The organism is Duganella phyllosphaerae (assembly GCF_001758785.1).
In the GTDB taxonomy this organism is placed as follows: domain Bacteria; phylum Pseudomonadota; class Gammaproteobacteria; order Burkholderiales; family Burkholderiaceae_D; genus Rugamonas; species Rugamonas phyllosphaerae.
Genome location: NZ_LROM01000085.1, coordinates 1 through 57,671, shown reverse-complemented (window position 1 = coordinate 57,671; position 57,671 = coordinate 1). Strand labels below are relative to the sequence as shown.

Annotated in this window: 41 protein-coding genes and 1 tRNA gene (1 of these 42 running past the window's edge); 22 read left to right on the top strand and 20 right to left on the bottom strand. The window is 64.6% G+C overall.

Features of this window, described 5'->3' with window-relative positions; all coding sequences use genetic code 11:
* Positions 1 to 224: the beginning of a M28 family metallopeptidase gene (locus DUPY_RS12450; RefSeq protein WP_070248477.1), read on the bottom strand. Its footprint begins 1,435 nt before the window's first position; only the first 224 of its 1,659 coding nucleotides appear in the window; it begins with the start codon at positions 222 to 224; the stop codon falls past the left edge of the window.
* Between the two features lie 153 nt (positions 225 to 377).
* Between DUPY_RS12450 and DUPY_RS12445 the strand changes: the two genes are divergently transcribed.
* Positions 378 to 1,181, top strand: coding sequence for a DNA-formamidopyrimidine glycosylase family protein (locus tag DUPY_RS12445; RefSeq protein ID WP_070248475.1), 804 nt, complete (start codon positions 378 to 380; stop codon positions 1,179 to 1,181).
* Here DUPY_RS12445 and DUPY_RS12440 read toward each other — a convergent pair.
* Positions 1,123 to 2,535, bottom strand: coding sequence for a GntP family permease (locus DUPY_RS12440; protein ID WP_070248554.1), 1,413 nt, complete (start codon positions 2,533 to 2,535; stop codon positions 1,123 to 1,125). The genes DUPY_RS12445 and DUPY_RS12440 overlap by 59 nt on opposite strands.
* Before the next feature lie 179 nt (positions 2,536 to 2,714).
* Here DUPY_RS12440 and DUPY_RS12435 point away from each other — a divergent pair, with 179 nt between their 5' ends.
* Positions 2,715 to 3,851 (top strand): branched-chain amino acid ABC transporter substrate-binding protein, encoded by a 1,137-nt coding sequence (locus DUPY_RS12435; RefSeq protein WP_070248473.1) that lies wholly within the window; start codon positions 2,715 to 2,717, stop codon positions 3,849 to 3,851.
* Between the two features lie 16 nt (positions 3,852 to 3,867).
* On the opposite strand, the gene DUPY_RS12430 is transcribed toward DUPY_RS12435, so the two are convergent.
* Entirely contained in the window at positions 3,868 to 5,724 is a 1,857-nt protein-coding gene (locus DUPY_RS12430; protein ID WP_141749526.1) for a hypothetical protein, read from the bottom strand.
* A gap of 177 nt (positions 5,725 to 5,901) precedes the next feature.
* Here DUPY_RS12430 and DUPY_RS12425 point away from each other — a divergent pair, with 177 nt between their 5' ends.
* From DUPY_RS12425 to DUPY_RS29245, 3 genes are all read left to right on the top strand, one after another.
* The gene (locus tag DUPY_RS12425) at positions 5,902 to 6,951 is read left to right on the top strand and encodes a hypothetical protein (RefSeq protein WP_229255343.1); all 1,050 of its coding nucleotides are present in this window, start codon (positions 5,902 to 5,904) and stop codon (positions 6,949 to 6,951) included.
* Positions 6,952 to 6,974: 23 nt separating this feature from the next.
* A complete protein-coding gene (locus DUPY_RS12420; protein WP_070248470.1) occupies positions 6,975 to 7,427 on the top strand; it encodes a hypothetical protein in 453 nt (150 codons plus the stop codon).
* A gap of 118 nt (positions 7,428 to 7,545) precedes the next feature.
* Positions 7,546 to 8,349: an alpha/beta hydrolase gene (locus DUPY_RS29245; RefSeq protein WP_071651628.1), complete on the top strand. Its 804-nt coding sequence runs from the start codon at positions 7,546 to 7,548 to the stop codon at positions 8,347 to 8,349.
* Positions 8,350 to 8,638: 289 nt separating this feature from the next.
* Here DUPY_RS29245 and DUPY_RS12410 read toward each other — a convergent pair whose 3' ends face one another.
* From DUPY_RS12410 to DUPY_RS12395, 4 genes are all read right to left on the bottom strand, one after another.
* Positions 8,639 to 11,791 (bottom strand): S8 family serine peptidase, encoded by a 3,153-nt coding sequence (locus tag DUPY_RS12410; protein ID WP_070248466.1) that lies wholly within the window; start codon positions 11,789 to 11,791, stop codon positions 8,639 to 8,641.
* Positions 11,792 to 11,806: 15 nt separating this feature from the next.
* Positions 11,807 to 12,592, bottom strand: a complete 786-nt coding sequence (locus DUPY_RS12405) for an NF038120 family PEP-CTERM protein (protein WP_070248464.1) — start codon at positions 12,590 to 12,592, stop codon at positions 11,807 to 11,809.
* A 391-nt stretch (positions 12,593 to 12,983) separates the two neighbouring features.
* Positions 12,984 to 15,620 carry an aminopeptidase N gene (gene pepN, locus DUPY_RS12400; RefSeq protein ID WP_070248462.1) on the bottom strand — a complete coding sequence of 879 codons (2,637 nt, stop codon included), beginning with the start codon at positions 15,618 to 15,620 and terminating at the stop codon, positions 12,984 to 12,986.
* Between the two features lie 94 nt (positions 15,621 to 15,714).
* Positions 15,715 to 17,772: an alpha/beta hydrolase family protein gene (locus DUPY_RS12395; protein ID WP_070248460.1), complete on the bottom strand. Its 2,058-nt coding sequence runs from the start codon at positions 17,770 to 17,772 to the stop codon at positions 15,715 to 15,717.
* Between the two features lie 438 nt (positions 17,773 to 18,210).
* On the opposite strand from DUPY_RS12395, the gene DUPY_RS12390 reads away from it, so the two are divergent.
* From DUPY_RS12390 to DUPY_RS12380, 3 genes are all read left to right on the top strand, one after another.
* Positions 18,211 to 18,795 (top strand): hypothetical protein, encoded by a 585-nt coding sequence (locus DUPY_RS12390; RefSeq protein WP_070248458.1) that lies wholly within the window; start codon positions 18,211 to 18,213, stop codon positions 18,793 to 18,795.
* A gap of 110 nt (positions 18,796 to 18,905) precedes the next feature.
* Complete coding sequence (locus DUPY_RS12385; RefSeq protein WP_070248456.1) at positions 18,906 to 20,327, top strand: MFS transporter; 1,422 nt, start codon at positions 18,906 to 18,908, stop codon at positions 20,325 to 20,327.
* A 114-nt stretch (positions 20,328 to 20,441) separates the two neighbouring features.
* Positions 20,442 to 22,847: a S9 family peptidase gene (locus tag DUPY_RS12380; RefSeq protein WP_070248454.1), complete on the top strand. Its 2,406-nt coding sequence runs from the start codon at positions 20,442 to 20,444 to the stop codon at positions 22,845 to 22,847.
* A 33-nt stretch (positions 22,848 to 22,880) separates the two neighbouring features.
* On the opposite strand, the gene DUPY_RS12375 is transcribed toward DUPY_RS12380, so the two are convergent.
* Positions 22,881 to 23,426 (bottom strand): DUF2058 domain-containing protein, encoded by a 546-nt coding sequence (locus tag DUPY_RS12375; RefSeq protein WP_070248452.1) that lies wholly within the window; start codon positions 23,424 to 23,426, stop codon positions 22,881 to 22,883.
* Positions 23,427 to 23,573: 147 nt separating this feature from the next.
* Between DUPY_RS12375 and DUPY_RS12370 the strand changes: the two genes are divergently transcribed.
* From DUPY_RS12370 to DUPY_RS12350, 4 genes are all read left to right on the top strand, one after another.
* Positions 23,574 to 23,649: transfer RNA gene (locus DUPY_RS12370), tRNA-Phe, on the top strand.
* A 178-nt stretch (positions 23,650 to 23,827) separates the two neighbouring features.
* Entirely contained in the window at positions 23,828 to 25,018 is a 1,191-nt protein-coding gene (locus DUPY_RS12365) for a tyrosine-type recombinase/integrase (protein ID WP_070248450.1), read from the top strand.
* Positions 25,019 to 25,545: 527 nt separating this feature from the next.
* Entirely contained in the window at positions 25,546 to 26,427 is an 882-nt protein-coding gene (locus DUPY_RS12355) for a LemA family protein (protein ID WP_070248447.1), read from the top strand.
* A gap of 341 nt (positions 26,428 to 26,768) precedes the next feature.
* The gene (locus tag DUPY_RS12350; RefSeq protein WP_070248445.1) at positions 26,769 to 28,820 is read left to right on the top strand and encodes a S9 family peptidase; all 2,052 of its coding nucleotides are present in this window, start codon (positions 26,769 to 26,771) and stop codon (positions 28,818 to 28,820) included.
* Between the two features lie 9 nt (positions 28,821 to 28,829).
* Here DUPY_RS12350 and DUPY_RS12345 read toward each other — a convergent pair whose 3' ends face one another.
* The gene (locus DUPY_RS12345) at positions 28,830 to 30,698 is read right to left on the bottom strand and encodes a glycoside hydrolase family 2 protein (RefSeq protein ID WP_070248444.1); all 1,869 of its coding nucleotides are present in this window, start codon (positions 30,696 to 30,698) and stop codon (positions 28,830 to 28,832) included.
* Positions 30,699 to 30,723: 25 nt separating this feature from the next.
* Positions 30,724 to 33,483 carry an exo-rhamnogalacturonan lyase family protein gene (locus DUPY_RS12340; protein WP_084640683.1) on the bottom strand — a complete coding sequence of 920 codons (2,760 nt, stop codon included), beginning with the start codon at positions 33,481 to 33,483 and terminating at the stop codon, positions 30,724 to 30,726.
* A 298-nt stretch (positions 33,484 to 33,781) separates the two neighbouring features.
* On the opposite strand from DUPY_RS12340, the gene DUPY_RS12335 reads away from it, so the two are divergent.
* The 7 genes from DUPY_RS12335 to DUPY_RS12305 all read left to right on the top strand — a co-directional run bounded on the left by DUPY_RS12335 (position 33,782) and on the right by DUPY_RS12305 (position 42,945).
* Positions 33,782 to 36,295, top strand: coding sequence for a S9 family peptidase (locus DUPY_RS12335; protein ID WP_229255342.1), 2,514 nt, complete (start codon positions 33,782 to 33,784; stop codon positions 36,293 to 36,295).
* Positions 36,296 to 36,633: 338 nt separating this feature from the next.
* Positions 36,634 to 37,041, top strand: a complete 408-nt coding sequence (gene rnk, locus DUPY_RS12330) for a nucleoside diphosphate kinase regulator (RefSeq protein ID WP_070248441.1) — start codon at positions 36,634 to 36,636, stop codon at positions 37,039 to 37,041.
* A gap of 150 nt (positions 37,042 to 37,191) precedes the next feature.
* Positions 37,192 to 37,821 carry a TetR/AcrR family transcriptional regulator gene (locus DUPY_RS12325; RefSeq protein ID WP_070248440.1) on the top strand — a complete coding sequence of 210 codons (630 nt, stop codon included), beginning with the start codon at positions 37,192 to 37,194 and terminating at the stop codon, positions 37,819 to 37,821.
* 69 nt (positions 37,822 to 37,890) lie between these two features.
* Positions 37,891 to 39,048: an iron-containing alcohol dehydrogenase gene (locus DUPY_RS12320; protein WP_070248438.1), complete on the top strand. Its 1,158-nt coding sequence runs from the start codon at positions 37,891 to 37,893 to the stop codon at positions 39,046 to 39,048.
* Between the two features lie 42 nt (positions 39,049 to 39,090).
* A complete protein-coding gene (locus tag DUPY_RS12315) occupies positions 39,091 to 39,768 on the top strand; it encodes a type 1 glutamine amidotransferase domain-containing protein (RefSeq protein WP_070248436.1) in 678 nt (225 codons plus the stop codon).
* Positions 39,769 to 39,921: 153 nt separating this feature from the next.
* Positions 39,922 to 40,224, top strand: coding sequence for a PsiF family protein (locus tag DUPY_RS12310; RefSeq protein ID WP_070248435.1), 303 nt, complete (start codon positions 39,922 to 39,924; stop codon positions 40,222 to 40,224).
* Positions 40,225 to 40,392: 168 nt separating this feature from the next.
* Positions 40,393 to 42,945: a chemotaxis protein CheW gene (locus DUPY_RS12305; protein ID WP_071651627.1), complete on the top strand. Its 2,553-nt coding sequence runs from the start codon at positions 40,393 to 40,395 to the stop codon at positions 42,943 to 42,945.
* Here the strand turns inward: DUPY_RS12305 and DUPY_RS12300 are convergent.
* Positions 42,922 to 44,238: an MFS transporter gene (locus tag DUPY_RS12300; RefSeq protein WP_070248431.1), complete on the bottom strand. Its 1,317-nt coding sequence runs from the start codon at positions 44,236 to 44,238 to the stop codon at positions 42,922 to 42,924. The two genes, DUPY_RS12305 and DUPY_RS12300, sit on opposite strands and share 24 nt — an antisense overlap.
* A gap of 222 nt (positions 44,239 to 44,460) precedes the next feature.
* Here DUPY_RS12300 and DUPY_RS12295 point away from each other — a divergent pair, with 222 nt between their 5' ends.
* Both DUPY_RS12295 and DUPY_RS12290 read left to right on the top strand, forming a co-directional pair.
* Positions 44,461 to 45,087, top strand: a complete 627-nt coding sequence (locus tag DUPY_RS12295) for a GIN domain-containing protein (RefSeq protein WP_070248429.1) — start codon at positions 44,461 to 44,463, stop codon at positions 45,085 to 45,087.
* Between the two features lie 56 nt (positions 45,088 to 45,143).
* Positions 45,144 to 47,057 carry a putative bifunctional diguanylate cyclase/phosphodiesterase gene (locus tag DUPY_RS12290; RefSeq protein ID WP_070248427.1) on the top strand — a complete coding sequence of 638 codons (1,914 nt, stop codon included), beginning with the start codon at positions 45,144 to 45,146 and terminating at the stop codon, positions 47,055 to 47,057.
* Here the strand turns inward: DUPY_RS12290 and DUPY_RS12285 are convergent.
* On the bottom strand, positions 47,041 to 47,913 hold the full coding sequence (locus DUPY_RS12285; protein WP_070248426.1) for a head GIN domain-containing protein: 873 nt from the start codon (positions 47,911 to 47,913) through the stop codon (positions 47,041 to 47,043). The two genes, DUPY_RS12290 and DUPY_RS12285, sit on opposite strands and share 17 nt — an antisense overlap.
* Before the next feature lie 137 nt (positions 47,914 to 48,050).
* Between DUPY_RS12285 and DUPY_RS12280 the strand changes: the two genes are divergently transcribed.
* Positions 48,051 to 48,392, top strand: coding sequence for a nucleotide pyrophosphohydrolase (locus DUPY_RS12280; protein ID WP_371851788.1), 342 nt, complete (start codon positions 48,051 to 48,053; stop codon positions 48,390 to 48,392).
* Between the two features lie 96 nt (positions 48,393 to 48,488).
* Here the strand turns inward: DUPY_RS12280 and DUPY_RS12275 are convergent, their stop codons facing one another.
* The 8 genes from DUPY_RS12275 to DUPY_RS12245 all read right to left on the bottom strand — a co-directional run.
* The gene (locus DUPY_RS12275) at positions 48,489 to 49,370 is read right to left on the bottom strand and encodes an alpha/beta hydrolase family protein (protein WP_070248424.1); all 882 of its coding nucleotides are present in this window, start codon (positions 49,368 to 49,370) and stop codon (positions 48,489 to 48,491) included.
* Positions 49,371 to 49,491: 121 nt separating this feature from the next.
* The gene (locus DUPY_RS12270; RefSeq protein WP_070248423.1) at positions 49,492 to 51,963 is read right to left on the bottom strand and encodes a TonB-dependent receptor plug domain-containing protein; all 2,472 of its coding nucleotides are present in this window, start codon (positions 51,961 to 51,963) and stop codon (positions 49,492 to 49,494) included.
* A gap of 54 nt (positions 51,964 to 52,017) precedes the next feature.
* Positions 52,018 to 52,527 (bottom strand): RidA family protein, encoded by a 510-nt coding sequence (locus DUPY_RS12265; protein ID WP_070248422.1) that lies wholly within the window; start codon positions 52,525 to 52,527, stop codon positions 52,018 to 52,020.
* 17 nt (positions 52,528 to 52,544) lie between these two features.
* On the bottom strand, positions 52,545 to 53,003 hold the full coding sequence (locus DUPY_RS12260; RefSeq protein ID WP_229255341.1) for a c-type cytochrome: 459 nt from the start codon (positions 53,001 to 53,003) through the stop codon (positions 52,545 to 52,547).
* The gene (locus DUPY_RS12255) at positions 52,961 to 54,568 is read right to left on the bottom strand and encodes a flavin monoamine oxidase family protein (RefSeq protein ID WP_070248419.1); all 1,608 of its coding nucleotides are present in this window, start codon (positions 54,566 to 54,568) and stop codon (positions 52,961 to 52,963) included. The genes DUPY_RS12260 and DUPY_RS12255 overlap by 43 nt, the downstream gene beginning before the upstream one ends.
* A 345-nt stretch (positions 54,569 to 54,913) precedes the next feature.
* Positions 54,914 to 56,803, bottom strand: a complete 1,890-nt coding sequence (locus DUPY_RS12250) for a TnsB C-terminal domain-containing protein (protein WP_070248417.1) — start codon at positions 56,801 to 56,803, stop codon at positions 54,914 to 54,916.
* Entirely contained in the window at positions 56,803 to 56,940 is a 138-nt protein-coding gene (locus DUPY_RS28390; protein WP_167359063.1) for a hypothetical protein, read from the bottom strand. Before DUPY_RS28390 ends, DUPY_RS12250 begins: the two co-directional genes overlap by 1 nt.
* A 267-nt stretch (positions 56,941 to 57,207) precedes the next feature.
* On the bottom strand, positions 57,208 to 57,671 hold a 464-nt coding region (locus tag DUPY_RS12245; protein ID WP_208600036.1), incomplete at its 5' end, for a DbpA RNA binding domain-containing protein.

Genomic DNA, 57,671 nt, shown 5'->3' with positions numbered 1-57,671 from the left:
TTGACCGTATCGCCGCCAGGCTGCAGGCCGGCCGCCTTGAACTGCTGCACCAGGTAGTCGACGGTGAGGGTCTCGCCGGCGGTGTTGGGGCCGCGTCCTTCGAACTTGTCGGACGAGAGCACCTTGACGTCCTGCGACAGGCGCTTGGCGTCGAACTCGGGACCGTTGGCGGCATGGACGATGCCGGCAGACAGCAGTGCGGCAATGATCAGCGTGTGTTTCAAATCTGGCTCCTCGGTAGTTTGCAACGAAGAACGAATATGACATGAAATACTTGTGGTCGCAATGGTGGGCCGTATTGGTGTCAGTGCAGCAGCGTACAGCCCGCGTGACCGACGCGGTGCACACTGGACACTACGTCAACGTGGAGAACCGCCATGCCCGAAGGACCATCGATCGTCATTCTGCGCGAGCAGGTCGCGCAATTCGAAGGCCGCACCATGGTGCGCGCCGAAGGCAGCAGCAAGGATGTCGCGATGGACGAGCTGGCCGGCCAGCCAGTCCTGGCGCTGCGCAGCTTCGGCAAGCATTTTTTGATACGGCTGGGCGACCGCGCACTGCGCATCCATTTGCTGATGTTCGGCACGTACCTGATCAACGAGACCAAGGCTGCCGACCGCGCCGGGCCGCGCCTGAGCCTGTTCTTTGACGACGGCAGCGCGCTGCATTTTTATACGTGCTCGATCAAGACCATCTCCGACGACCTCGACAGCGAATACGACTGGCGCGGCGACGTCATGAACGACGCCTGGTCGGCGGCGCTGGCGCTGAAAAAACTGCGCGCGCAACCCGATACGCTGGCGTGCGACGCCCTGCTCGATCAAACCATTTTTGCCGGCGTGGGCAACATCATCAAGAACGAAGTGCTGTTCCGGGTGCGCATCCATCCACTGTCGACGGTCGGCGACATCCCGGCGGCCAAATTACGCGAACTGGTGGCGCAGGCGCGCGAGTACAGCTTCGATTTTCTGGCCTGGAAAAAAGCCGGCACGCTCAAGCAGCACTGGCTGGCGCACACCAGGAAAATCTGCCCGCGCTGCAATATCTCGTTCCTGCGCGGGCACCTGGGCAAGACCGCGCGACGCAGCTTTTACTGCGCCCGCTGCCAGTTGCAATATCCGCTTACACCACCCCGGTCAGGTAGTACACCGCGATCACGAAAAACACCGCCAGCGTCTTGATCACGGTGATGCCGAAGATTTCGCCGTACGACTGCTTGTGGGTCAGGCCCGTGACCGCCAGCAGCGTGATCACGGCGCCGTTGTGCGGCAGGGTATCCATGCCGCCGCTGGCCATCGACACCACCCGGTGCAGCACCTCGAGCGGAATTTGCGCCGCTTCCGCCGCGCGGATGAACTGGTCCGACATGGCAGCCAGTGCAATGCTCATGCCGCCCGACGCCGAGCCGGTAATGCCGGCCAGCGTGGTGACGGACACGGCCGCGTTGATCAGCGGATCGGGCACGCTTTTGAGCGCGCTGCTCACCGCCAGAAAGCCCGGCAGCGCCGCGATCACGCCGCCGAAACCGTACTCGGACGCGGTGTTCATCGCTGCCAGCAAGGCGCCGCCGACAGCGGCCTTGGTGCCCTCGGCAAAGGCGTCACGCACGCGGTTAAACGCCGTGACCAGCACGAACACGATACCGAGCAGCAGCGCGCCCTCGACGGCCCAGATGCCGATCACGGTCTTGATGGGTAGCGTGATGGCAGTGTGCAGGCCGGGCAAGGCGTCGGCCGTGAGCGCGTAATTGTCGCCGTACCAGTGCGGGATCATCTTGGTGAGCGCGAAGTTGACCACGCCGACCAGCACCAGCGGCGCGATCGACAGCAGCGGGTGCGGCAGGCCGGTGCGGGCAACTGCCGGCTGGTTATCCGCCTTGGCTTCGGCAGCGCTGCCGCCATAGCCTTCGCCGGTGGCCATCACCTTGCGGCGGCGCCATTCCAGGTACAGCAGGCCGGCCGTGAGCATGGCGATACTGCCGATCACACCGAGCCACGGCGCGGCCCAGCCGGTGGTCTTGAAAAAGGTGGTGGGAATGATGTTCTGGATTTGCGGGGTGCCCGGCAGGGTGTCCATGGTGAACGAGAACGCGCCGAGCGCAATCGCGCCGGGCATGAGCCGCTTGGGGATATTGCTTTGACGGTAGAGTTCGGCAGCAAATGGGTACACCGCAAACACCACCACGAACAGCGAGACGCCGCCGTAGGTCAGCAGCGCGCACACCAGCACGATCACGGCATTGGCGCGGGTGCGGCCGATGTAGCGGATCGCCGCCACCACGATGGACTCGGAAAAGCCGGAGATCTCGATCAGCTTGCCGAACACGGCGCCAAGCAAAAACACCGGGAAGTATAGTTTGACGAAGCCGACCAGCTTTTCCATGAAGATGCCGGAAAACACCGGCGCCACTGCGCCAGGGTCGGTCAGCAACACCGCACCCAGCGCGGCAATCGGCGCAAATAAAATCACGCTGTAGCCGCGATACGCGGCCAACATCAAGAAACCTAGTGCTGCAAGAACAATCAGGAACGACATGCCGCCTCCGTAGAAATATTGGTCTGCGAACATTCTAGTCTTAAAAGCAACGAGCTCATCGGCGTAAAGCGCCAGCCATGCAATAATTAGTCGACAACCGCCTCAGCAAAACAACACTGCGATCCATCAATCCGTCATTCCCGCGCAGGCGGGAATCCATAGAACGCCACAGGACTCCTATGCGCCTGCCCATACTGCTGTTACTCGCCAGCCTCAACGCCCATGCACAAAAGGCCCCCGTCAACCAGGTCCGCATCGGCGTTGCCGCCCCGCTCTCCGGCGCCAGCGCCCACATGGGCAAGGACATCGAAAACGGCGCCCGCATGGCAGTTGACGACCTCAACGCCACCGGCCCGCAAATCGGCGGTCGCAACGTGCGCTTCGTATTGCAGGTGGAGGACGACGGCGCCGATCCCAAGCAGGGCACGGCGGTGGCGCAAAAGCTGGTCGATGCCGAGGTGGCCGGCGTGGTCGGCCACCTCAATTCGGGCACCAGCGTGCCGGCCTCGCGCATTTACGCCGCCGCCGGCATCCCGCAAATTACGCCGGCCGCCACCACGCCGCTCTACACGCGCCAGGGATTCCAGACTGCGTTCCGGCTGGTGGCCAACGACAACAAGATCGGCGAAGTGCTGGGCCGCTACGCGGTGCACACGCTCAAGGCGCGCCGCATTGCCGTGATCGACGACCGTACCGCGTTCGGCCAGGGCCTGGCCGATGCATTTTTGAAAGGCGTGCGCGCCCAGGGCACGGCGGCGGACGCCGTCAGCCGCCAGTACACCACCGACCGCGCCACCGACTTCAACGCCATCCTCACCCAGATCAAGGCGCGCCAGCCCGACCTGATCTTTTTTGGCGGCATGGACGCGGTGGCCGGTCCCATGCTCAAGCAGATGAAGGCGCTGGGCATGAACCTGCGGTTCCTCAGCGGCGACGGCATCTGCTCCGAGCGCCTGCCCGAACTGGCTGGCGACGCCCTGGCCGACAACCAGCTCACCTGCGCGGTGGCCGGCGGCGTGACCGGCAACTACGACGTGGGCTACCGCGCCTTCGTGGACCGGTACCAGCAGCGCTACAAGCTGCCCCTGCAAACCTATGCGCCGTATGCCTACGACGCCGTGATGCTGCTGGCCAAGTCGATGCAGGCAGCCGGCACCGCCGTGCCGAAACTGTACTTGCCCGAACTGGCAAGGATCAAATACCAGGGCGTGACCGGCGCCATCGGCTTCGACCGCTACGGCGACCTGGCCAACCCGGCCGTCACCTTGTACACCTACCGGGGCGGGCGCAAGACCCGCCTCGACGTGCTGCACTGAAGCTCCGTGGCGATGCTCAAGTAGCCGGGGGCACGTAGGTGACCTTGCACCAGTAATAACGATAAGGTTCGGTCCCCACGTAGGCCCGGTACACGGTGCAGCTGCCAACATCTGTGCGCAGGCCAAACTGCTGCCAATGCGGCACCAGTTCAGCCAGGCGGGCACGCTCCAGGGCAGCCTGTTGCAGGCGCTCCTGCTCGGTTAATTCCAGCGTACAACCGCCCGACGGCAGATCACGCAAGACCACGTTGTGGCGTGCCCGCCCGAGCAGCCAGGTGAGCTTGCGGCAGCCAGCGGCATCCTCGGTAAGGCGCAGCGACCGGGCCAGTTCGAGCTTGCGCTGGCGCCATCCATCCTCATCATTTTTGGGGGCCGGATACAGCATATATTGCTGGCCGTCGCGCTCGGCAATGGCGGCATCACGGCGTTGCAGCCAGGCGGGCGATTGCGCGAAACCGGGCCCGATCGACACGAACCTCAGCGGCTGCGGGAACAGCGTCGTCGCCCAGGTCATGGGCGAGTCGCTGGACAGCAGGAACACTGTGGTGCGCTGTGGCGCGGCAATCGCCGGCAACTCCGCGCGGATCGCGCTCGCGCTCCAAGGCTGATGGCCCCAGTTGGCAATCGGGAACACGCAGACCGCCAGTACAGCCAGCAGTACGGCAGCGGCCCACTCACGGCGCGGGGCGATGTAAGACCACACTATCCAGATCATCAACGGCGCCAGCAGCTCGATTGGCACCAGGTAGCGATAAATACTGAACATGCGCATCCAAACCAGATAGCTGAGCGCAAAGAACAGCAGTACGAACGCCGCCGGCGGCGCCAGTTCCGCCCGGCCGGGTTGGGGCACCTCTGGCCGGTTCGGGCGGCGCGACCGACGCACGATCCACAACAACGCCATTACCGCCAGCAAGCAATACAGTACTGGCCACACGAACAGCTGCATCTGCAATTCCGAGACGCGGCGCGGATTGAGCGTGAAGATGAACGGCCACAGCAGGTTCTCCAGCCCCCCCACGGGCCGGAAGGCGACGTCGAATACGCCCAGGTCGACGCCCAGCGGACTACGAAAGATATCGTTGAATTGAGGAAATACCGGGTTGCCGAACAGCTGCCACATCTTGAGGAACCACCATCCGGCCGTGGCTGCCACACCCGCGAGCGCGGCCATCCCCCAGACCAGCAGTAGGCGCAGCCGCTGCCACCATGGCAGGGGAATCGCCAGCAGCGACAGGCCGAGCGCCAGCGCGAAAGTGCCGTTCGTGAGTTTGAGTCCGGTGGCACAGCCCATGGCCAGGCCAGAGCCTGCCATCGCCAGCGCCGCCGCTCCGCGCCATTGCGGCAACACACGCCAGTTGCGTAACACCAGGTACAAGGACAGCAGCACCAGCAACGCCGTCAGGTTATCTCCCATGCTGTTGCCCAGCTCGCTTTGAAACCCGGGGACGAACAGGCACGCGATGGCGAGCAGGATGACGAGCCGGTGACGCGGGCCGATCAATTGCCGTGTTATTCCCATGACCAGCACAAAGTTCAGGCCATGCAACACGCCCATCAGCATGCCTGCCAGCGGTGGCGACAACCAGCGGCCGAGCAGGTAATGCGACAACTCGATGGTCGGGTTGAAATAGGTCTGGAAGCCGGCAGCTGCGATGTCGAATCCCACGCGGTCATTGAGCAAGGCATGAACGTTGTACAGGTGGTAATTGCGCATGTCCCAGCCATCGTCCTGGCCCTTGAAGAGCGAAACCAGCCCGCACAGCAACGGCACAACCAGTGCCAAGAACAAGCCGGCGTGGCGGTGGCGCAGCACATCGCTGTGGCGCAGGCACCAGGACTTCAGCGCGGCCAGAGAGGAAAAAAATGTCATCGAATTCACGGTCAAAAAATGAACAAATGGTGGGCAGGAGATCGCCTGGGCTGCACTGCACCTCATGCCTGTATTATAAAGGCAAGAAAAAGTTAGCTGAAAGAAATGGCGAAACCGTGCGCCATGGACCGTCCCGCCGGCCTACCATGATGTCTCGGTCCTCAACCATACATATCGATGTTTGCCTATTCCTGCATTGTCACGGCTGGCTTGCTGCTGGCCACCGGCGCGACCGCCCAGCCGGCGCAGCAATCGACACCGATGCCGCAGGAGGCCGGCGCGGTCGCCCGGGTCGACGTGTCTGCCACCCGCGATCCGGTCGACAAGTCCTACCGCAAGATGATCGAGGGCATGGACCGCTTCGAGCGCCTGCATGCGCTGGCGCCGCAGGCAACCTTGCGTTTCCAGCTGCTGCCGCGCCTGCCCACCACCGTGCTCGACGGTATCACCCTGCGGGTGGCCGGCGACAGCGTCTCACTGCCGGTGACGGTGGCGCCCGACCACACGTTCACGCTGCCGCGCGACGCCCGCGCGCTGGCGCAGGACGCGTCCCTGATCGCCAGCCGCAAGACCAGCACCATGACCTGGCGCGCCCTGGTGCGCAGCCCCGGCGTGCCGGCCGGCATGCGCCGGCTGGGCGACCTGCGGCTCGAATGCCAGGGGGGGGTAGCTGCCGGCCTGCTGTCGAATAACGCCCAGGCCTTTGCCTGGCTGGACGGGCTGCTCACCCACCCCGACAGCGTCTGCGGCTCGGCCGACGGCAACTACCTGTTCTTCGCCGAGCGGCCCCTGTTCGGCGTCACCGCGCGCCATGGCGCGCGCACTGCCGCGCTGCCATTCGACCTGCTGTACGCGGGCGGCGCGCAAACCCCGGCCACTCTGCCCTACTGCGACTGCCAGGTCCTGCTCGACCGCAGCTACTATGCGCCGCTGTGGGACACGTCCTGGCCCGACGACACCCTGCTCGCCTTCGAGTACATGGACGACCCGCCCGCCACCATGCTCGCGCCCGGCTACGGCAACACGGCCGACGTGCGCGCCAAACTGGGACCGGCCACCGCGCTACAATTCGACACCGGCATGCAGGTGTGGCGTTACCGCTACCCGCAGGCTACCAGCCAGGGCAGCGGCAAGGGCAGCGACGGTCCGCCGGCGTTTGCCGAGTTCGTTATTTTATTTGGCCCGGACGGCGTGGCCCGCAAGGCGCGCCTGACCGAGCCGCTGTAGTTTCCCCTACCAGGAGCGCCACCATGAAGCTGTCCCCGTCCCTGTCACTGCCTGCGCGCCTGGCTGCGGCCAGCCTGCTGTTGCTGATGACCAGTGCCTGCGCCAGTCCGCCAGCACCGGTATCTGCCCCTCCCTCGCCTGCAGCGGCATCGGCATCGGCTGACAGCCTGTGGCAGCAGATCCAGGCTGCCAGCGCCAACGCCACCTGCGACAACAGCGGACAGTGCCATACGATCGGCATTGGCGCCAAGGCTTGCGGCGGACCGGAGAGCTACCTGCCCTGGTCCAGCAAGCAGGACGACGGCGCCGCCCTCAAGCAACTGGTGGAACAGCACGCCGCCGCGCTGCGTGCCCGCGACGCGCGCGCAGCGATGATGTCCACCTGCTCGGTAGTCTCGTCCCCCGGCGCCAGCTGCCAGGCCAACCGCTGCGTGCTCAACCCGGGGAAGGTCGGCAACGCGCCGGAGATGCGTTAAATCCGGGGGCGAGCTGTCGGGAGACACAGAAAATGAAAACTGTGACAAGTTAGTGAAAACCGCGTGCCACGGGTACTGAAAAAAACTTCTGGTCGGGCCGGTTGTTGCGGCAAAGGCAATGGTTGCCGTACACTGGTCGAACTTCTGGTTTCGGCCAAAACCAGACCAAGTCCCCTATCAAGAAAAGGATCTTATGCTTCGACTGTTTGCCCCATTGTCTATGCTGTTTGCCTTACCTATGGCCATAGCTGCCGTTCCAGTGGACATTCACGCTCCAGCTAATCTTCAAGCCTGTACTCATGCGAAACCATGCCCAGTAGCGATCCTAAGCCCGGGATACGGACTTTCTGGTTCAGACTACTCATTTGTCACCAACCGTCTTAATGGGATGGGTTACTTGGTTGTCGCACTCCAAGACAGTGCCGGCGGCGTTATATTGGATCGGGACGCCCCAGTGTCACCGCAAGTACAAGCAATGGCTCACGTAGCTTCACGGTCAATTTCCACCGTGATTGACGAGGCCGCCGTACGCTACCCTCAGTTCGATTGGAAACACTTGGTCCTCGTCGGGCACTCCCTTGGCGGCGACAGTTCGGCTCAGTTTGCCGCTGACAACCCGAGCCGCGTTTCAAGCCTGATCAGCCTAGACAGCCGTCGGGTCGCGTTGCCCCGCTCTGCTGGTATCCACGTCCTTACAATTCGTGCCAGTGACACCACTGCGGACCCCGGTGTACTGCCGAACAAGGAAGAGCGGAGCCGCTACGGTACATGCATAGTGCACATCGAAGGCTCGCGTCACAACGATATGCAAGATGCTGGCAGTGAACAACTGAAGGCCAGAATCGTATCCGCCATCGATACCTTCCTTGTTCCAGCGTCGCACCCGAAATACGCGTGCGACCAAGACTCCAAGCTCGAATGAACGTCACTCAGTGCAGGAACGCGGCGTAAGTGCAAGGTCCGCTTCGGGGCGAAAGCGGCCTGTCGATAGGTCCCGCCAGCCTGACGGAATTTTTCATTATTCAAGGCACATCAGCCGAAAATTTTCACTTTCTCTGTCGCTTCACTATGCCCGGTGTGACAGGGATAGTGAAAAAAGCGTTTGCAATCAGTACCCGATTTTTCACTTGTTGCGTCGCCCGAGACGAGCAACGAAAAAAACCTGCGGCGCCCGAAGGCTGCCGCAGGTTTTTTAACCAGGCAACTACTGCTTAGTAAGCCAGCTTGCCCTTGTCAGACGAGCTCTTGAACAGTGGCAGCGGATCGGTGGTATCGATATCGATCACCGTGGTGCCCTGCTTGACGCCGCCCACCAGGTAGTCCACCGCGCCGACGTAGCGTTTGCCCAGGTCCAGGCCGCTCCAGCTCATGCCGACCGACGCCGTGCCACCCAGGGTGGCCGAGCTTGGTGACATCACCTTGAAGTTACCAGCGGTCGAGGTCGGCTGCACCAGCCAGCTCGACAGCTTGTAGGTAGCCTGGCCGCCGGCCGGGGCGTAACCGATCACGCACAGGGTGTACGTGCCTGCCGCTGGCGCCACCACCTCGATCCGTTCGTTCGACGTCAGCTCGCCGCTCTGGTCCACCAGGGTGGTGCCGCGCAACAGGATCAGGTCGAGATCGGAGTCGCCGGCAGCTGCACCGGTGTTGTCCGAATCGAACAGCGCGAAGCGCGCCAGCAAGGTGCCGGCCGGCACCGTGAAGTTATGCACGTTCACGCCAGCGGAGGCGCCGTTGCGGCACAGCGTGGCATTGTCCGCGCCGCCGGCCTGGCCGATGGTGCGGGACACTTGCGTGGCTGGCAGCAAGCCCTTGGCGGTGCCGAAGGCGCCGGCAAAGCCGGTACCGACGGTGACCACCTTGGCGCCCGCGGCGTTTTCGCTGTACACGTTGGCGGCGGCGACAATGCCGGTGCCGCGCGCGGTCAGCGGGCTGCGCACCGTGTGCACGCCGTCGGTCCAGGTCAGCGAACCGTAGGACCAGGTGTCGCGCGGCGCGGTGGTGCGGGTCAGGCGCGCCGTGAAGGTGGCCTTGGCGCCCGGCGCCAGCGTCAGCGTGGCTGGCGAGATCGCTACCGTGAAGCCCGGCAGCGTGGCCGTGGCGTTGTAGGTGGCGGTGGTCTCACCGACGTTGGTAACGGTGCGGGTGAGCGTTTGCGCGCCCAGCACGTTGGAGGCGGTGAGCGACGCCAGGTTCAGGTTATAGGCCGCGATGCCGCCGCCAAAGGCGTTACACTGCGCCGCGCTGTACACCAGGCCCTGGCCGCACAGGAAGCGTGCGTACTCGACCGGGGCAATGTCGTACACCAGGCCCGGATCGGCGGCCGAGGTCGGCGCGATGTGGCCGGCGCCCTGGCCGAACGAACGGTTGCCGGCGTAGGTGGCCGAGGTATCCCATGGCACTTTGGCGCCCTGGCCGTCGCTGAAGGTATCGTAGGCGGTGGTCATCAACGCCGACTTGATGGCGGCGGGGCTCCAGGTCGGATGGCGCTGCTTGAGCAGCGCGGCCACGCCGGCCACGTGCGGCGAAGCCATCGAGGTGCCCGACAGGAAGCCGAATTCGACCGCCTGCGCCGGGCTGCCGGCGGCGATCGCGTCGCGCTGGGCCTGGGTCAGGTCGGGCGTGAGCGCGGCCAGGATGTCGGTGCCCGGTGCGGTCACGTCCGGTTTCAGGATGTTGGCGTTGGCCACGTTCGGACCACGCGAGGACGAGCCGCTCATCACCGGCGCGACCACGGTCGGATCGACGATGGCCTTCAGGTTGCCCAGCGCAGCCGTGGCGCCGGTATTGCCCGCCATGTAGCTCTTGAGGATGGCGCCGTTTTCCTTGGTGATGTGGACCGTGGGCAGCGAGTGCGCCTGGTTGAGGATGGTGGCGGCGCCGCCATCGACGTTGGCGATGATCGCGCCCACCGCACCGGCAGTCTTGGCATTGGCGCTCTTGTTGACCAGCACGTTGTTGCCACGGTCGCAGACCAGGATCTTGCCGGTCACCTTGACCGGATCGAGCAGCGCCGCGACGGTGTCGGCCGGGCCGAAGCACTGCGCCAGCGAGACCTGCTGGGCCGGCGTAATGCCGGCCACGCCCGCATCCTTGGCCAGGATCAGCGGCGAGGACGGCGTGTTGGCGTTGCTCGAGGCGCCGGTCAGCTTGACGCCGGTGGCCAGGATCACGTCGCCGACATACAGGCGGTTGTGGGTGGAGTTGCCGACCGTGGACAACCACGGGCTGATGTGGCTCGCTGGCGCCGGCGCGGTGGCGGTCGGGCCCGAGTTGCCGGCCGAGGCGGCAACGAACACGCCGGCTGCCGCCGCGCCGAGGAAGGCCTGCTCGGTGGCTTCGTCGAAGGAACCGCCGCCGGCCGACGGGCCGATCGAGAAGTTGATCACGTTGACGCCGTCCTTGACGGCCTGGTTGATCGCCGAAACGCTGTTGGACGTGGCGCAGCCGTTGCGGCGGGTAGGATCGGTCCAGCACACCTTGTACGAGGCGATGCGGGCGCGCGGCGCCATGCCGGAAATCTTGCCCAGGCTGGCGCCGTTGATGACGGCGGTGGTGCCGCCATTGCCGGCAGCCGTGGTGGACGTGTGGCTGCCGTGGCCGCCCTCGCCTACCGAGCCGCCCAGCGAGTCGCGCGGGGAAGCGAATTCGGTCCAATGCAGTTGCTGGGTGGCGGTCTTGTAGGCGCGCGCACCGATCAGCTTGTTGTTGCAATTGGCGGCGGTGAAGCCCTCGCCGATATCGCAGCCGCCCTTCCAGCTGGCGGGCGGCGCATCGTAGGCCAGCGTGCCGCCGCTGTGGGTGGGGCTGCCGTTCTCGTCCACGCGATCGGCGTAGCTGGGGTTTTCAGGCCAGATGCCGCTATCGACGATGCCGACGATGATGTTCTCGCCTGCCAGTTTCTGGCCGCCCAGTTGCGACCACAGGCCGCCCGGCTGGTCCAGGCCCAGGAAGGTCGGCGTGTAGCTGGTGTCGAGGATCATTTCGGAGTCGGCCGTGATGGCGGCGACAGCAGTGTTTTTCTTCAGGGCGCGCACTTCGGCGTCGGTCAGCAGGGCCGCGAAGCCATTGAACACCACGTCGTACTTGTGGGTGATCTCGGCGCCGCCCAGGGTGCTGATGACGTCGTTCTGCTTGGACTCGAGGTAGTTGATGTAGGCCTGCACATTGCCGGCATCGACATTGAGGCGCTGGCCAGAGGCCGGCTGGGTGGCGGCCAGGCCGGCCACCTGGCCGGTGTAGGTGGCAACCGGTTTATCGACCAGTTGCACGATGTAGGAACGGCGCACCTGTTCGGCGGCGTGGGCGGCGCCGGACAGTGCGGCCAGCAGGACGATGGCGGAGCAGATAGGACGAAGTTTCATGGGACGGTTCCTCGATCAGGCGGCGATGGTGGGGGCGGCGGCAGTACCGGCAGCAGCACGGGCAGCACGCGCGCGGCGGCGCGACATCCAGCCCACCAGGCCCAGTCCCAGGCCCATCAGGGCGTAGGTTTCCGGCTCCGGCACGGGGGCCACTTGCAGGTTGTCGATGGCGAACTGCGACTGGTTCTCGGCGCCGGCCAGCGGGTTCGAGCAGCCGCCGTTGCCGTCGAACAGGCACGAGCCAATGGTCACGCTGCTGAAATAGTTACCGCCGAAAGCTGTCAGCGACAGGCTCTCGAACGGCGAGTAACCGAGGCTGTTGAGCACTGGGAAATTGTAGGCGTAGGACACGTTGGCGCCGCTGGACAGCACACCGACCAGGGTCAGCTGGCCATAGGTGTAGCTGGCCAGGCCACCCACCGGGGCCAGGAAAGCGTAGTCGAGGCCGGTGAGCTGGAACAGGCGGTTGTCGCTGCGCTCGAGCTTGAGGCTGCCGTCGTTGACTCCCAGGTAGAACTGGCTGGCATTGCCGGTGGGGCAGGCGGCCACCGTGCACAGGAACGGATCGCTGCCGTTGCCGATGGCGCCGGCGAAGCCGGTGCCGGACGGGCCGGCGGCCGGGCTATCGATCACGGTCAGGTTGTAGCCGGACTCGGTGATGACTTCGGTGCCGCCATAGATGTTCGGCGTGGCCGACTCGAAATTGATCACCTCGGCCATTGCCGGCGTGGCCGACATCACAGCCAGGGCGCCCACGGTGGCGACGCTCAGTTGGCGCAGTTGCGATTGGAAGAATGTCATTTCTGGTGCCCTTGTGGTTAAGTGGTGAGCGCAGGTTGCCCGGAATTTGAGAAGTAACAATGAATATAAACAAACAACTCTCTGCGCAGTTACCTATTCTTACAATTTATTATTTTATTTATATTGATAAGAACAGAATAATATGCAGATTCTCCTATGAAATCATAGGCTTGCCACTCGTCCACGAATCATCTTGATGAGTTTGCTGAGCGTTGTAAGCAAACAAATTTCCCATCAGGAAATTTAACATTCTTATTGAAAATATCTTGTTATCGTCGGCCTTCGCGCTGACAATGTCAGCCCATCGTCCGGGTTCGTGACAGTTTGATGACATGCATAAAAAAAGCCGGCTCAAGCGCCGGCCTTAGCCCTACTTCGAACAGGGAATAGATTATTCCGTCAGTGCTTTCTTGATAGCAACGCAGCGCTGATCTTCCTGGTGCGTGACCAGCAAGGCGCGACTGGTACCGGCCGACAGCGCGGTCTGCGCCGCCACTGCCGCCTGCAGACGCGCCACGCTGGCCGGTGTGCACGCAGACGGAATCAGCGCAGCCGCGTAGGCACGCATGTAGACCGGGCCGGCGGCCTGGTCCACCTGCGCCAGGCTGTCCAGGCGCGCACCGGCGCTCTGTTCGGCCAGCGCGCCCTGCTCGGCCGGGTACAGCCCGAACATGGCGGTGCGGATACGCGAGAACGGCAGCTTGGTCTGCAGGTCGCCGATGGTGGCCAGCCATTCGGCCTTGACCTTGGCGTCCGGACGGGAAACGGTCGCAGCCAGCGCGGCGGCTTGGCCGCTGTCGGACTTGTCGCGCGCCTGTTCGGCATCCAGGAGCGCCGTGCTGCCACGGTAGTTGTAGCGGTTGAGGCGGCCAACGATGTCCCAGCGCGCATCCTGGCTCACGTTCAGGCCCGGTACCACCAGCTTGCCGTCGAGGATGTCGGCCAGGCGCTTGAGCGCGGCCGGGCTGCTGGCCAGGTTGACATAGGTGGCGAACCAGCGGCGCTGGAAGTTGCTGTCGCCGCTGGCCGCCTCGGTGGCCTTGAACGCCATGTCTTCGAGCTGCACGCCCACCTTGTTGCGGTACCTGGCAGCCGATGGCCCCATCTTGTCGAGGTAATACTTCGACTGGCCAATCTTGCCGACGATGTCGCCGAGCAGCGTGTAGTCTTTTTCGGCGGGCGCATTGGCCAGCACGGTCTTGAGGAAGGCGTTCAGCGGCAGTTTGCCGTCGCGCACGCTATCCCACAGGCTCTGCCACAACATCGCGCGCAGCAGCGGATCGTCCACCTTGCCCAGCGACGCCTGCGCGGTGGCAAACGATTTACGGTCCAGCGCCACCTTGGCAAAACCCCAGTCCTGGTAGTTCGGATACACCAGGTCCGGGCAGGCCGCGCCCACCAGCTCCGGCACCGCCGTCTCGGCGCCCTTGTAGGTAACCGCCACGTTCTGGCTCAGCGCCATGCCGTCCTTGCCCTGCCTGAACAGGGCCACCTGCACCCGTTGTTCGCGCAGCGTGGGCATGTCCTTGCTCGGTGCGGTTTGCAGCAGTTTGAAACTGTTGACCTTGCCACCGGCACAGCTGAGCGACGCCTGGATGGTATTGACGCCCGGCTCGTACAACCATTCTTTGGTCCAACCGGTCAGGTCGCGGTTGGCGGCCTCGCCCAGGCTGCCGATGAAGTCCTTCAGCTCGGCGTTCTGGTACGAATACTTGACCAGGTAATTGTGCACGCCCTTGCGGAACACTTCCGCGCCCAGCAGGTGGCGCAGTTGCATCAAAGTGGAGGCGCCCTTCGAGTAGGTGATGGCGTCGATGTTGTCGAACGCGTTGGCGGTCGAGGGCACCGGGGTTTCGATCGGGTGCGTGGTGACACGCTCGTCCATCACGTAGGCGGCCTGCTTGCCGGTCGAGTAAAAACTCTGCCAGGCGTTCTTGAACTCGGTCGCTTCGGCCGTGCCCAGCGTGCCCATGAACGACGCGAAGCTCTCGTTCAGCCACAGGCCGTTCCACCATTTCATGGTAACCAGGTCGCCGAACCACTGGTGCGCCATCTCGTGCATGATCACCGACGCCAGGCTCTGGCGCTGGGCGGCGGTCATGGTTTCCTTGTGCAGGAAGCTCCCTTCGGCAAAGGTGATGGCGCCGGCGTTCTCCATGGCGCCGTACAGGAAGTCCGGCACCAGGAGCTGGTCGTACTTGGCGAACTGGTACGGCACGCCGAAGTATTCGTCGAAGAATTTCAGGCCCTGGGCGGTGTAGGTGAACCAGTCCTTGGGCGACACTTGCGCCGCCACCGACTGCCGCGCAAACAGGCGCATCGGGTACGGGCCGCTATTGTCTTCCCAGACCTTGTAGGGGCCGGCGTGCATCGAGAAGTTGTACGGGCTGAGTTTCTTGGTGCGCGGGAAGGTCCATTCTTTTGCACCGGCCACGTCCTTGACGCCGCTCTCGCGCATGGTGGACACGGCCACCCAGTCGGCCGGCGTGGTGACGGTGACCTGGTACGTGCCTTTCAAGTCGGGCTGGTCGAACAGCGCGAACATCTGGTGCGCGGCGGCCGGTTCGAAGTGCGAGTACGTGTACACCCGGCCATCGACCGGATCGACCATGCGGTGCAAGCCTTCGCCGTTGGTGCTGTGCAGGCGCTCGTAGGCGATGGTGACGCTGTTGCGGCCAACTTTCAAATCCTGGGCGGCGACCGTGATGAACCACTGGTTGTACTGCGGCGCGACGGTCTTGCCGTTGACGGTGAGGCTGGCGATTTTTGCCTTGTCGAGGTCGATGGTCAGCGGCTGGTCGGTGTCTTTCAAGTCGAAGTCCAGCGTGGTGGTGCCGGAGAAAGTCTCCTTGCCGGTCAGCGTGAATTTCAGGGTGTAATCGACATTGGCGACGCGGGCCGAGCGGGCCATGGCGTCTTGCTGCGACAGGAAGGCGTTTTCGGCGCGTGGGGCCGGGGTGGCAGCGAAGGCCGGATGGGCGGCGCCAAAGGCCAGCACCAGGGCGGCGGCGATCAGATGTTTTTTCATGGTGTTCCTTGATGTGGAAACGCCCGCGAGGCGGGCGTGGTAGCTACGTCATCCTCGCCTGCGCGGGAATGACGGATCGTGCGTCAGCGGTTCTTCATTTTTTCAGGTAAGTATCAAGCCAGCCGATCACCTCGTGATGCCACAGCACCGAGTTGGCCGGTTTCAGCACCCAGTGGTTCTCATCGGGGAACATCAGCAACTTGCTCGGGATGCCACGGCGCTGCAGCGCGGTAAACGTGCCCAGGCCTTGCGCGGTCGGGATGCGGAAGTCGAGGTCGCCCTGCACCACCAGCATCGGGGTTTTCCAGTTTTTCACGAACAGCGCCGGGTTGAACTTTTCGTGCGCTTCCGGGTGGTCGTAATAGGTGCCGCCGCTTTCCCACTCGGTGAACCACAGTTCTTCGGTCGAATAAGCCATGCCGCGCGTATCGAACACGCCGTCGTGGTTGACGATGCACTTGAAGCCGTCGGACCAGTGGCCCTGGATCCAGTTCATCATGAAGCCGCCGTACGACGCGCCCAGCGCGCAGCTGTTCTCGCGGTCGAGCCAGGGGAATTTCTGCACCGCTGCTGCCAGTCCTTTTTGCAGGTCTTCGAGCGGCTTGCCGCCCCAGTCGCCGCTGATGGAATCGGTGAACTTCTGGCCGTAGCCGGTCGAACCGTGAAAGTCGATGAACACGGTGGCGTAGCCGGCGCCGGCGTACACCTGCGGGTTCCAGCGGTAGCTCCACGAGTTGCCGAAGCTGCCTTGCGGGCCGCCGTGCACCAGGAAGGCGACCGGGTATTTCACGCCCGGTTTGGCATCCCACGGCTTCATCACGTGGCCGTACACGGTTTCGCCGTTGGCGCCAGCGAACGAGAACTGCTCGTACTGGCCGAATTTCACGTCGGCCAGTGCGGCCTCGTTGACGTTGGTCAGTTGCGTGGCCTTCTCACCAGAGCCGCCCAGCTTGAACTGGTACAGCTGCGCGCCGGAGGACAGGTCGTTGCGGGCGATGACGACCGTGTCTTTCAGCACGTCGAAGCCGCTGACGTAACCGTTGCCGGTCAGCTTGCGCACCTTGCCGCTGGCGGCGTCGATGGCAAACAGCGGATGCTGGCCGATGTCGTCGGCGGTGGCCAGGATGGTCTTGCTGTCCGGCGTCCAGCGGTAATCGGCGATCGAGCGGTCCCAGTTGTCGGCGACGGTGCGCTTCTTGCCGGTGGCAACATCGATCAGCACCAGGTGGAAGCGGTCGGCTTCAAAGGTGGGCTTGTCCATCGCCAGGTAGGCCAGCGTGCGGCCGTCGGGCGAATAGATGGCCTTGGTGTCCCAGGCTTTGTTGTCTTCGGTCAGGTTCTTCGGCTCGCCCCCGGTGGCAGGCACCGTGTACACGTCGAAGTTGGTGGACCAGGCTTCGGTCTTGCCGGCGATGCGGGTGGAGAATGCCACGGTCTTGCCGTCCGGGCTGAAGTGGTACTCGCCGTTGTCGCCGAACGGCTTCGACGGCACGTCGCCGTCGAGCTTGCCCGACAGCGCGACCGGCTCGGCGCTGACCTTGCCGGCGGCGTCGATCGGCGCAGCGTACAGCACGTTGGTGCGGCCGTCCGCCCAGGTGTCCCAGTGGCGCACGAACAGCTTGTCGTAGACCTTGCCGCTGGCCTTGTTTTTACCCTGCTGGTCGAGACGCTTCTTGGTGCAAGCGAGGTCCACGCAATCGCGGAACACGGCCACGCTCAGCGCCAGCCGGTCGCCCTGCGGCGACAGGCGGAAGTTCTCCACGTCCAGTGGCAGGCTGGTGACCCTGGCGGCTTCGCCACCGGCCAGCGGCAGACGCCAGACTTGCGACGAGCCGCTGCGGCCGGACAGGAAGTAGATGGCGTCGCCCTTGGGCGACCAGGTGGGCTCGCTGCTGCTGGCGTCCGCTTGGGTCAGGCGCACCGGTGCGGCCTTGGGACTGCGCAGGTCGAGCAGGTAGAGCTGGGTATTGCCCCGGTTCTTGTCCATGTCGGTGGTGCGCACGGTGTACACCACGCGGGTGGCGTCCGGCGACAACACGGGCGCGCCCACGCGCTCCATCTTGACCATGTCTTCTACGGTAAAGCCGCGCGGCGCGGCCATGGCGCTCGAGGCCGCAACGGCGGCGCCCAGCATCAGCACAGGTAATCTCATTCGGGGATCTCCGACTGTTAACAAAAAGTACCGGCTGGTGGCCGGTCGTCGAACATCATACCAAGATCATGTGGTGCCAAGGGCAAATGTTACTTTACGCTACTTAGCGAGCTAAGCAACGGCGCAAACTGATAGGAAAATATATTTCAATGACAAGCGTTTACCGGTTCCACGCCGACAAAAATGGGCGCATAATTTCCCGCTCACCAGTTCAAATCTTGCATGACTACCACCGGCATGTCATGTGAATAACGCGCTTTCCCGCCGGTAATTGAACAGCACACAACATTGAATTCTGAACAGTTGTGAACAAGTGTAAATCGGCGTTGAACCCGGCCGACTCGGCGCTAATGTAGCCCTTCCGCCGCGCCGGACGTCTCTCGACAACGCCACCCGCGCAGCCTCAGTCATACGCTCAAGTCAGAAACGGGAAACGCTATGCTTACTGCCACCTACGTGATTCTGTCCCTGTCCGCCGAACAGAAAAAAGAACGCCAGTTCATCTCGCGCCTGCTGCAAACCGTGCAGTCGATCCGGCGCCGTCCGCAGGAAATGGACCCTGCCACGATCGAATATCAACTCAGGCAACTGACCACGTTTGCCGAAGCGCGCCACCAGCGCAAGGTCGAAGCGTGCCTGATGCCGGCCGTGTGCGCGGCCGCGCGCGCCACCGACCGCAATTGCGACGCCCTGATCAGGGACCTCGAATCGCTGAGCCGGCACGGCAGCGCCACCCTCAACGCCGTCAACAAGTGCCTGCGGCGGGCCATGCGGCGCAGCGCCAGCCAGTGCCAGTTCCTGTGCCGCACCATCGACCTGTATTGCCACAACCTGCTCAAGCGGCTCGACCGCGAAGAACAGGAACTGCTGCCGCTGGCGCAAAAAGTCATCTCGAGCGCCGAGTGGTTCGAGATCGGCCGCGAGCTGCTGGCGCAGGAAGACAGCGGCGCCGCCAACCAGCCATCGCTGCGCCCGCGCCATGCGGCCACCTACGCCGGCCGCCCGGTGGATATCCGCATCTGATCAGAAAGCCGGGTTCGTGTTGTTTTGAGCGTGGCACTGCCGGGATTGCTTGCCTAACAAATTAGGCAGGTCTAATATCGACGCATGCCCACCAAGCTTGCCACCTCACCATGAGTCAAGGCGCCACCCTTCTGCACCTGCGCGGCGCGGCCGGCATGGATGCGATTTACCGCAAGATCAGCTGGCGCCTGCTGCCGCTGCTCATGCTCTGCTGCGCGGTCGCGTACCTGGACCGCGTCAACGTCGATCTTGTCGCGCGTCACATCGGCGCCAGCCTGGCCTTCCGCGACCATGTGCACAACTGGGGCATGGCCGCGTTCTTCATCGGCTACGGCGTCTTCGCCATCCCCTGCAACCTGCTGCTCGAACACTTGCGCACGCGCAAGATGCTGCTGCGCACGATGCTGGGCTGGGCGGCGTTTTCCGCCGCCAGCGCGTTCGTGCGCTCGCCGCTGGAGTTCTACCTGATCCGCTTTTTGCTCGGCGTGTTCGAAGCCGGCTTCTTCCCCGGCGTGATCCTCTACCTGACCTGGTGGTTCCCGTCCGGACGGCGCGCCCGCGCCATCGCGCTGTTCGCCGCCAGCACGCTGGCTGCCGCCCTGCTGGCCGCGCCGTTATCCGCCGCCATGTTGCAGGCGCTCGCGCCGCTGGACTTGTTCGACGGCTGGCAATGGCTGCTGCTGGCGCAGGCCCTGCCGCCGCTGGTACTCGGCGTGTTTGCCTGGTGGTACCTCGATGATCGCCCCGGCGAGGCCGACTGGCTGTCGAGCTTCGAGCAGCAAATGGTGGCGCAGGACCTGGCCCGCGACGAGGCGCGCCGCCACGGCGGCAGCAGCAAGGATGTCGATGTGGACGAGCACGAAGCGCCGGCGGCGCTGGCCGTGCTGTGGGCCCTGCTGCGCGACCGCACCATGATGCTGCTCGGTGCGACCAATCTGCTGCTCACCGGCGCCGGCTTTGCCATCGTCCACTGGTCGCCGCCACTGCTGCAGCGCTGGACCGCCGGCGCCCAGTTGCCCCCTGCGCAACTGGCGCTGCTGGCGCTGGCGCCGGGCGTGGCCGGCATCGTCGGCATGGTGGCGATCGGCTACGATTCCGACCGCCGCCGCGAGCGGCGCGGCCACTTTGTCGCCAGCACCGTGCTGGCCGCCGGCGGCCTGGGACTGACGATCGCCGCCGACGGCGCCCTGGCCTGGTCGCTGGCGGGGCTGGCGCTGGCCACCATCGGCATCGCCTCGGCCACGCCGCTGCTGCTGGCGATTGTCACCGACCTGCTCACGCGGACGCAGATGGCGATCGGCGTTGCCCTCATCACCAGCCTGGGCGTTCTGGGCGGCGCCTTCGGGCCGGCGCTGGGCACGCGCCTGCTGGCCTGGGGCGATACCGCCGCCATGCTGGCCGCGCTGGTTGGCGCGTACCTGGCGGCGGGCCTGTTGCTGCTGCTGGCGCTACGCCTGGCGCCCCGGCGTGGTGATCCGGCGTCGCTCAGCGCGCGTGGCGACAAGCTGGCGCGCAATTCGGACCAGCGCTGACCACCTGGATGGACGATCGGCCTGACCTGTTAGGCTAGAATACCGTGCGCCGGAAAGTGACGCTCTACCCCGCGACCGGCGCTTCCGTCCACCCAACTTCAAAGCGAACCATCCATGCGTTTTGTCTTGCCTTCATCAGCGCTGGCCGCCATCCTGGCCACCGCGCTTGCCAGTGGCCACGCTGCCGCTGCCACTGTTTCCGCCGCTCCCACCCCGATCACGCTGGACCAGGCCATGGCCAACCCCGACTGGATCGGCACGCCGGTCGAATCGGCCTGGTGGGGCTGGGACAGCCGCCAGGTTTATTACAAGCAAAAGCGCGCCGGCTCGCCGCTGCGCGACACCTTCATCATCGCCGGCGGCGCCGCCAAACAGGTCGATGACAAGCAACTGGCCAACCTCGACACCGCCAACCCGGTCTACAACCACGACCACACCCGCGCCCTCGTGCTGCGCAACGGCGACCTGTTCGAGCGCGACCTCAAATCGGGCGCGCTGACGCAGATCGTGCGCGGCACCGCTGCCGCCGCCGATCCGCAATACGCGGCAGACGGCAAGAGCGTGCAGTTTCGCATCGGTAACGACTGGTTCAACTGGAGCCGCAGCGAGCGCCTGGTGGCGCCGGTGGCCGTGCTGCGCACCGCCAAGGACCCGGACGCCAAGCCCGAAGCGGACTCGCTGCGCGACCTGCAACTGCGCCTGATCTCCACCCTGGCGCGGGTCAAGGAAGAGCGCGACGCCACCCGCGCCCAGCGCGACGCCGAGCGCAGCGCCGACGCCACCCGCGCACCGAAACCGGTGTACCTGGGCGAGAAGGTGGTAATCGAATCGAGCGCACTGTCACCAAGTGGCCGCTACCTGCTGATCATCACCAGCGCCAAGGATGCCGACAAGCGCCGCACCGGCAAGATGCCGCGCTACGTGACCGAATCGGGCTACGAAGAAACCGACGACGAACGCAAGCGCGTGAGCGACGCCGGTCCCGTGCCGCACCAATTGAAATTGCTGGAAATCGCCAGCGGCAAGGTGACCAACCTGGCCTTCGATACCCTGCCCGGCATCGCCACCGACCCGCTGGCCGAGATGCGCGCCGCCCGCAAGCTCGACCCGCTCAAGGGCAACCGTCCGCTGCGCTTCGAGCGCAGCGAAGAATCGATCCGCTGGAGCGACGATGGCGCGCGCGTGGCGGTGATGGCGCAATCGATCGACAACAAGGACCGCTGGATCGCCACGATCGATCTGGCCGGGGCCAAGCTGCAACCGCTGCACCGCCTGAGCGACGTGGCGTGGGTAAACAATCGCGGCAACGACTTCGGCTGGCAGCCCGACAACAGCACGCTGTGGTTCCAGTCCGAGGAAAGCGGCTACGCCCACCTGTACCTGAAGAACGCGCAAACACCGGACGCCGCGCCGCGCGCGATCACGGCCGGCAAGTGGGAAGCGAGCGACGTGACCTGGTCGGCAGATGGCAAGACTGCCTACTTCCTGTGCAACCCGAAACTGCCGGGCACGTATGAAGTCTGCGCCAGCAATACCGCCACCGCTGCGGTGAAAGAGCTGACGACCCTGGGCGGCGTGGAGAGCTTTACCTTGTCCCCGGATGGCCGCAAGCTGCTGGTGCGCTACTCGACCTCGTACATGCCGGCGCAAATCGCCACCGTGCCGGCCACCGGCGGCGCTGCCACCCAGCTGACCGACACCCGCAGCGCCGACTACAAGGCCCGCAACTGGGTCGCGCCGCAAATCGTCGCCGTGCCATCGACGCATGGCGCCGACCCGGTCTGGGCCAAGCTGTACCGCCCGGCCACCTTGGAACCCGGAAAAAAATACCCGGTGGTGATGTTCGTGCACGGCGCCGGCTACCTGCAGAATGTGACCCAGCGCTTCCCCGTGTACTTCCGCGAGCAGATGTTCCACAACCTGCTGGTCGAACAAGGCTACATCGTGCTCGACATGGACTACCGCGCCTCGCTCGGCTATGGCCGCAACTGGCGCACGGCGATCTATCGCCAGATGGGCCACCCGGAACTGGAAGACTACATCGATGGTCTGAACTGGCTGGTGGCCAACCAGCAGGGCGATGCGAAAAACGTGGGTATTTACGGCGGCAGCTACGGCGGCTTCATGACCTTCATGGCGCTGCTGCGCGCGCCGGACCAGTTCAAGGCCGGCGCCGCGCTGCGCCCGGTGACCGACTGGACCACGTACAACCACGAGTACACGTCCAACATCCTCAACACGCCGGAACTGGACCCGGAAGCGTACAGGATCTCGTCGCCGATCGAATACGCCGACCAGCTCAAGGGCCACATCCTGATCGCCCACGGCATGGTGGACGACAACGTGTTCTACCAGGACTCGGTGCGCATGGCGCAGCGCTTCATCGAACTGAAAAAGGACAACTGGGAACTGGCCTCGTACCCGCTGGAACGCCATGCATACGTGCATGCGGAAAGCTGGTATGACCAGTACCGCCGGATTTACCAGCTGTTCGAGCGGACGCTCAAAACCAAGCAATAAAAAAATGGCGGAACCTCGGTTCCGCCATTTTTTTCACCACATCAAATCATCAGGAATCTGGAACGCCGCATACGGATCATCCTCTTCCACCACCGCAGCGGACTGCTTGACGCGCACCACCAGCGACGGATCGCGCTCTTCGATCTTGTCGGCGATCACGCGCGGCACCAGTTCCACCGTCGCGCCCAATACAACGATCACCAGCCGCCCCGCCACCAGGTGCTCGCGCACCGCCGGCGACACGTAGATCCGTTCGATCTTGGTGCCATGAGTGAAGTTGTAGGCGATATCGTCCTTGCCGTTTTTGGTCTTGTCCTGGCGGTTCTGCTGCACCATCTGCACGATCTGCGCCATGATGGCTTTCTGCTGGGCCGCTGCATCGCGCTGGGCATTGGCCTCGCGCGCTTTTTCGGCGTTCTTGCGCTGGATTTCCTGCGCCGCCAGCCGTGCCTCGTCCACCGACTGTTCGCCAGTGCGGCGTTCGATTTTCTTTTGCTTGCTCTTTTCCTGGTTGGCCAGTTTGGCCTTGGTCTTATCGACCAGGCCCGCTTTTAAAAACTGCTCTTGTAAGGAGACCATGTCCTCTGCTCCGTGTATGGGATTGCCGGCCGCGCCGGCGTCAAGCCGGTAGCATAACAAAGTTCGGACAGCGGGCCGACATGAAATCTGGCAGCGGCCAGCAAACATTTGGCAATTTCAAACCGGGCTGCTATAATTGCGCGCCTTGGCCTGGTAGCTCAGTTGGTAGAGCAGAGGATTGAAAATCCTTGTGTCGGTGGTTCGATTCCGCCCCGGGCCACCAAGAACAACGCTCAGTTCGTCTTGAGCAGTCTAAAAAACCGCATTCTTCATAGGAGACTGCGGTTTTTTTACGTCACATGCAATCCTCTACGGTCCGCCTACAGCCACGCACCTGGCAGGGCAACATCAAGCCAGAGTTGCCCTGCCGGGGTTAGAGTTGCCCCGAAAGGAGGCCTGCCATGGCTCTGACCGACCTCATCATTCGCACGGCCAAGCCTGCACAAAAACCTTACCGGCTGTACGACAGTGCCGGCCTCTATCTCGAGGTCGCGCCCAGTGGCGGCAAATGGTGGCGCTTCAAGTACCACTTCCACGGCAAGGAAAAGCGCTTGTCGCTGGGCGTCTATCCCAAGGTTGGACTCAGGGAAGCGCGTCTCAGGCGTGGCGATGCCCTTGGCTTGCTCGCCCAGGGCATCGATCCCAGCGCCCAACGCCAGGCCGAAAAGAACCCGCTATGCCAGACCGGCGATCCGCACAGCTTCGAGACCGTGGCGCGAGAGTGGTTTGCCAGGTTCTCGCCCACCTGGGCCGAGTCGCATGCCACCCGCATCATCCGTCGCCTCGAGCGCGATGTCTTTCCCTGGCTTGGCGCGCACCACCTGGCCAGGATCACGCCCGCCATGGTGCTCGAGGTGCTGCGCCGGATCGAGGAGCGCGGCGCCATCGAAACGGCCCACAGGGCGCGTGAAAACTGCAGCCAGGTGTTTCGCTATGCCGTGGCCACGCAACGCGCCCAGCGCGACCTCACCGCCGATCTGCGCGGCGCCATTCCACCGGCCAAGGTGCGTCATTTCCCGGCCGTGATCGAACCGAAGCAGGTGGCCGTACTGCTGCGCACTCTGCACGATTACGAGGGCAGCTTCGTCGTCAAATGCGCGATGCGGCTGGCGCCACTGGTGTTCGTGCGCCCGGGTGAGCTGCGCATGGCAAAATGGGAAGACATCGACCTGGCTGCGGGCGAGTGGCGCTTCACCGTGAGCAAGACCAGGACCGCCCACGTCGTGCCACTGGCACGCCAGGCCATCGCCATCCTCGCCGAGCTGCAACCGCTGACCGGCACCGGCCAGTATGTGTTTCCGTGCGCCCGCACCGCCCAGCGTCCGATGAGCGACAACGCCATCCTGGCCGCCATGCGCCGCATGGGGATCGACCGCGACACCATGACCGGCCACGGCTTCCGGGCCATGGCGCGCACCATTCTCGACGAAGTGCTTGGCGTGCGTGCCGATCTGATCGAACACCAGCTGGCGCACGCGGTACGCGATCCGCATGGTCGGGCGTATAACCGCACCGCCCATCTGCCGGAGCGCGTTGCGATGATGCAACTGTGGGCCGATTACCTCGAACGGCTGCGCCTGGGCGATGCGTGATCACCCCGTTTGACGCCAGGGAGCGTGGTCCGCCACCTCCCCTGGCGTTAAACGGGGTGGGTGGCCCCGCAGGGCAAGACAGTTTAAGTGCAACGAAAACATGGCTTGCTTCTCACCGGCGACCCACCCTCCCCGGCCGTAAATCTTGCCTACAGGACCGTCAACAGTACTTGCGTGCGCTTGAAAATCGATACGCGCACAGCTACGCTGGAACTTCTGTTCGAGGAGTAAAAACGTGAATCCAATCAACAAATATTGCACTGCGCGGGGCAACTGGAGGGGCAACTTTCTAGCCGACCCATGCGCAAGAGTTCCTGCAACGGCGGCCTGTATTCGAAAAATGGCGGTGTTTTTGGTTGCGCCCCGGGCCACCAAGAACAGTATCAAACAAAACGCCAACCTCTGCAGGTTGGCGTTTTTGTTTCCACAACGAAAAATTCTTGCTCCTTTGCCTCACTGCATACCCATTTGCAGAGCAGGCAATGTTATGATTACTTACATTTTCATTAAGAGCAAAGGGCACTCTCATGTCGGGCATATTCGATTTCATCGGATCCATCATCAAGATTGCGATCTATGCGGCCATCATCCTCGCAGTGATGGCGCTATTCGGATACAACCAGCTGCGCGCGTTGTCGGAAGCCGTCAAGGCAGCCTTTTCGAATATTGGCGTGACCGCCCGCAAACAGGTCAGCCTGACGAACCAGCTGATCGAAGCCGTCAAGGGTTACGCCGACACCGAAAAATTCGTTCACCTGAAGATATCGGATGACATCTCGGCGGCCAATATTGCCCAGATCCAGCAGCAGTCGCACTCGATGGTGTCGGCGATTAACGGCCTGGCGCAACGCTATCCGGATTTGAAATCAAGCCAGCAGTACAATACCCTGATGGAAGCAATCTATAACGTCGAAAACGACCTGGAGCGTCAACGCGAGCGCTTCAACGAAGCAGCGCGCGCGTACAACACCAAGCGCACATCGATTCCGCACGTATTCTATGCCGCTGCGCTGGGATTCCGTAACGCTCCCTACCTGGAACTGCACAACGACGAGCCGCAGGACATGGGGATGCTCAACACCATGAATAACGACGACGGCGAACGGGTGAAACAGATGCTCGGCGCGGTAGGATCGCAAACCGCGACGGTCCTGCGCACCGTCAGCAACAAAGCCGTCGAGCACGGAAAAGTTGCGATGACCGCAGCGCAGACCAGGATGAAGCAGCAACAGGTCATGGAGTACTCGTATCTCGATCAAGACCGCAACCCGCAAGGCCCGGTATCGCTGGACGCGCTGCTGCAACTACAGGCAGAAGGCAAGGTCACGACAGAAACGCCGGTGATGCCGCTCGGCGGCAGGGTTTGGGCGCCGCTGGGCACTGTCATCAACCCAGGCCCAGCTTCCTGAATTCTTGACATCAGTTCGCTAAGAGCAGTCCGATAACAGCCGCTCAGCGCTGTATCGACGCCGATGCCCACTCTTGCAGTGGGCATTTTTTTTGCTTTCTCGCCTCAAAGACCATGCGTTTGTCCAATCTGCAAATCGGTATGCGCCATTACATGGCGCGCCACTCCGACGGACTGTTTTGCACCGCAACAACAAATTCGCAGTACTGTATTTTCGCCGTTCATGCCGCGCCAGCGACCGTCCATCGCAAGAATTCCCCGCCGCGGGCAATTACCGCTACCATCGGCTCACACATGCAAACCTGGCATGTTTGACCATCCCGCCACTTCGACGAGGTATCCATGAACCGTATTGCCCTGAACGCCCTGCCTTCCCTGCTGCCGGTTTTGCTGCTGGCCGGCGCCCTGCCCGTCCACGCCCAGAATGTCGCCGCCTCGGCGACCGCTGCCAGCGAGGTGCCGCTGATCGAGCGCGCCAAGATCTTCGGCAATGCCAGCAAGTCGGGCGCCAACATCAGTCCGGACGGCAAGTGGCTGTCGTGGATTGCGCCGCGCGACGGCGTGCTCAATGTGTGGGTGGCGCCGAGCTCCGATCTGGCCAGGGCCAAGCCGCTCACCGAGGAGAAATCGCGGCCGATCCGCAGCAGCTTCTGGGCGCCCGATTCGAACACGGTGCTGTTCATCCAGGACAAGGGAGGCGATGAAAACTTCCTGCTCTACGGCGTTGACGTCGTCTCCGGCAAGCAGACCAATTACACGCCGTTTGAAAAGACCCGGGTACAGATCGTCAACATCAGCAGCAAGGTCAAGGACCGCATCCTCATCGGCGTCAACAACCGCGATCCGAAGTGGCACGACGTCCACAGCCTCGACCTCAAGACCGGCAAACTGACCCTGGTGCAGCAGAACGACGGCTACGCCGGCTTCCTGGCCGACGAGCAGCTCAAGCTGCGCCTGACGATCAAGGCGCGCGCCGATGGCGGCGCCACCTACTACCGCATCGTCGATGGCAAGATCGAGACCACGCCGGTGACCGAGGTGGGGCTCGACGATTCGCAGACCACGGCGCCGCTGGGATTCACCACCGACGGCAAAACCCTGTACTGGACCGACTCGCGCAACCGCAACACGTCGGCGCTGCTGGCCCAGGATGTCGCCAGCGGCAAAACCACGGTGGTGGCCGAAGACCCGCGCGCCGACATCTCCAACGCCTTGCAGGACAAACGCACCGGCCGCGTGCTGGCCTATGGCGTCGATTACCTGAAGCAGGAGTACGTACCGCTCACCGAGGAACTGAAAGCCGACCTGGCCTACCTGAAGAAAAACATCAAGGGCCAGTTCTTCCTCAGCTCGCGCAACGAGGCCGACGACAAATGGCTGATCACGGTCGATCCGGTCACCGCGCCCTCGTCCACCTGGCTGTACGACCGCAAAGCCAAGAAACTGAGCCAGTTGTACGTCAGCCGGCCCGAGCTCGAAGGTGCGCCGCTCGCCGCCATGCATCCGCAGGAAATCAAGTCGCGCGACGGCTTGACGCTGGTGTCGTACCTGACCCTGCCCAAGTCAGTCGATGCAGCAGGGACCGGCCGCGCCAGCAAGCCGGTGCCGCTGGTGCTGATGGTGCACGGCGGCCCGTGGGCGCGCGACCGCTACGGCTACAACAGCTACCACCAGTGGCTGGCCAACCGCGGCTACGCGGTGCTGTCGGTGAACTATCGCGGCTCGACCGGCTTCGGCAAGAACTTCATTTCGGCAGCCGACCTGCAGTGGGGCCGCAAGATGCACGACGACCTGCTCGACGCGGTGGACTGGGCGGTCAAGAACGGCATCACCACCAGCGACAAGGTGGCCATCATGGGCGGCTCGTACGGCGGCTACGCCACCCTGGCAGGCCTGGCGTTTACACCCACCACGTTTGCCTGCGGCGTCGATATCGTGGGTCCGTCCAACCTGTTTACGCTGCTGCAAACCATCCCGCCGTACTGGGAAGCGGGCAAGCAGCAGTTCTACAAGCGCATGGGCGACCCCACCACCGAGGAAGGCAAGGCCCTGCTCAAGGAACGCTCGCCGCTCAACTTTGCTGCCGACATCCAGCGTCCGCTCCTGATCGGCCAGGGCGCCAACGACCCGCGCGTGAACGTGCGCGAGTCGGTGCAGATCGTCGACGCGATGAAAGCGAAAAATATACCGGTGACGTACGTGGAGTTCCCGGACGAGGGCCACGGCTTTGCGCGCCCGGTCAACAACATCGCCTTTAACGCGGTGACCGAGAACTTCCTCGGCAAGTGCCTCGGTGGCCGCGCCGAGCCGATCGGCGGCACCATCAAGGCGTCCACCGCGCAGGTCAAGTACGGCGCCGAATTTGCGCCGGGGCTGGTGGAGGCGTTGAAGTAACGCCCAGGGCTACCTGGCCGCCTTGCTGCGATAGTAATCGGCCAGCACGCCAAACGCCTGCTTGCGCACGCCGGTCTCCGACATCAGTCCCTTGCGGTTCCAGCCGTTCTGGAACACCGGGTGTTCGCGCCGGGGCGACTGGAAGTCTTTCAGGATCCACGGCGACAGCCCGCGCAGGGTCGGCAGCTGTTCGGCCATGGCCAGGGTCTGGCGGTAGTACTCGGCCTGGTATTCCTCGGTGAATTTCTTCATGCTGTCGTTGCGGTAGCCGGCCAGCGCGTCGGCGCCGAATTCGGACAGGATCAGCGGCCGGTCGGTCGGCAGCTTCCATTTCAGGTTCGGTAGAGCGGCGAGCGTGTCGGCGCCGTACCAGCCGGCGTAGGTATTGACGGCCAGCACGTCGAGCTTGTCCGCCAGCGGGTCCTGGATTTCGGTCACGTCTTCACCATTCACTTTATGGCGCTCCACCAGCAGCGCCGCGCTCACCAGCCGGGTGGGATCGAGCGCGCGCACGTTATCGGCCATGGCGCCGTGGAAGGCGGTGCGCGCCGGCGACACTGGCGTCTCGTTCCCCACGCTCCACATCACCACCGAGGCGCGGTTGCGGTCGCGGTAAACGGTCTCGGCCTGCATCACCAGGGCCTTGTGCAGCACGGCCGGATTTTCCCAGTCCACGGTCCAGTACACGGGGATTTCGCTCCACACCAAGAGGCCCATTTCGTCGGCCAGGCGCAGCGTGGTTTCCGAGTGCGGGTAGTGCGACAGGCGCACGTAGTTGCCATTCAAGCCGTGCTTGATTTCACCGAGCAGCGCGCGCGCGGCCTGTTCGGTCATATTGCGCGCCGGGTTAGATCCGAATTCTTCTTCGTGCAGCGAGATACCGCGCAGGAAGATCGGTTTGCCGTTGAGCAGAATCTCGTTGCCCCTGACGGCGATGGTGCGGAAACCGATGCGGTCGCGCACAGCGTCGCCGCTGGTGGTAAAGCGCACGTCGTACAGCGTGGGGCTGTCGGGCGACCAGCGTTGCAGCTTGCCTGGCGCGGCCAGCGCGAACACGGCGCGGCCGTTGGCATCGGTGGTGGCGCTGGCCGTGGCCAGGTCGCCAATCGCCACTTTGACGACCTGTCCGGCCGCCTGCGCGCCCTGCAATTGCACGGCGCCGGTGATGCGGCCATCTTGGCCCAGGCTCAGGGTGGCGTCGTCGATGAAGGTGGCGGGCGTGGTGATCAGGCGCACCGGCCGCGTGATGCCGCCGTACAGGTCCCAGTCGGTGATCGGGGTAGGAATGGTCTGGGCGTCGTGGGTGGAATCGACACCGACAGTCAGGCGGTTGTCGCCGGCGCGCAGGGCGTCGGTCACTTCCAGCACGAACGGCGTGAAGCCGCCCTCGTGGCGGCCGATTTCCTTGCCGTTCAGGTACACGTAAGCGCGGTAATTGACCGCCTCGAAGCGCAGGAAGGCGCGCTTGCCAGGCTCCTTGCGCGCGTTGAATTTGCGCTGGAACCAGACCAGGCCATCGTAGTAGCGCAAGGTGGGCGCGGCCGCGTTCCAGGCGCCGGGAATGTTCATCTGCGCGCTGCGATCGAGGTCGAACTCGAAGAACTCGACGCCGCCCTTCGCTTCCGCAGCGGCGATGTCGATGTCGCGGTAGCGCTGCATGCGCGATTTGGCTACCCATCCATTGATGTCGTTCAGGCCGGTGCGGTACAGGTCTTTCGAATAGGTCCACTGGCCCGACAAGTCCTGGCTGTCGCGCGACTGCGAAGCGGTCAGCAGCAGGGCCGGACGCAGCTCGGCATTGGCGGCGGTGTCGCCAGCAGCAGCGGTTCCAGCACCAAAGTACAGCACCAGGCACAAGGCGATCAGCAGTTTTTTCATGAGTGTTTTCGTGGTCAGGTAGTGGTTAGCGCAACAGGCCGGCGGCCCGCGCCGCTTCGTCGAGGCTGCCCCCGACCAGCGCCATGTTCTGGATCGCTGCCAGGCCCCATTGCGCCGAGCCGTTGGTGCTGATGTTGGGCTGTTCGTCAAGCGGGCGCAGGGTGGCGGTGCCGTCGATATGACGCGGCGCGTCGCGGGCGGCGTTTTTGGCGAAGTCGTCGCCGAAGAATTCGCGCCAGGTGCGCAGCGCCAGCGCACGGTCGCGTTCGTGGTAGGCAGCGTAAGCGGTCATGCGCGAGTTGGTATTGGTCATGCCGCGCCCGCCGGGATCGCGCCCCAGCAGCGCCACCAGGTCTTCCTTCGGCGCGTTGTAGGCGCGGCAGTACGCGAGCCAGGTCTTGCGGTAGGCCGGCACGTCCACCAGCGCCAGCAGTTCGGAATTCATTTCCACCACGCCGAACACGCCGTTCAGGTTCGAGAACTGGAAGTAGTCGCCAGCGCCGCCGAACTTGCCGGTCTTCGGATCGTACGGCGCGGCCGAGGCGAACCAGCCACGCTTAAGACCACCGATGGTCTGCATGCCGTTGACGATCTTGTCGCGCCAACGACTATTGCCGGTGCGCTCCCACTCGGCCAGCCAGGCCGCGATCAGCGAACCCCACACGGTGCCGAACGATGCGTTGATCATGCCATCCGGCGCCGCGCGTGCGGCATTGGGCGCGAGCTTGCGCGAGATATCGACCTTGTGCAAATTTGCGTCCGAGTCGAGCAGTTCGCGCATCAGGTCGCCGGCGCGTTCGTCGGCGGTCAGGAAATAATAGATGCGGCGGTAGGCGGCGTTCGACACCCTGGGCTGCTTCGACGAATCGGACCAGTGCTGCACGCCGTGGCGCGTTCCGAACCCCTTGAATGGCCCCAGGTGGTACACGTCCACCTCCCCGGTATGGCGCGTCATGGCCTCGGCCATGCGGAACAGGTCGGCGCGGCCGGTGCGCAGATAGCTGTACCACAGCCACAGGTCGGTGGACAGTTCCGAGTTGTCCCAGGCGTAGCCGCCGATATCGTAGCGCCACATGTGGCGGTCGTTGTCGTAGGCGTGCATCACGTCGCCGTAGTTCCAGAAGCCGTACCAGCGGTGCTGCTTCACTTCGCGCAGGTACTGGTCCAGTTGGGCTGACAGCTTTTCTTCGAGCAGGCGCCGGCCCTGGGTGCCGGTATCGACCACGTCCCAGTCGCCGAATACCGCGCACTGGTGGATGCGCTCCGGCGCCAGCACCAGGCGCGCCGGATTGGCCACCTGCTCGGCCATGTGCGAGAACACATCGTGTGACGGCGTGGCGCTCAAGGCCCACAGTTGCAGCTCGCTGGTGCGGGCCACGCCGGTGGCCGAGTCCCACCCTTCTTCGTAATCCTCGTAGATGATGTTCAGGCCAGCGATCTGCTGCTCGTGCGTGTTCATGCCGTTGGTGGCGCGGTACGGCCGCATGTCCAGCGCCGGCGCCGACGGCGAGTACAGCCAGGCGGTGATGTCGGCTACCTCACCGGCGGCGTTGCGCACGTCGAGCCGCGTGGTGGCGCGCTGCCAGAAGTCGCGCAGACCCAGCGCCACGCCGCCTGCGGCGCCGCCCACGTAGGCCAGGCCCTTGCTGGCCGTGCCGCCGTTGACGTCGATCCAGGCCTGGCCGGCAACTGTGCGCTTGCGCAGGGTAAAACCGTCGGCGCTCAGTTGGGTCAGCGAAAAATCGTTCCACTGCGGGATCCACTGCAGGCCGTCCTGCACCGTTTTAGCCATGCCGGCCAACGGCGGCAGTGCCTGGCCGGCCACTTGCGCGGCGCGGTAGGCGTCACCGGGGTCGCGGCGCAGGCCGGTGACCGGGCGCACCGCCTCGCCCCATACGCCTACGCCCTCACCGGCATAGCGGATGTGGCGGTCGTGGGCGGGGTCCGACATCGGCACTTTGGCGGTGACGGCCAGGCCGGCGATGAAGTCCTGTTTGGCGTCGCCGTCGAAAATGAAGGTATGGACCATGCGCACGCTCTCGGCGCCGGCATAGAAGTACAGGCGTACCGAGAACGGCAACCAGTTGCGCCCCTGGCCCTGGTGCATGCCGTCGAGCTTGAGCGTGGCGCGCACCGGGCCGGTCTGCTCGACCGTCACCTGGTCCACCCGGCTGGTATAGCGCTGGCGTGTCACTGTTCCGGTTTCGTCGGGTTGCGGTCCGTCCTGGCGCAGCGCCAGCAGCTTGACGTCCTGCACGATGGCGCGCCCGCTGCGGGTGGCGGAGGCGATCAGGTGTTCGCCGCTGGTGGGAATGCGCCATACCGTGGGGCCGACCGTGACGGTAATCAGGGCGGAGGTCTGTTTGACGGCGACGCCGCCGACGGCCGGCGCTGCGGACGCGCCAAGCTCCAGTCGCCATGCCTCGGCGGAATTGCCGGCCGCCACCGCGTGCGCGGTCCATTTCAGTGACCCGTCGGGCCAGTACGCGAGCGGCCACGATTGCACGGCCCGGGCACCGTTACCGGCGCCAGTGAGTCGCATTTGCAGCGGCCCCTTGGTCGGTGCGCGCAGCGTACCGCGTGGCCAGGGCACGCCCAAGGTCGCGCCTTCGAACCGCGCCGGTACGGCGCCGTCCAGCCAGCGCAAATCGGTGCCGGCGACCGGCCGTGGCTCGCTGCCATCATTGGCGGTGATCCCCAGCGCCAGCGATGGCAGCGTGGACATCACGGCGGCGCTGGCTGCCGATTGCATGAACTGGCGGCGCGACGTCATGAAGGTGGTCATGGAACGTGTCTCACTGAAATATTGGTATTGACGCGAGTATAGGATGGCTGTCATGGCGCCGATTACGACGCCCAAAAATAATCATCGGCTTGCACACTATTGGTCACCATCCAGACAGGGAGATTTGTAGCAAAAGTTTTCTCACAGAGATTTGATATTGCTGATGCAATATTTTCGTGGCCTAATGCTCTGCTGCACGGGCGCGGGCGGCGATCCTGCTGGCGCAGTGATGTAGATAAATAATTTCGATAAAAAATGGAGAAACACCATGCAGGGTAGATACTTGTTAAGCAGCCTCGTGAGCGCCACGCTCGCCGTCGGCATGACCTCGGGCGCGCTGGCCGCGCCCACCACCGCCACCCCGGCCACCCCGGCCGCTTCGGCATACAACCAGCCGCCGAAGGATATCCTCGACGTCATGCGCGCGCCGCCACCGCCGTCGCCATCGCTGAGCCCCACGCATGACAAGCTGATGCTCGTCACCATGCAGGACTTCCCGTCGATCGCCAAGGTGGCCACGCCGTTCCTGCGCCTGGCCGGCGTACGGATCGAACCGGGCAACCATAGCCAGCACGACACCCCGGGCGGCTACGGCATTCCACCGTGCGTGAGTGCGATCGACCTGGTGCAGGTGGCCAACGGCAAGCAAACCGCCGTCAAGCTGCCGGCCGACGCCTGCCCGCGCCGCCCCGTGTGGAGCGCCGACGGCCAGCGCTTCGCGTTCGAGAACATCACCGCTGCAGCCGTCGAGCTGTGGGTGGGCGATGCCAAAACCGGCGCCGTGCGCCGCCTGCCCGGCGTGCGCCTGAACCAGATGTTCGGCGACCAGGTGCAATGGATGCCCGACCAGAAAACCTTGCTGGTCAAGCTGGTTACCGGTGACAAGGCGCCGCCGGTGGAAGCCCCCGGCTCGGCCGGTCCCGGCATCCAGGAGTCGCTCGGCGGCACCGGCCAGAGCAGCACCTACGAAAACCGCGACACCCTGCGCAACCGCTACGACGAATCGCTGTTCAACTACTACGGCACCTCGCAACTGGCGCTGGTCGATGCCGCCACCGGCAAGATCACCACGGTGGGCAAACCGGGCCTGTACGAGGAACTGGGCGTGGCGCCCGACAGCCGCCATGTGGTGGTCACTGAAATCCGTCCGCCGTACTCGTACGTGACCACGTTCGACCGCTTCCCCAAGCAGATCGACCTGTGGGACCTGAACCAGCGCGGCGTGAAAAAAGGCGCCAATCCGGTCGTGCGTGAGATCGCCGCGCTGCCGCTGGCCGACCGCGTGCCCAATCGCGGCGTGCCGACCGGCCCGCGCAACTTCACCTGGCGTCCGACCGAGGCGGCTACGCTGGTATGGGCCGAAGCGCTCGACGGCGGCGATCCGAAAGTGAAAGCGGCCGAGCGCGACAAGCTGGTCATGCTCAAGGCGCCGTTTACCGGCGCCCCGGTGGAAATCACCCGCACCGAACAACGCTACGCCGGCCTGGCGTGGAGCGAGAACGCCGGCGTGGCGCTGCTGACCGACTACGACGTCAACCGCAAATGGCGCCGCACCTGGCAGCTCAATGTCGACGATGCAAAAAATTCGCGCCGCCTGGTGTGGGACATGTCGACCGATGAAAAATACGCCAACCCGGGCAACCCGGTGCGACGCCAGCTGGCCAACGGTTCGTGGGTGATGCGCCAGGACGGCGACACCATCTACCTGTCGGGCATGGGTTCGTCGCCCGATGGCGACCGGCCGTTCCTCGACAAGTTCAGCCTGGGCACGCAGCAGTCGGAGCGCCTGTTCCGCAGCAGTAAAACCTCGTATGAACAGTTCATCGGCTTCGCCGGCAACGACAGCGGGCGCCTGCTGACCTGGTACCAGTCCACCACCGACACCCCGAACGCGCTGCTGCGCACCGTGGGCGCGCCGGCGGCAGGCGCGGTCAAGGGCGAGGCGGCATTCGATTCATCGAGCACGGCGCTCACGCACCTGAAGGACACCGCGCCGCAGGTGCGCGAGATCCAGAAGCGCCTGGTCAAATACAAGCGCGCCGACGGCGTGGACCTGTCGTTCACGCTGTACACGCCACCGGGCTACAAGGAAGGCACGCGTCTGCCGACCATCCTCAACGCCTACCCGCTCGATTACGCCGACGCCTCGCAGGCCGGCCAGACCACCGGCTCGCAAGCGACGTTCACCCGCCTGCGCCAGTACCGCCTGCTGCTGCTGGCGGGCTACGCCATCATCGACAGCGCCGCCTTCCCGATCGTGGGCGACCCGCGCAAGGCGTACGACACGTACACCGAGCAGCTGGTGGCCAACGCCAAGGCGGCGGTGGACGAAGCGGTGCGCCTGGGCGTGACAGATCCGGCCCGCGTAGGTGTGACCGGCCATAGCCACGGCGCGCTGATGACCGCCAACCTGCTGGCGCACTCGGACCTGTTCCGCGCCGGCGCGGCCACCAGCGGCTCGTACAACAAGTCGCTCACGCCGTTCGGTTTCCAGAACGAGCGCCGCTCGGTGTGGGAAGCGCCTGACGTGTACACCAAGGTCTCGACCTTCTTCTACGCCGACAAGCTCAAGACGCCACTGCTGATCGTGCACGGTGGCGACGACGCCAACCCGGGCACCACGCCGCTGCAATCGACCAAGCTGTACGAAGCGATCCGCGGCAACGGCGGCGTCACGCGCCTGGTGATGCTGCCGCACGAGCCGCACTGGTACGCGGCGCGCGAGTCGAACGAACAGCTGGTGTATGAAATGCTGCGCTGGTTCGACAAGTACGTCAAAAACGCGCCAGCCACTGCTACCGCCAGCAACTAGGCAGGCGCTGTAACACCACGCCACCGGGGCCAATTCTCCGGTGGCGCGGGCGACGCGCTGGCCGTTGCCGCAAAAGGGGTTATACTTGGTACCGATGAACGCCTTACGCCTCCTCGCGCAAAGTCAACGTTCTTCCCTGAACGAGGGCGCATCGCCTGTGGCCGGACGCTACTGCCCGTCCACCAAGGATCTCGCCAGCCTCTCGCTCGCTCGGTAAGCCAGAACTCCCACGGTTCCGCGCCTGCCGAGCCGACCACCTGAATCCCTGAACGCCTGTTTCACCGCTGCCGGATCACCGGCATCCCCACGCACGTCTTTACCACTGAACTGGAGCCATCATGCATCCTCAGATTACCGTCTCGTCGCTCGACATCGAACGCCTGGAAGCGTTGTTCGACGCCCTGCCCACCGCCACCGCCAATGCCAACGCCCGCCTGCTGGCCGAACTGGGCCGCGCCAAGGTCGTGGAACCGGAACAAATGCCACCGAACGTGGTCACTATGCGCTCGCGCGTAAGCTTCGAGATCGAACAACCGCCACAGCAACTGTGCCTGACCCTGGCATACCCGAAAGACATGGCCGAACTCGACGACGGCATCTCGATCCTGACCCCGATCGGCACCGCCCTGCTGGGCCTGTCCGTGGGCGACCGCATCGACTGGCCCCTGGCCGACGGCCAGATGAGCACCCTGCGCATCCTGGACCTGCCCTACCAGCCCGAGCGCGCTGGCGAGATCTTCCGCTAAACTTCGGGGGTCAGTGCCGACTTTCGGACATTTTTGAACTTAATTGCGCAGTCTTGGTCATCATAGCGATGAGTTCGTGTCTAAATGTCGGCACTGACCCCGAAGTGGAAAATACTAGACGACTGGTCTAATTGTGCTATTATACGTTTCATGAAAGCCGAATACACCGACGTCCGCCAGCACATCCTCGATCAGGGGAAGGCCATTATTACGCGCAAGGGTTTTGCCGGCGTGGGGCTGAACGAGATCCTGACCGCAGCTGACGTGCCCAAGGGTTCCTTCTACCATTACTTCAAGTCGAAGGAACTGTTCGGCGAGGCGCTGCTGGACGATTACGTGGCGCAGTACCTGGTGCACATGGACAGTCTGCTCGAGCAAGCGGACAAACCGGCCGCGCCGTGCCTGATGGCCTACTGGGACAGCTGGTTCAGCGACGCCACCGCAAGCCCGGACAGCTGCAATTGCCGCTGCCTGGTGGTCAAGCTCAGCAGCGAGGTGGCCGATATGTCGGAGCCCATGCGTGTAGCGCTGCGCGATGGCACCGACCATATCATCGCCCGACTGGCATTGGCCATCGAACGCGGCGCGGCGGACGATTCGCTGCCGGCCGTGGCAGATGCTGCCGATGCTGCCCAGCTGGCGCAAACGCTGTACCAGCTCTGGCTGGGCGCGGCCATGCTCACCAAGCTGCGGCGCGAGCCGAGCGCCCTGAATTCGGCCTGGCACGCCACGTTGGACCTGCTGCACTTGGCGCCAGCAATGTATCCCCTGCGCGGATGACCTCGTCCGCGTTTTTTTGAGACAGCATCTAGACGACCAGTCTAATAATTTCTATATTAAGGAGCAACAATGAACAACTTCGACTTCCATAATCCGACCAAGATCGTCTTCGGCGCCGACACCGTCGGCAAACTCTCCACTCTGGTGCCCAATGACGCCCGCGTACTGATCCTGTTCGGCGGCGCCAGTGCCGAAAAAACCGGCACAATGGCCGAAGTACGCACTGCCCTCGGTGAGCGCACCGTGCGCGAGTTCGGCGGTATCGAACCGAATCCCAGCTACGAAACCCTGATGCGCGCCGTCCACGTGGTGCGTGAAGAAAAAATCGATTTCCTGCTGGCGGTTGGCGGCGGCTCCGTGATCGACGGCACCAAGTTCGTTGCGGCCGCCGCGCTGTACGACGGCGAGCCATGGGAAATCGCCCAACAGGGCGGCGCCAACGTGCAACGCGCCCTGCCGTTCGGCTCGGTGCTGACCTTGCCGGCGACCGGCTCCGAAATGAACAACGGCGGCGTGGTCACCCACAAGGCCACCCAGTCCAAGCTGGCCTTCCGCAGCGCGCTGCTGTTCCCGGCGTTTTCGATCCTCGATCCGCGCAAAACCTTTACCTTGCCCACCAACCAGGTCGCCAACGGCCTGGTCGACGCCTTCGTCCACACCACCGAGCAATACCTGACCTACCCGGTCAACGCCAAGGTGCAGGACCGCTTTGCCGAAGGCTTGCTGCAAACCCTGGTGGAAATCGCCCCGCAAGCGGTGGCCACGCCGGACGACTACGAAACCCGCGCCAACCTGATGTGGACCGCCACCCTGGCCCTGAATGGCCTGATCGGCGCCGGCGTGCCACAGGACTGGGCCACCCACATGATCGGCCATGAGCTGACCGCGCTGTACGACATCGACCATGCCCGCACCCTGGCGCTGGTGCTGCCCGCCCTGCTGGACGTACAGCGCGAGCAAAAGCGCGGCAAGCTGCTACAGTTTGGCGAACGCGTGTGGGGCATTACCGACGGCACCGACGACGAGCGCATCGACGCCGCCATCGCCCGCACCCGCGCCTTTTTCGAGGGCCTGGGCATTCCAACCCGCCTGTCCGCCTACCAGCTGGGCGAGGAAGCCGTGGAAGCGGTCCTGAAACAACTGCAGACGCACGGCATGACCGCGCTGGGCGAGCACCGCGATATCGACCTGGCGCGCAGCCGCAAGATTTTGCAAGCAGCACTCTGATCCCGATCCACCCACCCATCCACTAACGACTAAGGACACACAATGAACATCCTCATGGTACTGACCTCGCATGACCAACTGGGCGACACCGGCAAAAAAACCGGCTTCTGGCTGGAAGAATTCGCTGCGCCGTATTACACGCTGAAAAACGCCGGCGCCAACCTGACGGTGGTCTCGCCAGCTGGCGGCCAGCCGCCGCTCGACCCGAAAAGCGACGAACCCGATGCCCAGACCGAAGCGACCAAGCGCTTCAAGGCCGATCCGGACGCGCAAGCCGTGCTGGCCAACACCGGCAAGCTCGCTGACGTGAAAGCGGCAGACTTCGACGCCGTGTTCTACCCGGGCGGCCACGGCCCGCTGTGGGACCTGGCCGAAAGCCGCGATTCGATCAACCTGATCGAAACCATGATCGCCGCCGGCAAACCGGTGGCCACCGTGTGCCACGCACCGGGCGTGCTGCGCCACGTGAAAGCACCGGACGGCTCGCCGCTGGTCAAGGGCAAAAAGGTCACCGGCTTTACCAACACCGAGGAAGAAGCGGTGGGGCTGACCAAGATCGTGCCATTCCTGGTGGAGGACATGCTCAAGCAAAACGGCGGCGACTACTCGAAAGTGGGCGACTGGCAGTCGTATGCGATTACCGACGGCATCCTGGTAACCGGCCAGAATCCGGCCTCGTCGGAAGCTGCCGCGGAAGCGCTGCTCAAGCTGCTGGCCTGACCGGTCGCCCGGCAACCGCCAAACCAATACACAAAACTGACAGTCAGCTACTCGCGGCCTGGAACTAACAATGTTTTGCCAGGTAAATCCAGCAGGGGTATAGTGCTCTGGCGACATATCCCTGTTGCACGTCCTTTATAAGCGAGGTCACCCATGAAGAAGCTGTTCTTTGCCGGCATGCTGCTGGCGTTTGGCAGTGCGGCGTTTGCTGCTGAGCCCACCGCCCAGCAAAACAAGATGAAAACCTGTAATGCCGAAGCCACTGGCAAGAAAGGCGATGAGCGCAAGGCTTTCATGAAGCAGTGCCTGAGTGCCAAGCCGGCGCCAGCGGTTGCCGCCGAGCCGGAAATTCCGCTGACCCAGCAAAACAAGATGAAAAAATGTAATAACGACGCCGTCGGCAAAAAAGGCGACGAACGCAAAGTCTTCATGAAGGCCTGCCTGAGCGCCAAGTAAGCGATAATCTTCCACCAACACCATCCAACTGTGCCACCCCACGCAACCAGCGCCGGGTGGCGTTTTTTTTGTGCCAAAAATTACCATGCTGGCATAAGAATTGCTTGAGATATACTTTTTGTGATCGAACCAAAAGTAATGAACGCAAATACTTTAACGCGTTCGGACATGTTTCTACCCTACATGCCGGACGTTGCCCGCTGCGAGCTGTCGCTGCGAGAACTCAACCAGATGTGGCAACTGATCGAGTCGTCCGCCAAGATGAACTGCCCGGCGGAGGCGCGCCTGCTGCTGCCTGCGATGGTGGCCACGCGCACCGGTTTCGCGCACCTGGAACAGGCATTGATCGCCAACCTGGTGCAGGAGAAGGTCAACCAGGTGCTGGCCAACCTGGGTACCCAGGCCCGTTACGCCATCGACATCCTGGTGCGCAACCTGTTCGAGCGCACCGCCGACGTGGGCTTTCTCGCCACCGACGCCGACCTGTGCAGCTTCGTTGCCGGCGACGACCACGCGGGCGCCAGCCTGGACACCGTGCGCCGGCGCCTGGCGGCCTACCGCGACAAGTACACCGTGTATGACGAAATCCTGCTGCTCGATACTGCCGGCCGGGTCCTGGTGCAGGCCGACATGGCCACACCGGTGGCGCGCAGCGTCGATCCGTTGCTGGCCGCCACCCTGGCCACCGACGGCTACGTGGAGACCTTCCGCACCACCGACCTGCGGCCCGGCAAGCCGCGCGCGCTGGTGTACTCGCACCGCATGCGCGACCCGCAGAGCGGCGAGGTGGTCGGGGTGCTGTGCCTGTGCTTCAATTTCGAGCAGGAGATGGACGCCATCTTCGCCGCGTACCGCGATCCGTCGCACCGCGCCAACATGCTGCTGCTCGACGCCGACAACCGCGTGGTCAGCAGCGCCGATCCGCTCTGGATCCCGGCCGGCGTGCCGGTACCGGTCAACCCGGACGGCAGCGCGCGCCCGCTGCTGTTCGGCGGCCGCGAATACCTGGTGCAAACCTTCGGCTGCAACGTCTACCAGGGCTACCCCGGCCCCGCCGGCTGGAAAGCGCAATTGATGGTGCCGCTGGACCTGGCCTTCCGCAACGGCGGCGTTGATGCCATCGCGGGCGTCGATGCGCAACTGGTGCAGGGACTGCTGTCGCATGCGCAGGCTTTCAGCCCGCCGCTGCACGAGCTGATGACCGCCGTCACGCGCACGACGCGCACCATCGGCCGCATCGTCTGGAACGGCAAGGTCACCAGTCACGCTGAAGACAACCGAGGCGGCGCCGCTGGTGCCGGCAGCAGCCGCCTCAACACCATCCTCGACCAGATCAGCGGCACCGGAGCGCGGAGCGACGCGCTGTTCTCGCGCTCGATCCGCGACCTGTACCAGACCGTGCTGGCGGCCAGCGTCGGCCAGGCCGAGCTGACCTCGCAACTGCTGGTCGATATGCTGGACCGCAACCTGTACGAGCGTGCCAACGATTGCCGCTGGTGGGCGCTCACCGCCCAGCTGCGGCGCGGCCTGGCCGAGGGCGACGCCGCCGCCGCTGCCGCCATGGGCGCCGTGCTGGCCCAGATCAACCGCCTGTACACCGTGTACGCGCGGCTGTTCGTGTACGACCGCCAGGGACGCATCCTGGCCGCCACCGGTGCCCAGCCGCTGCCACGCACCCACGTCGATGCCGACACCCTGGGCCACGTCTGCGCGCTGCGCAGCGAACTCGATCACCACGTCGAACTGTTCGCGCCATCGGCCCTGTACGACGGCGCGCCCACCTTCATCTACCACGCCGCCATCCGCCACCCGGAGCAGGCCAGCGTGGTGGGCGGCATTGGCGTGGTGTTCGATGCGGGACCGGAGCTGGCCAACATGCTGCACAGCGGCGTGGCGGGACGGCGCAATATGCAGGCGTACTTCATCACGCCCGAGCGGCAGGTGCTGGCCAGCACCGACGCCGTCCATCCCCCGGGCGCCACGCTGGCGCTGAAGGCAGAGCAGCTGGCCGCGCTGCTGGCGGCTTCCGATCACAACGGTCGTGGCAGCGGCTCGGTGATCATGGAGCACGATGGCCAGTACGTGATCGCGGCCTGCTCGCGCGCGGCCGGCTACCGCGAGTTTCGCGCCCATGCTGGCGTGGAGCAGCCGGTGCTGGCGCTGCTGCTGGAGTCGTTCGGGCCGGTGCGCGATCGGCGCGAGCTGGCGGCGCTGGGCGCGCAGGCGATGCAGGTGGAATCGGCGCAAGGCATGCAGGAAGCAGGGACTGGAACCGACTACGCCATCTTCCACGCCGGCCGTGCGCTGATGGCACTGCCGGCGCGGTCGATCCAGGAGGCGGTGCCGTTCACCCGCGTGCAGCGCGCGGCGGGCAACAACCCGGCGCGGGTGGGCATGCTCGACGTGGCGCCGGGCGGCGGCAGCAAGCAGTTCGTGTGGGTGTTCGACCTGGCGCTGCTGGCCACCGGCCGCGCCGCCGTCGTCACCGACAACAGCCAGGTAATGCTGGTCAGGCTCAGCACCAGCACCTGCGCCGGCACCATCGGCCTGCTGGTGGACGACCTGCACTCGGTGCAGCAGTTTGCCGACGACGCGCTGACCGCCTCGCCCATGGGCACCGATGCCCAGGCGCTGGCGCCGCGCCTGATCAAGGCCAACGGCGGCAACCTGCTGATCGAGGAAATCGACCTGGAGCGGCTAGCTGTTCGGCTGCGCGTGTAGATTGCCCTTGCGGCGGTACAGCATCAGCGTCGCCAGCAGCCCGCACACGGCGGCAAAAGTGAGCCACCAGCCCGGCGCGCTCTTGTCGCCGGTCGCCTCGATCAAGCCGGTGGCCACCGCCGGCGTAAAGCCGCCGAAGATCGCGGTGGCCAGGCTATAGGCCAGCGAGAAGCCCACGGTACGTACTTCCACCGGCATCACTTCGGTGAGCGCCACCACCATGGCGCCGTTGTAGCTGGCGTACAGAAACGACAGCCACAATTCCACTTCCAGCATGCGGGTAAAGCTCGGCGCCTGCACCAGCCAGTGCAGCGCCGGCCAGGCGGTGAGGATGGCCAGCACGGTGCAGCCGATCAGCAGCGGACGGCGGCCCACGCGGTCGGACAGCGCCCCCATCACCGGCAGCCAGATGAAGTTCGACACGCCCACGCACAGCGTGACCAGCAGCGCCGCGCTGGTCGTCAGGTGCAGCACGGTTTTACCGAAGGTGGGCGTGTACACGGTAATCAGGTAGAACGACACGGTGGTCATCGACACCAGCATCATGCCGGCGATAATCAGACCCCAGTTGGCCAGCATCGAGCGAAAGATCTCGCGCAGCTCGGGGCGGTGCTTGCGGTTCTTGAATTCCTCGGTCTCCTGCAACGAGCGGCGGATCATGAACAGCACCGGCACGATCATGCAGCCCACGAAGAACGGCAGGCGCCAGCCCCACTCGGCCACCTGGGTGGGCGCGAGCAACTGGTTCAGGCCGAAGCCCAGGGCGGCGGCAACCACGATCGCCACCTGCTGGCTGGCAGACTGCCAGCTCACGTAAAAACCCTTGCGTCCCGGCGGCGCCATTTCGGCCAGGTACACCGACACGCCGCCCAGCTCCACGCCGGCCGAAAAGCCCTGCAACAGGCGGCCGGTGAGCACCAGCAGCGGCGCGGCGTAACCGATGGTGGCGTAGCCGGGAACGCAGGCAATCAGCAGGGTGCCGGCCGCCATCAGCGCCAGGGTGACGATCAGGCCCTTGCGGCGACCCACGCGGTCGACATAGGCGCCGAGGATGATGGCGCCCAGCGGCCGCATCAAGAAGCCGGCGCCGAAGGTCATGAAGGTCATCATCAGCGATGCCATCTCGTCGCCAGCCGGGAAGAAGGCGGCGGCGATGGCGTTGGCGTAGAAGCCGAACAGGAAGAAATCGAACATCTCCATGAAATTGCCGCTGACAACGCGGAACACGGTGCCAGCGCGCGATTGCACGACGGGCGCTGGCTGGTGCGGGAGACTGGAAGGAATGGCTGACATGGCTACCTCGGGTTTGCAAATGGAGTGGCGGACTGTATCACCCCATTATAGATATTCCATTTGTAAAGTAAATCGGTAGTTTCCCTGCCTTTGGCGCGGGTGGCTTGCATAATCCGTATCCATGCTGCAACACATCGGGGGATTCACAATGATTTGTCGCCGCCGGCGCGGTGCGCCAGTAAAATCGACCATGTTTAAAAATGCAATCTGATCGAGGAACCCATGCGCCGCCTTCTGTTCGCCACCCTGTTCGCCGCCGCCCTGCCCTGGTCGGCAACTGCCGCCGAATCCGTCCGCCAGGTGGCGCCGTTCATCGCGGTCAACGCAAAAGGCGCGTTCGCCATGACGGTCGAAGCGGGCAAGACGCAGTCGGTCAGGATCTCCGGCGAAGACGCGTTCGTGGCCGCGCTCGAGACGCGCGTGGTGGACAACGAGCTGCAAATCACCGTCAACGGCAAGCAGCCCAAGAACAACAAGGGCGATGCGCGCGTGACCATCACCCTGCCGTCGCTCAGCCGGGTCAAGGTGGAAGGCGCGGGCGAAACCATCATTACCGGCGTGGCCAGCGACCGCCTCGACGTGGGCTACCTGGGCGCCGGCCGGCTCAGCGCCAGCGGCAAGGTCAAATACCTGCGCCTCAATGCCAAGGGCGTGGGCGAAGTCGATACCAAGGCCTTGCACGCCGAGCGCGTGGATGTCAATTTCAGCGGCGTGGGCGATGTCAGCGTGTACGCCAGCGACACCGTCAACGCGGTGGCCAAGGGCATGGGCTCGCTGACCTACTACGGCAAGCCGAAGACCATCAACAAGTCGGTATCGGGCATCGGCAACGTCAGCGCCGGCGACTGATCCGACCGTAGTGCTAGCGGTAACGCGATAAAACAATAAACAATACCGGGGGCAGCGTGGCTGAAGCAAACGACATCGCCCACTGGCGCGCGCGGATCTTTGCGCGGCTGCTGCAAGTGGTATTTGTGCTCGGCCTGTTGACGGCAGTGCCCAGCGCCCTGCTGGCCGCCAATGCCGGCTTGTGGTCGGTCGCCATCATGGACTGCATTGCAGTGGCATGGATCGGCGCCATCCTGGTACTGCGGCGCGTGGCATACACCATCCGCGTGGCCCACTTCCTGACCGTGGCGTTCATGGTCGGCGCGGGCCTGATGCTCAAGGTGGGGGCGGTCAGCCAGATCTACCTGATGGCCGTGCCGGTGCTGGCGGCGCTGCTGCTCGGCATGTGGCCCGCGATCTGGATCCTGCTGCTGACCGGCCTGACGGTGCTGCTGCTCAGTATCGAGCCGGAGGTACCGATGGTTATCGCCGGCATGCCAGACTACGGCCTGCTCAAGGCGGCCATCCTGGCGCTCAACTTCATGTTCATGACGTCCATCCTCACGCTGTGCTGCGCAGTGCTGTTGAAGCAGCTGGCCAGTTCGTTCGACGAATTGCGCCTGCACTCGGAAGACAACCACCGGCTGGCGTTCTTCGACGTGCTCACCGGTCTGCCCAACCGCCGCCTGCTGATGGACCGCATCGACCAGTTGCTGGCCAGCTCGCAGCGGGGCGGCACCTTCAGCGCCGTGATGTTCGTCGATCTCGACCGCTTCAAGACCATCAACGACGCGCGCGGCCACGCCGTCGGCGACGCCGTGCTGTGCCAGGCCGCCGCGCGGCTGGAACAAACGGTGCGCAAGGCCGACACGGTGGCGCGCATTGGCGGCGATGAATTCGTGGTGCTGCTCGGCCACCTGGCGGACGACCTGATCACCGCATCGCAGGCGGCGCGGCTGGTGGCCGAAAAAATCCGCGCAGCCCTGGGCCAGGATGTCGAGATCGACGGCCAGCGATATCGCTGCACGGCCAGCATCGGCGTCACCATGCTGCCCCGCCGCTGCAATGATGGCAGCACAGGTGCACGCGCAGACCAGAGCGCGCTCGACCTGCTGCGCGAAGCCGATACCGCGATGTACCGCGCCAAGTCCGGGGGCCGCGACGGCGTCGCCTTTTTCGAGGCGTCGATGCAGGCGGCAGTGGAGCAGCGGCTGTCGATGGAGCGCGAGCTGGCGGCGGCGCTGGCCGGCGGCGCGCTGCGCATGGTGGTGCAGCCGCAGGTGGACCGCCAGGGTCGCGTGGTCGGCGCCGAGATGCTGATGCGCTGGCCGCAGCCCGACGGCAGCATGGTGCCGCCCAATGTATTCATCCCGGTGGCCGAGGAATCGGGCCTGATCCTGGCGCTGGGCGCGTGGGCCATGCGCCAGGCCTGCGAAAGCGTGCTGCTGCTGGCGCGCGCCGGCGTGCCGTTGCCGCTGTCGGTCAATGTCAGTCCCAGCCAGTTTCGCCAGCCCGATTTTGTGGAACAGGTGCGCGGCGTGCTGGCCGACACCGGCGCCCCGGCCTCGATGCTGGTGCTGGAAGTGACCGAGGGCGTACTGATCGACCACATGGCCGACACCATCGCGCGCATGCGGCAGCTGGCCGCACTGGGCCTGCGTTTTTCGATCGACGATTTCGGCACCGGCTATTCGAGCCTGGCCTACCTGCGCCAGATGCCGCTCTATGAACTCAAGATCGACCGCAGCTTCATCATGGATACGCCGGGCGACGCCGGCAGCGTGGCGCTGGTGCAGGCCATCCTGGCCATGGCCGGCCACCTCGGGCTGAAGGTGGTGGCCGAGGGCGTGGAAACGCGTGAGCAGGCCGACTTTTTGATCGGCCACGATTGCGCCTGCATGCAGGGCTACCTGTTCGGGCGGCCGATGCCGCTGGCGGCGCTGATCGCACTGCTGCCACCCGCCACGGTATCCGTTACTGCACCACGGTGATACGCTTGCCGCTGACGCTGCGCTGCGCCGGATTGCCATAGACCGTGATACTGCCGGAGCCGTTGCTGCCCGCCACCAGCGAGCCGCTAGCGGTGGCTGTCGCGCTGCCCGAACCGTTGGTGGAGATATCGGCATCGCGAGCGGACAGGCCTGCCAGGTCGGCGCTGCCCGAGCCGCTCAGGCGCACCCGCAGCCGTTCCACGCTGCCGCTGGCGGTGGCGCTGCCGGAACCGCGCAACTCGAGTCCCAGCGACTGCCCGTGCAGGCGGCCCAGTTGAAGCCGCCCGGAGCCGTTCAGGGTGGCGTCGGTGGTGACGCTGTCGAGGGCATTGGCGTTCATGCTGCCCGACCCGTTGAGGCGCACATCGAAGCGGTCGACCCGGCCAGCGATCTCGACGTCGCGCGAGCCGTTAAGACGCAGCTGGAAGTCGCCGCCATTCAGACCGGTCACCTGCAGGCGCCCCGAGCCATTTGCCTCGGCCTGGCGCAAGCGTGGCAAAGTGAGCGTGACCCGCAGCGGGTTGGAAGAGCGCACGCTGCCCTCGGTCCGCAAGCGCAGGGTACCGCCGCTGGCATCGGTGATCAGCAGCGGCAGCAGGTTGCTGTCGCCCTCCACCGTCAACGACGGCGCCTGCCCCACCCGCACCGTCACGACCATCGAACCGCTGATGTCGATGCCATCGACACTGGCGCTGACGACGCGCTGCTCGGTCAGCACCTGGCCATTGCCCTGCACCGCATTGCTGCTGAACGCGGACTTGATCTGGGCATTGCCATCATCGGGCACGACGATCACGGCGCAGCCGGCGATCAGGGCGAGGACAAGGGCGGAAGAAGAAAAGGCGAGACGGCGCATGGCGGAGTTCCTGGTCAGTGGTGATGTTGCCACTGTAGCCAGAATGTCCGGCGACGGTGCTGGCGATGCGACGAACGGTAAAATTCGTGGCCTGAACCGCGTTTTGCCGCCTTGCCCGGAGTGCTACCATGGCGGACATGAACACTCCTCCCGACAGCCTGGCGCACCTGCGCGCCCTCACCCGCCAGTTCGCCCAAGACCGCGACTGGGCGCCGTTCCACACGCCGAAGAACCTGGCCATGGCGCTGTCGGTCGAGGTGGCCGAGCTGATCGAACATTTCCAGTGGCTGCCCACCGGCGTGGACGCCGAACTCGATGACGCCGCCCGCCTGGGCATCCGCCACGAGCTGGCCGACGTGCTGCTCTACCTGGTGCAACTGGCCGACCAGGCCGGCGTGGACCTGCACGCGGCGGCGCTGGAAAAGATCGCGCTCAATGCGGTGAAGTACCCGCCGCCCCCGGGCGCTGTTTACCCCTGAGACCCGTGGGGTCGGACCCCGTCGGGGGCGCTGTTTACCCCTGAGACCCGTGGGGTCGGACCCCGTCGGGGGTCCGCCCCCGGACGGCCTTGCGGGTTAGTTCGCCGGCATGCCCAGCGCCTTGCGTATCTCGGCGCCCACGATATGCCACGCCGCCGACGTGCTCGACACTTCGTCATAATGGCTGCCCCCCGGCAGCAGCACCACCTCGGCCGCATCGCCGGCAGCACGCGCGCGCCGGGCGTAGTCCTCGCCCGCGCGCGGTGGTGCGATGGTATCGAGTTCGCCGTGGATCAGCACCGTGCGCACGCCGGCCGGCAGCAGCTCGGCCGGCGAGGTGTCGGCGTACACGTCCGGGCGAGCCTCGCTCGGCAAGCCGGCCAGTTGTTCGGTGCTGCGGTCGCAGCTGGTCTGGATCAGCTTTGCCTCGTTGCGCAAATCGGCCAGGCCGCCCAGGCTGATCACCACCGGTACCGGCAGCGGATCGGCCACGTACAACGGGCTCGATGTGGGCAACCGCGCGCGCGATCCGGCCCACTGCGCCAGGTGGCCGCCGGCCGAATGCCCGACCAGCACCACGCGCGCCAGGTCCAGCTGGTACTGCGGCGCCAGCGTGCGCAGGCGGTCCATGGCGGTGGCCACGTCCTGGTACATGCCGGGATAGCCGCCGCCGTCCTCGTCGTAGCGGCGGTATTCGATATTCCACACGGCGACGCCCTGCGCGGCCAGCGCGCCGGCCATGTTGCGCATCTGGACGATGCCGCCGAACTGCTTGGTCCAGCAGCCGCCGTGGATGATGGCCGCCACCGGGTGCGGTCCCGGTCCGGCGGGTGCGAACAGCTCGGCGAACTGGGAGGGCGCTGCGCCGTAGGCGATGTGCGCGGTGGGGGCCGGGCCGCTCAAGGCCAGGTAGTGATCGAGCGACATCGGCGCGGTGACGATGGCGGCGGCCAGCAAGGTGGTGGCGGTGATACTCATGGTGGGCGTGCTCCGGATGGGAAGCGGCCATGCTACACCATCGGTCCAACCCGCACAGCGAAAAAAGGGGTCGGACCCGGATGGGTCCGACCCCGCGAGGGACGGCAGTGCGGACTACAAGTTAGAACTTGTAGTTGGCGCGCGCGTAGTAGTAACCGCCGTTGATGCCGAACGGCGAGAACGATGGCAGCACCGTGACGGCGGCGTTGTCGAGCGCCGCGCGCTGGTCGGCCAGCAGCGCCGGGTTGATGCCGTTCGGGTACAGGTTGAACAGGTTGTTCGCGCCCACCGCCACCGACCACGCGTTGTCGATCTTGTAGCCCACTTCGAGATCGGTGATGGCGCGCATCTTGATCTCGTTCTTGTGATACACGGCGCCGTCTTCACTGTCGTAGTTGTTCGACTTGCCGTAGATCGCTTCGCGCAGGTTGACGGTCCAGTTACCGATCTTCCACAGCGCGCCCAGGTTCACGCGCATTTTCGGCGAGGCCGTCTCCAGGTTGGAAATGGCAGTCTTGTCGAGCAGCGTTTGCGGCATCAGCTGGGTGGGCGCCTGGTTAATTTGGGTCACTTCCACCTTGTTGTAGTTGGCGGCGATCGACCAGTCCACGCGGCCGTAGGTGCCATAGCTTTCGTTGAGGGTGGCGACGAACTCCATGCCCCGGCTGCGGGTGTTGACCGCGTTCGAGAAGATGTTGATGCCGGTCTGGCTGACGGTGCTGTCAAGCACATTGCCGTTGGCCAGGATCGCCGACACCACCGCCGGCGAGTTGATCGCGCCACCGGAACCGTACAAGGCGCCGGAACCGACGATGCGGTCGCGGATCTTGATCTGGTACACGTCCACCGTCACATTGAGGTTGCTGGCGGGGTTGAACACCAGGCCGAAACTGAGGTTGTTCGACTTCTCGGGCTTGAGGCCATTCACACCCACCAGGCGGGCGCCCGGCGAATTGGGCGCCAGCTGCACGAACGCGCTGGTCGGGCCGACGTTGGTAGCCGAGTAGTACGATTCGGCCAGGGTCGGCGCGCGGAAGCCGTTACTGATGGTGCCGCGCACGGCTGCCGTCGGCGTCATTTCGTAGCGCGAGGTGAGCTTGCCCACGCGGGCGCTGCCAAAATCGCTGAAGTGCTCGTAGCGACCGGCTAGGTCGACCGTCAAATCCTTCACCGGGTTGCCGGCGACGTTGACGTAAGCGGCCTTGTTGGTGCGGCGGTGCTTGCCGGCGTCGGTCAGCGAGAAGCCCGGATACGACTGCGAGCCTTCCTTGTAGCGCGAGGCCGGATCGCCTGCCTGGATTTCATACTGGTCGACGCGGTATTCGAGGCCCGTGGCAAACGTCAGCGGCTTGCTCCAGCCTACCTCGATTTCGCGGCTCGCTTCGAGCGTGGTGGTGGTCTGGGTGGCGACGAAGGCGCCGGCCGAGAACTCGGTCGGCGAGGCGCCGGTGTCCGCGAACAGGGAGGCATTGACCGAATCTTCCACACCGATGCGCGACTTGTCGCGGCCATAGGTGGTGCTGATGTCGGTGTTCCAGTCGGCCAGCTTGCCCTTGACGCCGATGGTCAGCGCCACATCGTCCTGCTTGATCGCCTCTTTCGGCGAGAAGCCCTGCGGGTACAGGCCCGGCACGCGGTTGGGCAGGCGGTAGTTTTCGTAGGCGCTCGCTTCCTTGCGGCCGGCGGTCAGGATCGAGTACAGCTGGCTGTTGGCGTCGATGTCCCAGCCGAAGTTGGCTGCCAAAACATTGAGGTGATATGCGGCGTCGCCCTGGATCTTGTTCAGGTACGGGTAGCCGGAAATTTGCGTCATGCCGGGGATATTGGCGACGTTGCGCGGATCGACCAGGCGCGGGTCGATGCCGCCACGGTCGCTGTGGCCATGGTATTTCGAATCCACGGTCACGCTCAGGTACGCGTTCTCGAACGGTTCAACGCCGAAGTTGACGGCGCCGCTGGCGCTGCGTCCACCACCATCCCAATAGCCGCCGCCGGTGACCGTCGCATTGCCGCCCCGGTTGTTCGATTTAAGGATGATGTTGATCACGCCGGCGATGGCGTCGGAGCCGTATTGGGCGGCAGCGCCGTCCTGCAGCACTTCGATATGGTCGATCGCGGCGACCGGGATGTAGTTCAGGTCGGCCGCTGCGCCGCCCTGGTATGGCCCGCCCAGCACGGCCAGGTTGGCGGTGCCGTGGCGGCGCTTGCCGTTGATGAGCACCAGCGTGTTATTCGGGGACAGGCCGCGCAGGCGCGCCGACAGCGTCAGGTTGGCGGTGTCGCCGCCGAAGGCCTGGGCCGTGAACGACGGCAGGTTTTGCGCCAGCGCCTGGATCAGGTCCGGCTGGCCGGTGCGCTGCAGCGAAGCGGCGTCCAGTACCTGGATCGGCGAGGCGCTGTTTTCGGCTTTCATGCCGCTCGAGCGGGTGCCGGTGACGATGACCGAGGCGGTCGCGGCGACTTCGGTCGGTGCGACCGCCGCTGCAGCGACTTCGGCTTCAGCTTCGGCCGGTGCAGCGTAGGCAGAGGCGGCGCCAAACGCCAGGGTGGACAGGACGGCGGCAACGCCGATCTTGAGAGTGGTCTTGTGCATATTTTTAAATCCCCATTTTTGGAAAAAATTACAAAGTAAGACCTGCAACGCTTATTATTTTTTTGCGGCGACCACTTCGATTTCCACCAGCCAGCCCGGGTTGCTCAGCCCCGCCACCTGCACCACGGCGCGTGCCGGCAAATTGGGCTGGGCACCGCCGAAGTACTGGGTGTAGGCTTCCATGAAGCCCTTGGTATCGGCCTTGCCGCCCTTGGCCGGATCGCCCACCAGGAACACCTGCATCTTGACCACGTCGGACATTTGCAGCTTCATGCCTTCGAGGATTTCCTTGATCTTCTTGAGCACCGTCTCGGTCTGGGCCTTGGTGTCGCCAAAGGCAGCCAGCGTGTCGCCCGGCACTTCCTTGTTCACCACCGCCGGTACCTGGCCGCTGATGAAGTGAATGGTGGCGGTCGGCGGAATGGTCACCGCCAGCGCGATCGGGAAGTCCGAGTTCGGGATCTTGTGGCGCACAATCTCGGCGGCAGGCGCGGCAGCCTGGGCGGCGCTGCACAGCAGGCCGAAGGCGATCGGGGTCAACACGGTGGCAATGATTTTTTTCATGGTTCTCTCTCGTGGTTTTAATGTTTGTTCGACATTTCGGCGGTACCGAATTGCGCCACGCCCAGCGCGGTGCGCAGCTTGTGGATTTCGTCTTCGGTCAGCGCGTCGGCCTTGTTGCCCCATTCGCCGCGCACGTAGGTGAGAATGGCGGCCAGGTCGCGGTCGCTGATGGTTTCGGAAAAGTCCGGCATGCCGCCGCGCCCCTTGAGCAGCACGCCTGCCACTTCGGCATGGTCGCCGGTAACGAACTTGCTGCCGGCCAGGGCGGGGAAAGCGCCCGGGATGCCCTTGCCGCTGGCCTGGTGGCAGGCCGCGCAGTTTTTCATGAACAGCGCCTTGCCGTCCGGGGCTTGCGCGCGCGCCGGCGCCACGGCCAGCAGCGCGGTGGCCGCCAGCGCGGCGGCGCTCATCAGGGCAGTTGTCAGCACAGGCTTCATGCGCTGGCCCTCGCGTGGATGCGGGCGATCTGCTGCCATGCCGATTCGATGGCGCCCGCCTGCCAGCCGGTCAGATAGCTCAGGTGTTCGCCGGCCAGCATGATGCGGCCCTCGCCTTCCACCAGCGTGGGGTACGCGGCGGCGCGGGTCTTGTCGGTCCACTCGGCCCAGCCACCGAGGTTGTACTGCACCCGGTGCCACGCCACGGAAAACGCGTTCTCGTATTCCTTGCGGTACTGCGGGAAGATCTTCTCGCCGGCGGCCACCGCGAATTCGGCGCGTTCGGCCGGGCTCAAGGCGCTGATCTCGATGGCGGCGGTCTGGTACTGGTAGTAGCCGAGCACCACGCCCTTCTGCTTTTGCCAGTTCGACGACGGCAGCGAGATGGTGTTAATCCCGCGCAGGTCGGTCAGCACATGGCCGCCGTAGATCTGGTCGTCCTCTTCCCAGAAGCGGCGTTTCATTTGCAGGCCGATCTTGCCCACCGGGGCGTAGGCGACGGTGGCCACGGCCTTCTTGAACTTGTCCGAAAAATCGGTATCGATCTGGCGCAGCACCGACAATGGAATCGTGCACAGGCAGTAGTCGGCGGTGACGCTGCCGGCCTTGCCGCTGGCGGTGTCCTTGAAGGCGATGGTCACGCCCTTGTCGTTCTGGCGGATGGTCTGCACTTCGGCGCGGTAGCGGATCACTTTACCGAGGCGCTTTTCGAACGCCTTCGGAATCGCGTCCATGCCGCCCACCGGTTGGAACATGTTGGCCTGCATCGGGAAGTCGTGCACCGCGCTGTACACATTGCCCAGCTTCGATTCGAGCAGGTCCTTGAAACCCAGCGGGTCGGACGCCTTGCCCGGTCCCGGCTCCATGCCGGCGCCCGGATAGACGGTGTAACCGCGACCAGGACGGCCACTGTAAGTCAGATCGGTGGCGGACAAATGCCCTTCGTGCACCAGGTAGTCGAGCAGCAGGCGCTGGTCGTCGGCGCTCAGGGTTTGATCGAGCTGCTTGTTCTTGATCGACTTGGCCAGCAGTTCGTCGACGTGGCCGCGCATGTCGGCCTTGACCTCCTTGATGCGCATGCGCTTGCCCGCGAAAGGGCCGGCGTTTTCGGAGTACACATAAGAGTGGTCGTTTTCATTGACCATCACTTCCAGCGGCACCTCGAACAGGCGCGTGTAGTGCAGCGTGGACTGGTGGTGCAGCGGAATGCGCCACGGGCCGTGGTTGATGTACTGGCCGGCGTCGAAAGCGCAGGTCTGCTTCTCGCCACCGAGCTCGGTCAGCGCAAAGCCCTTGCGGGCTGTCTGGCAACGGCCACCGGCAAAGTCGCGCGCTTCGAGGATCTGGCATTGGTAGCCCAGTTTTCCCAGTTCGTAGGCAGCGGTGAGACCGGCCAGGCCGGCGCCCAGGATCACCACTTTTTTGCCCTTGCCGCTGCCGGTCAGTGCCGGCGGCGCCGACACGGTGGAGTTGATGCCCATGCCCCATGCATTCATGGTGGTCAACAGCAAGCTGGTGCCGCCCACCGCTGCGGCCCGGTACAGGAAGTCTCTGCGGGTAAAAGAGCTAAACGGTTTAAATGGTTTTACTGTTTTGCTTTGCATCTGCTTTCCTCGACTTTGTGCTGAAAAAACCCTGGAGTCACTAGCGTCTCCGTAGTCCTCTTCATAGCAAGCAGCGTGCCATATTGGAAAGCAAATAAACATCATTCGCCGCCAAAGCGAGCCTTGTTCTGCAACGCCTGCCGCATCGAACAAAGTTTTTTCGGCAGCGCATTGCGGGCGCTTGCAGCACGTCGCAGAGCGCGTCCGGCGACAAACTTTATTCACCTGAAACAGACTTTATTTGTGGCGATGCGGGTTACCGAAAAGTCGTCGGTACGCGAACGCACGCACCACCAGATGGCGGTGGTGCATTGCGGTGCAAGGGATCGAAAAGGCGAAGGAGAATCAGCCGGCGAAGCTGACCAGGGCGGCAGCGCTGGTGCGGATGATGGCATCCGCCGGTGCACTGGTTGCAGCAGCGGGCGGCAAGTGCGCCATTTCCGCTGCGCTCAGCTGGCGGCGCACGCCGGTGGCGTCGGCCAGGTGGCAGGCGTGGAACTGCGTCGGCGCGGCGGCGTCGAGCAGGTAGACGGTATCGAGGTTGGACGGATCGTGCGCCACCCTCACCTGCCAGCCGCCGCGCTGGCGCACGCGCTCGTACCAGCGCTCCTGCACGGCGCGCGCGCAGGTATAGCTGCTGTTGGCGAACGCGATGCCGTCGCAGCTCACCATGGCAGTGGCCACCGGCATCAGGCTGCACCGCACCAGGTGCTCCGGATAGGTCTTGAGCGCCCCGCCGCGGTGCTCCACGCCCCAGTCCCACAGGGTCGCCGGTGCCGCCGTATCCGGCGCAGGCTGGCGGTGGTTGTAGTACAGGATGCAGTCGATGACGATACGGGTGAACTGCGCCACATCGAGCACGCCGTCGAGCCGGCACGGCGCGCCAGCCACCAGAGCGTTGGCTCCGGTGGCGGCGTGGGCCACCTCGGGCGCCAGCAGCCGGAAGCGCCGCGCCAGCACTTCCTGCCAGTCCCCGGGTCCGTGGTCGGCGGTCACGCAGCGCAGGTTGAAGTTGGTGCGCAGCGTGCCGCCGTCGCCCCACTCGGCGCCGGCCAGCGCGGCCAGCGGTGCGGCCACGAACAACGTGTCGGGCAGATGGCGGCCGGGCCACTGGCCGGCCTCGATGCGGCGGCCGTACTGCTGGCTGTAACGCTGCTTGTCGGCGGCGCAGTTGGCCAGCGCCAGCATCGCCTGCGGCCAGTTGGCCGGTCCCAGGCCCACGTGCACGCCGGTGATCAGGCGGCTGTAAGCATCCTGCACCACGTAAATATGCGGACGGCCGATGGCCTGCTCGCGGTCGGCGCGCGACACCAGCTGCACGTCGGCGCGCATGGCGTCGAGCTGGTAGCTGGCCCCGGGGCGGCCGGGGGCCGACAGCGCTGTGGCGCGCAGCGCAGGTGCAGCGTCGGCCATGATGCCGCTGCCGGCCCGGGAACCACTACCGCTGCTGCGGCGCGCCACTTCCGGCGGGCGGTCGTCGTCGTGGTCGAGCCAGTAATTGAACTGGCCGAAGGTGGGCAGCATGGCGGCGCGCCGTTGCGGCGCGGTCTGCACCCGGCCGCTCACGGGGTCGATGCGGCGTTCGATGAAGAACTCGTCGAGCATTTGCTGGTAGGCGCCCAGGCGCGAGAACTTGTCGTGGCTGGCCGCATAGCGGGCGATCGCTACCCGGAAGATGCGGCGAATGTCCTCGTCGGCGTTCAGGCCCGGGCCGTCGTCGGCGCCGTTCTTGCGCGGCCGGCCGCGCTTGACACCTTCCGACGATTGGCGCACCTTGCCCTTGCCCCCGGAATTGCAGTAGTCGGGCAGCAGCGCATTGGGGGTTTGCCCGCGCTGCCAGTAGCGGCGCAGGTAGCGATAAATGGTGGGGTGCGACACCTGGTGTTCGGCGGTGGCGCGGGCGATCATCTGGCCGCGCTGGCGCGCATCGTAAATGTCGGGCTCCTGCGCCACCAGCGGCGCGATGATGTCCCAGGCGCGCGCGCGCAGCTGCAGGTATTTGGGCGGCAGCATTTCCTGGCTGACCACCATCAGGTAGGGATCGGCCGGCAGCACGCTGGCCCGGCCATCCCGCAAGTCGGCGAGCAACGCCGGCAACTGGACCAGTTCAACCTCGGCCGAGCGCGCCGCTACGTCATACACGTAAGCGTGTCGCTGGCCGGGGTCGATCCACAACACGCGGACGGTGCGCGCCGATGGCTGCGGGTAGTGCAGCAGATCGTTGCGCAGTAACATCAGAGATCCTTGCGCGACATGGTGAATGGCCGGGTATCGATCATGATGATGTTCGTCCCCGCATCGCTGTGTTGCCGCAACAGCGGCGGCTTGATCGCATCGACAAAGGTATTCCACAGCTTACTGAATGGCGTCATGGCTAAGCTCCGGTTCAACGACTTGTCTCCAGGTTGAGGCGCGTCAAGCGCACCGTTTATCACATTTGTGCCAAGTCATCATGCAATAAGCGGGCCACCCCGCGTTCTCCTATGAGAACACTTTGCCAACATCGCGCCAGGCACCACGTTTGCACTTTCACAAGCTTTTTCTTGGTGCAGCGCAGCACCGTAGATGTGCGGAAATAATCTGCGGAAATAGAAAAAGGGCCTTGCGGCCCCTTCATGGTGTTCTGCGTGGCGACAGGATCAGTATTTCTTGCCCGGCGCCGGTTTCTTTTTCGGCGCGGCCGCTTTGGGCGGCGTCGATTTGCCCGACTCCGGCGGCATGCGGTCCACCTGGCTGATCTTCAGCTGCGAACCACCGACCCAGACCTTGCCCAGGCTCTTGAACAGCTCGTTCGGCATGCCGTCCGGCAGTTCCAGCATCGAATACGTGTCGAAGATCTCGATGCGGCCGATCAGGCGCGCTTCCAGGCCGGTCTCGTTGGCGATGGCGCCGACGATGTTGGCCGGGGTGACGGCGTTGACGCTGCCCACTTCCACGCGGAAAGCGCTCATCGGCAAGGTGGCCTTGGCTGGCTTGTCCTTTTTCTTTTTCGGTGCTTCGTCGTCGAACTCGCTGGCGGCAGCGGCCACGGTGCGCGACAGTGGCGACAGCGACCTGTCGAACATGATGTACCAGCAGCGCGCCACGCGCCTGTCCGACAGCG

Bases quoted from the DNA above. Each gene is read 5' to 3' on its own strand.
- DUPY_RS12445 (WP_070248475.1), top strand. From the start codon at position 378: ATGCCCGAAGGACCATCGATCGTCATTCTGCGCGAGCAGGTCGCGCAA.
- DUPY_RS12405 (WP_070248464.1), bottom strand. From the start codon at position 12,592: ATGACATTCTTCCAATCGCAACTGCGCCAACTGAGCGTCGCCACCGTG.
- DUPY_RS12320 (WP_070248438.1), top strand. From the start codon at position 37,891: ATGAACAACTTCGACTTCCATAATCCGACCAAGATCGTCTTCGGCGCC.
- DUPY_RS12365 (WP_070248450.1), top strand. From the start codon at position 23,828: ATGGCTCTGACCGACCTCATCATTCGCACGGCCAAGCCTGCACAAAAA.
- DUPY_RS12310 (WP_070248435.1), top strand. From the start codon at position 39,922: ATGAAGAAGCTGTTCTTTGCCGGCATGCTGCTGGCGTTTGGCAGTGCG.
- DUPY_RS12435 (WP_070248473.1), top strand. From the start codon at position 2,715: ATGCGCCTGCCCATACTGCTGTTACTCGCCAGCCTCAACGCCCATGCA.
- DUPY_RS12305 (WP_071651627.1), top strand. From the start codon at position 40,393: ATGTTTCTACCCTACATGCCGGACGTTGCCCGCTGCGAGCTGTCGCTG.
- DUPY_RS12380 (WP_070248454.1), top strand. From the start codon at position 20,442: ATGCGTTTTGTCTTGCCTTCATCAGCGCTGGCCGCCATCCTGGCCACC.
- DUPY_RS12275 (WP_070248424.1), bottom strand. From the start codon at position 49,370: ATGAGTATCACCGCCACCACCTTGCTGGCCGCCGCCATCGTCACCGCG.
- DUPY_RS12315 (WP_070248436.1), top strand. From the start codon at position 39,091: ATGAACATCCTCATGGTACTGACCTCGCATGACCAACTGGGCGACACC.
- DUPY_RS12395 (WP_070248460.1), bottom strand. From the start codon at position 17,772: ATGAGATTACCTGTGCTGATGCTGGGCGCCGCCGTTGCGGCCTCGAGC.
- DUPY_RS12280 (WP_371851788.1), top strand. From the start codon at position 48,051: ATGAACACTCCTCCCGACAGCCTGGCGCACCTGCGCGCCCTCACCCGC.
- DUPY_RS12410 (WP_070248466.1), bottom strand. From the start codon at position 11,791: ATGAAACTTCGTCCTATCTGCTCCGCCATCGTCCTGCTGGCCGCACTG.
- DUPY_RS12255 (WP_070248419.1), bottom strand. From the start codon at position 54,568: ATGCAAAGCAAAACAGTAAAACCATTTAAACCGTTTAGCTCTTTTACC.
- DUPY_RS29245 (WP_071651628.1), top strand. From the start codon at position 7,546: ATGGTTGCCGTACACTGGTCGAACTTCTGGTTTCGGCCAAAACCAGAC.
- DUPY_RS12440 (WP_070248554.1), bottom strand. From the start codon at position 2,535: ATGTCGTTCCTGATTGTTCTTGCAGCACTAGGTTTCTTGATGTTGGCC.
- DUPY_RS12250 (WP_070248417.1), bottom strand. From the start codon at position 56,803: ATGTTACTGCGCAACGATCTGCTGCACTACCCGCAGCCATCGGCGCGC.
- DUPY_RS12430 (WP_141749526.1), bottom strand. From the start codon at position 5,724: ATGACATTTTTTTCCTCTCTGGCCGCGCTGAAGTCCTGGTGCCTGCGC.
- DUPY_RS12350 (WP_070248445.1), top strand. From the start codon at position 26,769: ATGAACCGTATTGCCCTGAACGCCCTGCCTTCCCTGCTGCCGGTTTTG.
- DUPY_RS12390 (WP_070248458.1), top strand. From the start codon at position 18,211: ATGCTTACTGCCACCTACGTGATTCTGTCCCTGTCCGCCGAACAGAAA.
- DUPY_RS12270 (WP_070248423.1), bottom strand. From the start codon at position 51,963: ATGCACAAGACCACTCTCAAGATCGGCGTTGCCGCCGTCCTGTCCACC.
- DUPY_RS12375 (WP_070248452.1), bottom strand. From the start codon at position 23,426: ATGGTCTCCTTACAAGAGCAGTTTTTAAAAGCGGGCCTGGTCGATAAG.
- DUPY_RS12285 (WP_070248426.1), bottom strand. From the start codon at position 47,913: ATGCGCCGTCTCGCCTTTTCTTCTTCCGCCCTTGTCCTCGCCCTGATC.
- DUPY_RS12385 (WP_070248456.1), top strand. From the start codon at position 18,906: ATGAGTCAAGGCGCCACCCTTCTGCACCTGCGCGGCGCGGCCGGCATG.
- DUPY_RS12265 (WP_070248422.1), bottom strand. From the start codon at position 52,527: ATGAAAAAAATCATTGCCACCGTGTTGACCCCGATCGCCTTCGGCCTG.
- DUPY_RS12300 (WP_070248431.1), bottom strand. From the start codon at position 44,238: ATGTCAGCCATTCCTTCCAGTCTCCCGCACCAGCCAGCGCCCGTCGTG.
- DUPY_RS12345 (WP_070248444.1), bottom strand. From the start codon at position 30,698: ATGAAAAAACTGCTGATCGCCTTGTGCCTGGTGCTGTACTTTGGTGCT.
- DUPY_RS12325 (WP_070248440.1), top strand. From the start codon at position 37,192: ATGAAAGCCGAATACACCGACGTCCGCCAGCACATCCTCGATCAGGGG.
- DUPY_RS28390 (WP_167359063.1), bottom strand. From the start codon at position 56,940: ATGACGCCATTCAGTAAGCTGTGGAATACCTTTGTCGATGCGATCAAG.
- DUPY_RS12295 (WP_070248429.1), top strand. From the start codon at position 44,461: ATGCGCCGCCTTCTGTTCGCCACCCTGTTCGCCGCCGCCCTGCCCTGG.
- DUPY_RS12340 (WP_084640683.1), bottom strand. From the start codon at position 33,483: ATGACCACCTTCATGACGTCGCGCCGCCAGTTCATGCAATCGGCAGCC.
- DUPY_RS12260 (WP_229255341.1), bottom strand. From the start codon at position 53,003: ATGGCAGCAGATCGCCCGCATCCACGCGAGGGCCAGCGCATGAAGCCT.
- DUPY_RS12355 (WP_070248447.1), top strand. From the start codon at position 25,546: ATGTCGGGCATATTCGATTTCATCGGATCCATCATCAAGATTGCGATC.
- DUPY_RS12425 (WP_229255343.1), top strand. From the start codon at position 5,902: ATGTTTGCCTATTCCTGCATTGTCACGGCTGGCTTGCTGCTGGCCACC.
- DUPY_RS12420 (WP_070248470.1), top strand. From the start codon at position 6,975: ATGAAGCTGTCCCCGTCCCTGTCACTGCCTGCGCGCCTGGCTGCGGCC.
- rnk (WP_070248441.1), top strand. From the start codon at position 36,634: ATGCATCCTCAGATTACCGTCTCGTCGCTCGACATCGAACGCCTGGAA.
- pepN (WP_070248462.1), bottom strand. From the start codon at position 15,620: ATGAAAAAACATCTGATCGCCGCCGCCCTGGTGCTGGCCTTTGGCGCC.